Origin of the sequence: Bradyrhizobium sp. WSM1743, from assembly GCF_000473065.1 — a bacterium.
GTDB lineage: Bacteria > Pseudomonadota > Alphaproteobacteria > Rhizobiales > Xanthobacteraceae > Bradyrhizobium.
Genome location: NZ_AXAZ01000001.1, coordinates 1 through 55401, shown reverse-complemented (window position 1 = coordinate 55401; position 55401 = coordinate 1). Strand labels below are relative to the sequence as shown.

Below are 55401 nucleotides of genomic sequence, written 5' to 3'. Positions count from 1 at the left end.
GGCACCGCCTCAACGGATAGACTGTCACCCCACCCCGCTCGCGCTTCGCGCGATCGACCCTCCCCCTCCAGGGGAGGGTGGTACGACCCTTGAATTTGCCTCCGGGCCGTGGTCTCAACGGCGCATCGTCGCGCCACATCGGCTGGCGCCGCCCTCAACATCCGGCAGAGCTCCCCCGATGGCCCGCAGGTTTTCCGCTCCCTACCAGTCGGAGCCCGTGTCCAGCCTCGCGAGCTGGGCGCGCAATCTGGCGGTGTTCGCGGTGGTGGCGGTGGTGGTGTCGGTCATCATCGTCCGCTTCGATTTCCTGGAGCCGAAGCCGGCGCTTGTAACTTTCTTCGGCGGGCTCGCGATCGCCGGCCTCTCGATCTTGTTCGGGCTCGCCGGCTTTGCCGCGATCTGGCAGAATGGCTCGCGTGGCATGGCGCGCATCCTGCTCGCCTTCCTGATCGACGGGGCGATCCTCGCCTATCCCGCCTATCTCGGCCTGCAATATCGTAAGCTGCCGTCGATTTACGATATCACCACCGACCCGATCGATCCGCCGCGCTTCGAGGCGCTGGCGCGGCTGCGTACCGGCGAAGGCACCAACCCCGCGGTCTACGCCGGCCTCTATTCGGCGGAGCAGCAGCGCCACTTCCATCCCGACATCGAGCCCGTCGAGCTCGAGATTTCTGTCGACCGCGCCTATGCGATCGCGCTCCAGCTCGTCCACAAGCGTAAATGGATCGTGATCGATGAACGCGCACCGCAGCCCCCGCGCCGCATCGGCCGCATCGAAGCGGTCGCGCGCACGCCGATCATGGGTTTCCGCGAAGACGTTTCGATAAGGGTCGTGCCGGATGGCGATGATTCCCGCGTCGATATCCGTTCGGCTTCGCGTAATTTCGACAGCGATCTCGGCAGCAACGCCGCGCGCGTCAAGAAATTCATCGACGATCTCAACACCGCCGCCGATGCTGACGCGCTCAAGCCAGTAAAGAAGACGCCGGTCGCGCCGCCCAAGGCGCCGGCGAAGACGGTGAAGAAGTGACGCGCCCGCGTCATCCCGGGGCGCCGCAAGGCGGCGAACCCGGGATCTCGAGATTGTGGCGCGAGATTCCGGGTTCGGTGCTGCGCATCGCCCCGGAATGACGAGAGGTTAAGCGTTCGCCATCCGATACGTCCCGCCGATCACGGGATCGCCCTCGGTCGCGACCACGCCGCGAGCGACCAGGTCTTCTAGGTGCGCCAGCACGGAGTAGCCGGCGGCCGTCGTCAGCCTCGGATCGATGCCGATATAGATCGCGCGGACCATGGTCGGGATGTCGGTCTCGCCCTTGGCAAGGCGGTGCAGGATCGAGGCCTCACGCGCCTTGCGGTGACGGATCAGGAAGCGCGCAAAGCGCGGGCCCTCGGGAATCTCGGGGCCGTGGCCTGAGAAATAGAGATCCTCCTCGCGCGCCGCGAGCCGGTCCAGCGAGGCCATGTAGTCGGTCATCGAGCCGTCGGGCGGCGCCACGATCGAGGTCGACCAGCCCATCACGTGGTCGCCCACGAAATTGAACTTTCGCTCGGGCCAGGCGAATGCCAGATGATTGGCTGTGTGGCCGGGCGTCGCCACGGCCTCGAGCCGCCAGCCGTCGCCTTCCACGACGTCGCCGTGTGCGAGGTTGACGTCCGGCGCAAAATCGCGGTCGGCGCCGGACTCTGGATTGTGCTTCTCGCTCTCGAAACGCGGCCGCGAGGCGCGATGCGGGCCCTCAGCGTAGACGGTGGCCCCCGTCGCCACCTTGATCCGCGCGGTGTTCGGCGAATGATCGCGATGGGTGTGGGTGACGAAGATGTGCGTCACCGTCTCGCCCCGCACGGCATCGAGCAGCGCCGCCGCATGCGCCTCGTCATCTGGACCGGGATCGATGATCGCGACATTGCCCTTGCCGACGATGTAGCTGACCGTGCCGGTGAAGGTGAACGGGCTGGGATTGTTGCAGAGCACGCGCCGCACACCGGGGCGGACCTCCTCGACGATGCCGGCTTTCAGCGGAAAATTGCGGTTGAACGGGACGTCGTCATTGTCGGACATGGCTTCTCTTTGTTCTTTGACGTCATTCCGGGCTGGCCCGCGAGGGCCAGACCCGGAATCTCGATGAACAGGAGCGATGCGGCCCGAAATTCTCAGGTGCGCAATTGCGCACCAGAGTTCGATGCTTCGCATCGCCCCGGAATGACGGAGAACCAAATCAGAAAAACGCCTGAATGCCCGTGATGGCGCGGCCGAGGATCAGGGCGTGGACGTCGTGGGTGCCCTCGTAGGTGTTGACCGTCTCGAGATTATGGACGTGGCGCATCACGTGATACTCGATCGAGATGCCGTTGCCGCCGTGCATGTCGCGGGCGGTGCGGGCGATATCGAGAGCCTTGCCGCAATTGTTGCGCTTGACGATCGAGATCATCTCGGGCGCGAACTTGCCCTCGTCCATCAGGCGGCCGACGCGCAACGAGGCTTGCAGGCCCAGCGCGATCTCAGTTTCCATGTCCGCGAGCTTCTTCTGCACGAGCTGGGTCGCGGCGAGCGGCTTGCCGAACTGCTTGCGGTCGAGCGTGTACTGGCGGGCGCGGTGCATGCAGTCCTCGGCGGCCCCTAACGCACCCCAGGAGATGCCGTAACGGGCGCGGTTGAGGCAGCCGAACGGGCCCTTGAGGCCGGAGACGTTGGGCAGCAGGGCGTCTTCCGGAACCACGACGCCGTCCATCACGACCTCACCGGTGATGGAGGCGCGAAGTGAGAGCTTGCCGCCGATCTTCGGGGCGGAGAGGCCCTTCATGCCCTTCTCCAGCACGAAGCCGCGGATCTGGTTGTCGTGCGCGGCCGACTTGGCCCAGACCACGAACACGTCGGCGATCGGCGCGTTCGAGATCCACATCTTGCTGCCGGTGAGGCGATAGCCGTCCGAGACCTTCTCCGCGCGGGTCTTCATGCCGGCCGGATCGGAGCCGGCGTCGGGCTCCGTCAGACCGAAGCAGCCGACCCACTCGCCGCTGGCGAGCTTCGGCAGGTACTTCTTGCGCTGGTTCTCGTCGCCATAGGCGTAGATCGGGTACATCACCAGCGAGGACTGCACCGAGTTCATCGAGCGATAGCCGGAATCGACCCGCTCGATCTCGCGCGCGACGAGGCCATAGGCGACGTAGCTCGCATTGGCGCAGCCGTATTCCTCCGGCAGCGTGATGCCGATCAGGCCGAGCTCGCCCATCTCGTTGAAGATCTCGCGGTCGGTCTTCTCTTCGAGATAGGCCTTGGAGACGCGCGGCAGCAGCTTGTCCTGGGCGTAGGCGCGGGCGGTATCGCGCACCATGCGCTCGTCTTCGGTGAGCTGCTCGTCGAGCAGGAACGGATCGTCCCACTGGAAAGAAGCCGCAGCCGGCTTGTCCTTGGCCTGAGGGCGCACGCTCATGAAACGTCCTTTCGCGTCTGGTTCCGTCGATAATTGCCCGACAAATTAAAGCGCCGCGGCAACAAGTTCAATTGCATCCTGGTTTCGATCGTTCCGGGGCGGTGCAACGGCGCGCACCTGGAAGCGACGTGGTCAGGTTTCGAGCTGCTCGTTGGCGACGATCTCGATGCCGAAACCCGACAGACCCTTGTAGTCGTGCACCGAGGAGGTGAGATGCCGGATCGAGGTGACGCCGAGGTCGCGCAGGATCTGCGCGCCAACGCCGACCTCGCGCCACTGGCGGTTGCGGTCAGCCTCCGTCGACGACTCGTCCGGCAGTGGCGCCACGGGGACACCGGCCGCGCCGTCACGCAAGTAAACCAGCACGCCACGGCCCGATTTCTTGAAATGCTCGAGCACGACCGCCATGCGCTTGTGGCCGGTGAAGGTGTCCTTGACGATGTTCGGCTTGTGGAAGCGCGTCAGCACGTTCTTGCCGTCGCCGACGCCGTTGTAGACGAAGGCGACGTGCGCGATGGAATCGAACGGCGAGCGGTAGGCATAGCCCTGCAAGGGACCGATCGGGCTCTCGGTGACGAAGGTCGAGACCCGCTCGATCAGCTTCTCGCGCGCCTGGCGGTAGGCGATCATGTCCGCGATGGTGACGTGCTTGAGCTTGTGCCTGGCGGCGAACTGCGCGACCTGCTCGCCCTTCATCACGCTGCCGTCGTCGTTCATCAGCTCGCTGATGACACCGACCGGCGGCAGGCCGGAGAGCTTGCAGAGATCGACGGCGGCCTCGGTGTGGCCGGAGCGCAGCAGCACGCCGCCGTCCTTGGCGATCAGGGGGAAGATGTGGCCTGGCCGGGCGAAGTCGTTGGCGCCGACATTGGGATTGGCAAGCGCGCGGCAGCACGAGGCGCGCTCCTCGGCGGAGATGCCGGTGCCGCCATCGGGCTTGTAGTCGACCGAGACCGTGAACGCGGTGGTGTGCGCGGAATCGTTGTGGGCGACCATCGGATCGAGCCGCAGGCGGCGCGCGTCCTCGGTCGTCACGGGCGCGCAGACGATGCCGGAGGTATGACGGATGATGAACGCCATCTTCTCGGCGGTGCAGAGCGAGGCAGCGACGATCAGATCGCCCTCGCCCTCGCGATCCTCATCATCGGTGACGACGACGAGCTCGCCCCGGGCAAAGGCCTGCAAGACTTCCTGAATGCTATCGGGCATTTCCCAATCTCTATCGGTTATGGCCGGGAGGCTTAGCCGGACTTGAGCCGGGGCGCTAGTCTTCCCAGCGCAACCACATATGCCGGACGGCAAGCCTGCCAGGGTGGTTCAGGCTTGCACCGAAGATACCAAGGATATAGGCGCCGACCGCCGGAAAGGAAGGCGGCCGGGCGCGGTCAGGGCAGCACTTCGCGCCGCTCGCCGAGCCGCTGATCGAGCTCGGCGCGCTTGTCGGCCAGAAGGCCGGCCTGGGCGGCTTCGATCACCGTAAACAGCTCGTGGGCGTCGCTGAGCCGGGTCACGGTGACATAGCTGGCGCCGGCCTCGTAGAGCGCACCGACGTCGGCCAGGAGATCGGCCGTGGCGACGATCAGGGCGTTCGGATTGAGTGCGCGGACGTGGCGGACCAGCTTCTCGTTGGTGGCGCCCTTCAGCAGCGAATCCGGCACGCTGAGGATGATCATCTCGGACTTGCCGATGCCGGCGTGGAGCAGCGTGTCGACATTGCTGATGTCGCCGTAGATCACGTGCAAGCCGCGCGAGAGCAGGGTCTGGTACACATTGGGGTTGAAATCGACCACGGTGATCTGCTCGAGCAGCACCGGCGTCTGCCGTTCGATCTCGGCCAGCAGCGCGCTCGCCGCACGGAAAAAACCGAGGATGACGATGCGGCGGGCCTCGCCATGGGCGCCCTCGTGCCCCTCCTCGGCATGGCCGTTGCCATGGTCGAGATCGCGCAGGCCGATCCGCTTCAACGGGCCGATCGCCCAGCGGGTGATCTCGTCGCTGCGGGTCATCACGAAGGTGGAGAGCACCGCCAGCACCACGAAGGCGAAAGAGGCCGCATTCGCCGTCTCGGCTGCGATGTGGTGGTCGGCGACACCGGTCTGGATCACCACCAGCGAGAACTCGGAGATCTGCGCAAGGTTCAGCGCCGGCAACAGGCTGGCGCGTAGGCCCTGCTTCATCAGGTAAAGCGGGGTGAACGTGGTAACGAGGCGGCTCACCACCGTGAACGCCGCGATCATCAAGGCAAGGCCAATCACCGAGAGGCCGGGCACGGGAATGGTCATGCCGAGCGCGACGAAGAACAGCGTGATGAAGAAGTCGCGGAGCGTGGTGACCTTGGCGGTGACGTCGAGCGCGTAGGGGAAGGTCGAGAGCGAGACGCCGGCGATCAGCGCGCCCATCTCGCGCGACAGCGAGAGCCGCTCAGCGGTCTCGGCGACGAGGAAGCACCAGGCGAGCGCGCCGAGCAGGATCAGCTCGGGCCGCCGCGCGATCTGGTGGAACAGGCGCGGCAGCACGTAGCGGCTCACCAGCAGCGCGGCAGCGACCAGCACGGCGACGCGGCCGATCGAGAGCAGGATGACGCTGACCTGCAGATTGGCCAGGCTCGGCTGCACCGCCAGGAACAGGATGGCGAAGATGTCCTGGAGCACCAGGATGCCGAGGGTGATGCGGCCCGGCAGCGTATCGAGCTCGCGTTTCTCGTAGAGCACCTTGACGATGATGACGGTGCTCGACAGCGCGCAGGCGACGCAGAGATAGACCGCATCGAAATGCCCGCCGCCGAGCGACAGGCCGATGCCGACGAAGAACAGAACCCCAAGCAGACAGCCGCCGAGCAGCTGGCTGCCCGCCGCAAACAGGATCACCCGCCCTGCCCGCACGATCTTCTTCAGGTCGATCTCCAGCCCGATCATGAACAGCATGAAGATCAGGCCAAGCTCGGAGATGACGCTGATCGATTCCTGCGAATGGACCCAGCCGGCGCCGAATGGACCTATGCAGAAGCCGGCGATAAGGTAGGCCAGGATCAGCGGTTGCCGGGCGAAATGGGCGAGCAGGCCCAGCATCCAGGCAAACAGGATAGAGAGAGTGATGTCGCGAATGAGCTCGTGCATGCCAAATTGGTCCGTTTTGCCGCACCCTAGAGACGGGTTGCGGTGCGACAAGCGAGCAATTCGTCACATGCGGAATGGGCTCATCGCAGCCATGCTGCTAAGTCCCCTCGCCTTTGCCGTGCCCGCCGCCGCGCAATCCAAGGTCAATATCGAACAAAACTTTGCTGATTCGCTCACCCCGCTGCCGAAGGAGGACCTCGCCGTTTCCGGCGGCTTCTACGTGCCCGCCTATTCCAGCGTCGCGATGAGCCAGGGCAAGCTACGTGTCGACTTCTCGGTGACGCTCAGCATACACAACGCCTCCGAGACCCAGCCGCTGGTCATCAAACGCATCGCCTATTTCGACACCGCAGGCAAGCAGGTCGAGAGCTATCTGAAGACGCCGGTGGCGTTGAGGCCGCTCGCCACCGTCTCGATCTTCATTCCGACCGACGACGTGCGCGGCGGGACCGGAGCCAATTTTCTCGTCGACTGGGCCGCCACGGGCGATATCGCCGAGCCGGTGGTCGAAGCCTTGATGGTTGGCGGCATCGCCAACGCGCATTACGCTTTCATCAGCCAGGGCCGTCCGACTAGGACGGCCACAAAGAAGTGAGGCCGCCCGACCAGGACGGCCGGCAAGAAGTAAGGCGGTCGGTGCAAAGCCGCCGCTCAACAAGAACAAAACGAGGAACGCTCCCATGACGTCCAGCTTCGAATTCGCGCCCCTGTTTCCCGCAGGGCTGCCGGCCCCCTCTGCGCGCTGGACGGGCCTTGCCAAATACAGCTTCGTCGGCGGCAACAACGATTCCGAACAGGTGCCGCTCGATGAGCTGATCGAAGCAACCAACACGGTGCTGCGGCGCGAGGGCCGCTCGCTCGCCACTTACGGTCTGGCGCATGGTCCGCAGGGCTACCTTCCCTTGCGCGAATTCCTGGTGACGAAACTCAAGCGCGATGCCGGCATCAACTGCACGGTCGACGACCCCCTGATCGTCTCCGGCTCGCTCCAGGCGCTCGACCTCGTCAACGCCACGCTGCTGACGCGCGGCGACACGGTGATCTTCGAGCAGGAGAGCTATCAGGGCGCCCTGACGCGCCTGGCGCGGCTCGGCGTCAATGTCGTCGGCATTCCGCTCGATGCGGACGGCATGCGCATGGACTTGCTGTCCTCCACGCTGGCCGACCTGAAGGGCCGCGGGATCCGGCCGAAATACATCTACACCATCCCGACGGTGCAGAACCCGACCGGCAGCGTCATGCCCGAGAGCCGCCGCACCGAGCTGGTGCGGCTCGCGGCCGAATACGGCGTGCCCATCTTCGAGGACGATTGCTATGCCGACCTGGTCTGGTCGGGGCAGCGGCCGCCCGCCATCTACGCGATGAGCCCGAACGGCGGGGTGATCCATATCGGCTCGTTCTCCAAGTCGATCGCGCCGGCGCTGCGCGTCGGCTTCGTCGTGGCGCCCTGGGAGGTGATGTCGCGGATGCTGGCGCTGAAGACGGATGCGGGCTCCGGTGCGCTGGAGCAGATGGTGCTCGCCACCTATTGCAAGCCGCATTTCGCAAGCCATGTGCCGGCGCTGACGAAGGCGCTGCGCACCAAGCTCGACACGCTGATGGAAGCGCTCAACGAGCAGTTCGGGACGGCCGCCGAATTCGAGGAGCCGAAGGGCGGCATCTTCCTGTGGGTGAAGCTGCCCGACCAGGTCGATACGCTGAAGCTGTATCAGGCCGCGCTCGCGGCGGGCGTCTCGATCAATCCGGGGCCGGAATGGTCGACCAGCAAGGATCATTCCAGCTCGCGGCTGCGGCTGTGCTTTGCAAGTCCGACGCATCAGCAGATCCGCGATGGCGTCGCCGTGCTGGCCGAGGTCTGCCGCAAGGAGTTCGGCGTGCCCGCCCGCAGCGCCAATGTGGAGAAGCGAGCCTGATATCAGGCCGCCTGGGGCTGGCTGCTGTGGATCGCGGAGGCCAGCCGCAGCAACAGGGCGATCGAGACGTTGCCCTTGCCGGCCTCGATCTGGGCGATGTAGCGCTCGGAGATCCCGGAGCGGCGGGCCAGTTCCCGGCGCGACAGGTCGCAGCGCATGCGCGAGGACCGTAAGCGATCGCCCAGCTCGGTCAGAAACGCGGCCTCGGAATAAGGCGGTACGGCACAGCTCCCCGGCAGCACCTCGTCCGCAAAATCCATGACTTGATTCAGCATTGGTCTATTCACGTTCGCCTTCGGGAATGCCATCTTACCCTCGAGACGCCCTGCTTCATTGACGCGGATCAAATTCGCGAGCGATCGGCGGCTGCCGTGGAACGGCCGCCAGCGTGATGCTACACTTTGGAATTCTTCGAGGCGGGGTTTTTCAGGACATGATGGGTTGGTTTGGCCGCTGGATCGCGGCTGCGGTGCTGTGGGTCGCGTTCACCTCCATGGCCGGCGCCGAGACGCTGGCCTCGACCGTGGGGCAATGGGGCCTGCTCGGCTCGTGGGCTGTCGACTGCGGCGCCCGGCCCGACCGCGACAAGGGCGCGCTTTTGACTTACGAAATCCGGAAAGACGGCCGGGTGATGTACCGCCGCAATTTCGGCGAGGCCAGGGACGAGAACGAAGTGGTGTCCGCCACGGTCAACGCCGAGGGCCTGCTTGATGTGATGGTGTACTTCCCCGCGCTGCACCAGGCGCGCGAATTTGGACTGCTGTTGCAGAAGGACGGCAGCCTGCGCGCGATCTACAATCGCAGCGAGCGCGGCGAGTACACGATCAGGGACGGCAAATACGTCGCCACCGGCGCACCAACTCCCGCGCAGCAGCGCTGCGATTAGCCGCCATTATCAAGCGCAGCCATCGCCACTGGCAGCTAATCCGCAACACGAATGAAAATGGCCCCTCGCGGGGGCCATTTCTTTGCGCGCTCTCTTCCTTCTCTCACAAGGGCAGAGGGTGACAGCGCCTAAAGCGCGATGAAACGAGGCTTGATCGCTGCAACGAGGGAGGTGCGCTCCCTCTCCCGCTCGCGGGAGAGGGGTGGGGAGAGGGTGCTTCCGCAATGGGACAATCCCCAAGAAGAGAAAGCCCTCACCCGGCGCTGCGCCATAGCCGAGGCTTTGCCTCGGCGTCTTTTTTGAGGAGACGGCCGCCGAAGGCGGCCTACGCCTCTCCCGCAAGCGGGAGAGGTGAACGAGCCGCGGCCATCGATTCAACCTAAAGCCATTCCGCTTTAATCCCACGCCGGTGCGAAGCCGGGATTGACGCAGCGTCTGTCCTTCGCCAGCCCAACGATCTTCCTGCGATCGGCCTCGTCGAGCGTGATCTTCAGCGCGTCGAGATTGGCCTGCTGGCTCTCACGACGCGAGGCCTTCGGGATCGCAGCGACGCCGCCCTGATCGAGCAGCCATTTCAACGCGACCTGCGCGGCGGTCGCGTCGTGCCTGGCGCCGATGTCGGCCAGCACCGGATCGGTCGCGAAACGCCCCTGCGCCAGCGGACAATAGGCAACCAGCGGGATCGACTTAGGCTTGAGATAGGCCAGCATCTTCGATTGATCGAGCATGGCGTGATATTCGACCTGGTTGCAGGCGATCGGCGCCTTGATGTCCTCGACCGCGACCTTGAGCAGCGCTGTGGTGAAATTGGCAACCCCGATGGCCCGCGTGCGCCCCTCCTCCTTGAGCTTCATCAGGGTCTCGAACACCGCGCCCCAGTTCGCAGCCCTCGACGGCCAATGCACGAGATAGAGGTCGACATAGTCAAGCCGGAGCTTTTGCAGGCTGGCGTCGAATGCGCGACGGATCGCGTCGGGGGCAAGGTTCTCGTGCCAGACTTTTGTGGTGACGTGCAGCTCGCCGCGCGGCACGCGGGACGACGCGATGGCCGAGCCGATCGGCTCCTCGTTGGCATACATCTCGGCAGTATCGATGTGGCGATAGCCGATCGACAGCGCGCTCTCGACCGCGGCACGGCAGGCATCGCCTTGCATACGGAAGGTACCGAGGCCGAGCTTGGGCATGCTGATGCCCCGTGTTTTCAGATGATCCATGAAACAGGCTCCTGAGGTAATTCATCCCGCCGGACGCGCGGGTGAGACCGCGACGACAGACCCTTCGGTAATGGAAAAGAAGTGGCGGGAGCAGCAATGATAGCGCGAGAGGCGGAGCGGGACCAATCAAGATCGGGTTAGGAACTTCTCGACCGTCATGCCCGGGCTTGTCCCGGGCATCCACGTTCTTCGTGCCGTGCGGCAAGTCGTGCATGGCCGGGTCAAGCCCGGCCATGACGATGCCGAGAGAATTACCCACCCCTCACGAATGCTGCGCCACCACAGCCGATCGTGCCTGCGGCTGCGGTATGATGTCGACCGACCAGAGGTCGCGGTTGTCGACGTCTTTCAGGGTGACCGTCATCACCCCGGTCGTGCCATCGATGTCGACACGGCCGAAGAACTGCAAGCCGAAACATGGCGCCAGGTTCTCGCCCTGCGCTGCGCTGCAGCCATGCTGATACATCGCGACCGGGCCAAAGGTGTCGTCGAGCTCGCCAGGCCCCCAGGTGCCGGCATGCAGCGGGCCGGAGACGAACTCCCAGAACGGGTCGAAATCGTGGAATTGCGCCTTGTTCGGATCGTAGTAGTGCGCGGCGGTGTAGTGCATGTCGGCAGTGAGCCAGACGATGTTGTGAATGCCGGCGCGCTTGATGGAGGAAAGCAGATCGGCGATCTCGTGCTCGCGTCGGTCGGGCGGCCCATCGCCAAGCGCGACGGCATCCAGGCTGATCAGGCCGATCGGCAGATCGGCCGCGATCACTTTCCAGGTCGCGCGCGAGGCGGCGAGCTCGCGCTTGAGCCAGGCGAGCTGCTCGGCACCCAGGATCCAGCCGCGGCGATCATCGCCTTTGTTCCAGCTCTCATCGCGGTAGCTGCGCATGTCGATCATGAAGACGTCCAGCAGCGGGCCGTAGGCGATCTTGCGATAGACGCGCCCTTTTCGCGCGCCGATGTCGCGGATCGGCATGAATTCGAAAAAGGCGCGGCGGGCGCGCGCGACCAGGCGCGGCGTGCCGTCGTCCTCACAGCCGGCCTCGTCATAACTGCCGATCGGCGACCAGTCGTTGGTCACCTCGTGATCGTCCCATTGCGCGAACATCGACACCTCCGCGTGGAAGGCGCGGAAGTGCTCGTCGAGGTGGTTGTATCTGTAATTGCCGCGGAACTGCGCCAGGGTGTGCGCGACCTCGGATTTCTCCTCGGTGACGATGTTGCGCCATGTCTCGCCATTCGGCAGCTTTTGTTCGGCGGGAATCGTGCAGTCCGCGTAGATGTGATCGCCGGAGTGAATGAAGAAATCCGGACGGTTGTCGAGCATGGTCCGATAGCTGCGATAGCCGCCACGGGAGACGTCGATGCCCCAGCCCTGCCCCGCGGTGTCGCTGGACCACAGAAACGAGATCGACTGGCCAGCTGCCGGCGCGGTGCGGAAATGGCCGATCCGGCTTTCGCCGGCAAGACCGGTGGCAATGTCGTCGAAGCGCACACGGTAGAAGATGTCCTGCCCGGCAGGCAGATCGTTCAGCAGCAGTTTTGAGGTGAGATCGGCGTCAGGCAGCGCATCGCCGGAGGCTGACGCGATGATCGCCTTGAAGCTCTCGACGGTCGAGCATTCCACCTGCATCCGCGCGGGCCGGTCGGCGCGCGCCCAGATCACGGCCGAACCGCCCGAGACATCGCCGGACTGGATGCCGCCTGCGACCCGCGGGCGATCAGCGGCGCGGCTCAGGTGAGGCTTCGCAAACGATGCGGTGGCGAGGCTGGAGGCGGAGCGAACCAGGAACTGCCGCCGGGTCCATGCGCGCGAGGCGCGGAGCGTTGCCATTCAGGAGACCTTCGTCGAATCGCGACGGAAGGTGCCTGCGCTCCTTGACTACCGGCTTACGATTTCTTGACTCCGCGCCTACGGTTTTACGACGCGGGGATGACGTAAGAGCAGCGCCGGTGGTGGTGCGCTCCCGCGCCCCGCTTGCGGCAGGGCAATCGCATATGGCTTTTTGAAAGACGTGCGCGCACGCATCGTCCTTCGAGACGACCGCTTCGCGGTCCCTCAGGATGACGCTAAACGGGCATCGGCGCCCGCCAAAACAGCTGCCACACACTCCGCCCTCATCCTGAGGGCCCGCCGGAGGCGGGCGTCGCGAAGGATGCGCCGCAGGGAAGACGCCATCAAACGCGATAGCTCTGCCGCTAGCGGGGAGAGGCGAAGAGAACGCTGCGATTATCGGTTCCAGTTGCAGATGCCGCCGGAGCGGCAGGGCCAGGTCTGAATGCGCGTGTCCATCGCCTGTGCATCGAGCGGATTGCCATGGCGATGTGACAGCCTGGTGCGTGCTGCGCCACGCGGCTGGGTGCTCTTCGTATGCGCGACCTTCGGCGCGGCCACACGGACCCGTTCGGCGGCAACCTTCTTCGGCACGTCGATGGGCTCGGCGCGAGCCTGCGCCTCGTTGCCGCCGCGCGCTTCGAGCGCGACCGGTGCGAAGTGCGTCTCTGGCCCAAGACGCTTCGGCGACAGCACGGCCTTGGAGAGATCGAGGCCGAGATATTCGTCGGGCTTGTAGTCGTCAGCGCGCGCATCGCCACCCCCTGCGACCACGAGGGCAAAAGCAATTGCGAAGGGAACGCTTTTCAGGACCACGGACGCCTCCTGAAATTGATTTATTAAGGGGGAATTTACCCCTATTTAGGAGGCGTCGCGCGCAATTCCAGCGGCCAAATGCGGCCGTGGTTAAGAAGTTTGCGGTGTCAGGCGACCTTTCGCGTCGCTTCCGTCCCGTCCAGGAACCCGATCAGGCGGCCACGGATGATGGTTTCCGCCTCGCCCATGATCCGATCAATGAGCTCTTTGCAGGATGGGATGTCGTGGATCAGGCCCGCGACCATGCCGCAGCTCCAGGCGCCGGCGTCCATCTGGCCTTCCAGCATGATCCTGGGATAGACGCCCGCGACCTGGTCGTGGATATCGTCGATCGTGAGCTTGGTGCCCTTCTCGCGCTCGATCTCGAGCAGGCGGTCGACATTGGCGTTCTTGAGGACGCGCTCGGTATTGCGCAGCGCCCGCATGATCAGGCGGGTGTCGAGCTCGGTGGCCGCGACCAGCGCGTTCTTGACGTTCTGATGCACCGGCGCTTCCTTGGTGGCGATGAAGCGCGTGCCCATGTTCATGCCCGCCGCGCCCAGCGACAGCGCCGCGACCAGACTGCGTCCATCGGCCATGCCGCCGGAGGCGACGAACGGGATCTTCAACTCCTCGGCCGCGCGCGGCAGCAGGATCATGTTGGGAATGTCGTCCTCGCCCGGATGTCCACCGCATTCAAAACCGTCGACGCTGACGGCATCGCAGCCGATGCGCTCGGCCTTCAGCGAATGACGAACTGACGTGCATTTGTGGATGACCTTGATGCCGGCGGCCTTCAACGCCGGCATGTAGGCCTCCGGGCTGCGGCCCGCGGTCTCCACCGCCTTGATGCCACCTTCGACGATGGCCGCAATGTATTCGGGATAGGGCGGCGCCGAGAAGGCCGGCAGGAAGGTGAGGTTCACGCCGAACGGCTTGTCGGTCAGGTCGCGGCAGCGCGCGATCTCCTTCGCGAGCAATTCCGGCGTCTTTTGCGTGAGACCGGTGATGATGCCGAGCCCGCCGGCATTGGAGACGGCAGCGGCCAGCTCGGCAAAGCCGACGAAATGCATGCCGCCCTGAATGATGGGGTGCTTGATGCCGAACAATTCGGTGATCGCGGTCTTCACTTAAGTACCTCCCGGAATTTGCTTGATGTTGAGATCAGTCTAGCCGGACTTTTGCGCCGCGGTCACCATTTCTCTCCGAACGGGCGGATCTCCATCTCGAAGGTCCAGGCACTCTTCGGCTGTTGATAAAGTTGCCAATAGGCATCGGCGACCGACGACGGCGGCATCAGGAGGTCGGGATTGTCAAGCGCATTCGGCCCGAGCGCTTCGAGCCGGCGCTGGCGCACCCATTCGGTATCGACCCCGGAGTCGATGATGAGATGAGCGACGTGGATGTTCTTCGGCCCGAGCTCGCGCGCCATCGCCTGCGCGATCGCGCGCAGGCCGAACTTGGCGCTGGCAAAGGCGGCAAAGCCGCTGCCGCCGCGTAAGGAGGCCGTGGCACCAGTGAAGAAGATGTTGCCGCCGCCGCGCGGCAGCATCAGCCGCGCGGCCTCGCGCCCTGCAAGGAAGCCGGAATAGCAGGCCATCTCCCACACTTTCCGGAACACGCGCTCGGTGATCTGCTCTCGGAGCGGCTGAAGAAGCTGGTCCGGTTCGGCATCCTGCGCCGCGTCCCCTATTCCGAGGCACCAAAGCGCTACGAATACATCCTCACCCAGAAGGGGCTCGACCTCTATCCGGTCATCATGGCGATGGTGCATTGGGGCGACAGCCATATGGGCGACGAGCGCGGCCGCCCGCTGCTGCACGAGCACAAGACTTGCGGCAAGCTGTTCGATCCCGTCATGGTGTGCTCGGAGTGCGGCGAGGTGCTGCGTGCCAAGCAGGTGCACGTGCATGCGGGGCCGGGGCGGAGGGAAGCAGGTGTTGGAACGACCTAAAGCGGAATGGTTTTAGGTTGAATCGATTGCCGCGGCCTCACCTCTCCCGCTTGCGGGAGAGGTCTGCATAGGTGGCCTCTGGCCGCCGTTCTGTAAGACGCCGATGCTTCGCATCGGCTGCGGCGCCGGGTGACGGCTTTCTCCTCTTGGGGATTGTCCCGTTGCGGAAACACCCTCTCCCGCAAGCGGGAGAGGGTGTGCACTTCCGTCGGCGCAGCGATCAAGCCTCATCTCATCATGCTCTAGTGCCCTCGCGCTGGCGCTCTCAAATCGATCGGGCGCAGCACCGCCGCCGTGGGAATCATCAGTACAGCGACGATCGCGAGCATCCAGAACACGTCGATATAGGCGAGCAGGTCGACTTGCTGCTGCAAGGTGCGGCCGACCCAGGCGATCGCCTGCGACGCCGCATCGCTTGCATTCGAGCCCTGCGCCTGGAAGTAGCGCGTCATCGCGTCGATGGTCTGCTGATAGCCGAGATCCGAGGGCGCGGCGTGCTCGATGAGGCGGCTCTGATGGAATTGCTGGCGCTGCGCCAGAATGGTCTGCGCCAGCGCCACCCCCATGGAGCCACCGATATTGCGCGCGACATTGATCAGCGCGGAGGCCTGGTTGGTCTTCTCGGGTGGCAAGCCATCATAGGATGCCGTCGTCACCGGAAGGAACAGGAACGGTAGAGCGACCGCGAGATAGATCCGCGCCAGCGCGGCATAGCCGTAGGTGATCTCCCCGGTAAGCCCGGTCAGATGCCACATGGAAAGTGCGGCAGTCGCAGCGCCGAACATGATCAGATATTTGGGCTGCACTATCGTGACTAGTCGTCCCGCCACCGGCATCAACATCATCGTCACGACGCCGCTCGGCGACAGCACCAACCCTGCGAGCATGGCGGTATAGCCCAGCTCCGTCTGCAAAAGCTGCGGCAATAGCTGCGTCGTTGAGATCAGCACCGCAAATGTGCCGAGCATGACCAGGAAACAGGACCCGAACTGACGCCTGCCGATCAGGCGGATGTCGACGATCGGATCATCCCGCATCAACTCCCATGGGATCAATGCGAGCAGGCAGAAGGCGGCAAGCAGTGCAAAGAACAGGATCATGTTCGATCCGAACCAATCATTGCGCTGACCTTCGTCAAGGACGAATTCGAGCGCGCCGAGCCCGATCGCGACCAGCAGGAAGCCGATGTAGTCGACGCGCAGGCCTCTGCTCAGCAGCTCCGCCCTCTCCTCTTCCGCGCCCGAGGGCTCCTTGACCAGCGTGCCGACCAGGAACAGCGAGATCAGACCCATCGGCACGTTGATCAAGAACACCCAATGCCAGGAATAGGTGTCGGTGATCCAGCCGCCGAGCGTCGGGCCGATCACCGGGGCGACCACGACGGCGACGCCATAGATCGCAAACGCCTGGCCGCGTTTTTGCGGCGGAAACGAGTCGGCAAGGATCGCCTGCTCGCTGGTGGCCATGCCGCCGCCGCCGAGGCCTTGAAGGATGCGAAACAGCACCAGCGACTGCAAACTCCAGGCAAGTCCGCACAACAGCGAGGCCACCGAGAACGTCGCGACGCAGATCATGTAGAAGCGTTTGCGCCCCATCACGGTCGACAGCCAGCCCGAGATCGACAGCACGATGGCGTTGGCGACGAGATAGCTGGTGATGACGTAGGTGCTCTCGTCGATGCCGACCGCGAGCCCGCCGGCGATGTGGCGCAGCGCGACATTGGCGATGGTGGTGTCGAGCACCTCCATGAAGGTCGCGATCGAGACCACGAAGGCGATCAGATAGGGGTTGTGCCCGCCGGCCGCCGAGCGCTCCGGCGACCATCCGGCGGTCCCGCCTTGCGTGGCGTCCGTCATCGCACCCTAGTCCAAGGCACGACCGACATGCCGGGACCAACCGGCAGATCGGGCGGCCAGTTGTTGACCACGATCTTCACCGGCACGCGCTGCACCACCTTGACGTAGTTGCCGGTGGCGTTCTCCGCCGGCAGCAGGCTGAACGCAGTGCCCGAGCCCGGTTGCACGGAATCGACGTGGCCGGTCAGCTTGCGGCCGGGATAGGCATCGATGCGGATCTCGACCGGCTGGCCCGGACGCATGTCGCTCAGCTGCGTCTCCTTGTAGTTGGCGACAACCCAGACTTCGTCGGGCACAAACATCATCAGGCTTTGGCCAGCCGTGACGAATGTGCCCTTGGCGCCGCTCAGCTTGACGACGCGGCCGGACTGCGCCGCAACCACATTTGTGTATTGCAAATTCAGCCTGGCCTGATCGAGCTGCGCCTGCGATTGCTGGAGCTGCGCCTTGGCGCCTTCGAGCTGTGCCTGCAGCGTCTTGATGCCAAGTTGGGCGGCCGTCACCGCGGTCTTGGCGCGCTCGGTATTGGCCTGCTGCGCCTGAAGATCGGAACGGGTCTGTTGCTGGCGCTGCACGGTTCCCGCCCCCTTCTCGACGAGATCCTGGGCGCGCGCAAATTCTTCCTGCGAAAACTGGAGCTGGGCCTGGGCCTGTTCGAGCTGCGCCTGGGCCTGCTTGATCTGCTCCTGTTGGGAGTCGATTTGCGCCTCGACATTGGCGATGTTCGCCTTGGCGCTGGCAACCTGCGCATTGGCCTGATCGATGGCAATCCGGTAATCCCGTTCGTCGATCTTGGCGAGGAGATCACCGGCATTGACATGCTGGTTGTCCGTGACAGGGATGTCGGTCACATAACCGCCGACCTTCGAGGCCACCGAAAAGCTGCGCGCCGCGACGAAGGCATCGTCGGTGGATTCATAATGGCGCACCTCGAGCCAGTAGAGCAGACCGCCAACGAGCGCGGCGATCAGCACGATTACGCCGGCGGTTGCGAGCAGCCAATGCCCGCGAAGCCGGTCGCGCAACGACGGCGTTGTGGCCGGCTTCTCCGACTGATCCTTGGCGTCCAGCGCCTGATCTGGAGAGGTCCTCGGAGCTTCTTTCGTCCGCAGCGGCTGCTCCGCGGATGGCCCACGCTCTCGTGTCTGAGCATCCACGGCTGACACCTTTCTCGGGATTAAACCGGCGTCTCGGGATTATACCGGCGCAAGCCGGTGAGCCGGGCCTGCACGCCGGGAGCCTAACCGCAGGGCCGGAGCATGGTTCCGTCCTGCAACAGCAGCGCTGTCATTCGTGATCGCACGGCGGCGCGGCATCGTTGATGCCGCGTTTGTCCCAATCGGTTGCAATGGGGCGCAGCTTCAGTGCGTGTTCGTCTCGTGCCACTTCTCGAGGTCGGGCTTCACCTTGTCCGAAGCCTGCTCCTTCTCAGGATTGCCCTTCCAGGGCTTGTCCGTCTGCCGGTGCGAGCCCCAGTCGTTCTGCTGCCGGGGATCGTCATTGGGCCGTTCCTTGCTCATCGATCTCCCTTTCCTGGAAATCTCAAACGAAGGGAACACCATAATAGGAGTTGATGCCGCGCATCGCGGCGTCGTCACTCCAGTTCCAATCGCTTCGTGCGCCGTATTTCGGTGCACCCTCCAACTCCTTGGTGGTGATGCCGGTGACATAACCGCCAAGCTCGGTGTCGTATTTCAGCGACTGCCAAGGCAACGGGTAGTGGTCGTTGCCGAGTCCCAAGAATCCACCAAAGCCGAGCACGGCGTATGACACCTGGCCACTGATCTTGTCGATCATCACGCGTTCGATCGAACCGATCCGGTTGCGATCGGCGCCATAAACCGATGTTCCCTCGACCTTGTCGCTGCCGATCAAACGGCCCGTCTCACTGCGACCCAGTTCGTTTTGGTTCAACATCGAAAACTCTCCACTCAACCTCGTGCAAAACCAACCGGATAGGCACGCGATCGTTCCGGTGCATGTTCCCCAAGCGGGTCAGGAACATCGCACGAGACGAGCGGTTCTCTGGGTTTCATACACCTGCCAAGCAAGGGCCACGCGCAAATGTCCCAGACCGTCTCCGACTTCATCGTCCAGCGTCTGCATCAATGGGGCGTGCGCCACATCTTTGGCTATCCCGGCGACGGCATCAACGGCGTGTTCGGTGCAATGAACCGGGCCGAAGGCAGGATCGCGTTCGTGCAGGCGCGGCACGAGGAGATGGCGGCATTCATGGCAACCGCTTACGCAAAGTTCTCGGGCGAGCTCGGCGTCTGCATTGCGACCTCTGGCCCCGGCGCCTCGCATCTCGTCACCGGGCTCTACGATGCGCTGCTCGATCACCAGCCGGTGCTGGCGATTGTCGGCCAGCAGTCGCGCAACGCCCTCGGCGGACACTATCAGCAGGAACTCGATCTTCTCTCGATGTTCAAGGACGTCGCCGGCGCCTACGTCATGCAGGCATCCTCGCCTGCGCAAGTGCGACACTTGATCGATCGTGCGGTGCGGATTTCGCTGGCGCGGCGGACCCCGACCGTGATCATCCTGCCCAACGACCTGCAGGAAGAGCCTTACGAGAATCCGCCCCGCGCACATGGCACGCTGCATTCAGGGATCGGCTATAGCGCACCCAGCATCATGCCGCATGAGGCGGATCTCGACCGCGCCGCGGAGGTGCTCAACGCCGGCAAGAAGGTCGCGATGCTCGTCGGCGCGGGCGCGCTTCACGCGACCGACGAAGTCATCGCGGTCGCCGACCGGCTATCGGCCGGCTGCGCCAAGGCACTGCTCGGCAAGGCCGCGCTGCCCGACGACCTGCCATGGGTCACCGGCTCCATCGGCCTGCTCGGCACCGAACCCAGCTACAACATGATGATGGAATGCGACACGCTGCTGATGGTGGGCTCGGCCTTTCCCTATGCCGAATTCCTGCCGAAGGAAGGAGCGGCGCGCGGCGTGCAGATCGACATCGATGCCAGCATGATGTCGATCCGCTTTCCCATGGAGGTCGGCCTCGTCGGAGACGCCGCCGAGACGCTGCGCGCATTGTTGCCGCGACTCCAGCCCAAAGCCAACGACGCCTGGCGCAGGGCTATCGAAGACGACGTTGCGAGATGGTGGAAGACGTTGGATGACCGCGCGCATCAGCCCGCGGCGCCAGTCAATCCACAGCTCGTCGCCTGGGAATTGTCCCCCCGCCTACCCGATCGCGCCATCATCACCAGCGATTCCGGCTCCTGTGCCAATTGGTTCGCGCGGGACCTCAAGATGCGGCGTGGCATGACGGCCTCGCTCTCCGGCGGCCTCGCCTCAATGGGCGCTGCGGTACCTTACGCGCTTGCGGCCAAATACGCCCATCCGGATCGTCCCGTGATTGCACTCGTCGGCGACGGCGCCATGCAGATGAACAACATGGCCGAGCTGATCACCGCTGCGAAGTATTGGCGCGACTGGAACGACCCGCGATTCATCGTCTGCGTCTTTAACAACGAGGATCTCAACCAGGTGACTTGGGAGCAGCGCATCATCAACGGTGATCCCAAATTCGAGGCGTCCCAACGCATTCCCGACGTCTCCTATTCGCGTTTCGCCGAGCTGATCGGCTTGCGCGGCATCTTCGTCGACAGCCCACAGCTGCTCGGCTCGGCCTGGGAGCAAGCGCTGGCGAGCGAGATGCCCGTGGTGCTGGAAGTGAAAACCGATCCCGAGGTGCCGCCGCTGCCGCCGCATATCACGCTCCAGCAGGCGAAGAATTTCTCACTCGCCCTGATGAAGGGCGATCCGAACGAAAGCGGGATGATCAAGGGAGCAGCGCGGCAGATGCTCGAATCGATCCTGCCCGGAAAGCAATGAGGTAAACCATGAGTGACTTCCGCGATATCCAGCACGGCGTCAACGACCCCGTCGACGGCGTCGACGTGAAGTGGCATTTCAACGACAACCGAACGCCGCATGAGCGGGCGCAGCGTCATGCCGACGTACGGGCCGACGCAACCGCTACGCCGGCCGAGCCGTTTCTGCCCGAGCGGCTTCGACGCAAGCCGACTGATCCCATCAATCCGCGGACCGGCCGGAATCCCACGGATTGACCGTTAGGAACGTCGGCCGCGGCGGCGTGTTGATCGGCGCAACGCGCGGCAGGAAGCTGCGCCCCACCCGGAGGGACCGGACCATGAAACGTACCATCGTCGCCCTGGCCTGCGTGCTTTTCGCAGGCCCCGCGCTTGCCCAGTCGCTGGGCGAGAAGACCGGCGTCAACTCGGCGCTGGGCGTCGCGCCTGCTACGGCCGACTTCGTCAAGGAGGTCGCCATCAGCGACATGTTCGAGATCGAGTCGAGCAAGCTCGCGGAGCAAAAGGGCAACGCCCAGGAAAAGAGCTTCGCGCAGCAGATGGTGACTGATCACACCAAGACCAGCACCGAACTGAAGGGCCTCGTCGGCGATGGCAAGGTACAGGCGACGCTGCCAACGGCACTGGACAGCTCGCACCAGAGCAAGCTCAACAAGCTGAAGAGCGCGACGGGCAAGGATTTCAGCTCGGACTACAATTCCTACCAGGTCAGCGCCCATGAGGACGCCGTGTCGTTATTCGAGCGCTACGCCAAGGGCGGCGACAATGTTGCGCTGAAGGATTGGGCCGGCAAGACCCTGCCAGCGCTCAAGCACCATCTCGACATGGCCAAGGAGCTCGGCAAGGCGCCGAGCGTCGGTCAGTCCAAATAGGCTCCTCAGTCGATATCCAACGAGGACGCCGGCCTGGCCGGCGTCCTTCGCGTCCGAGCAACGATGCCAGTCTCCGCGTGTTGAGATCTCAATATCGCGGAGAGCATCATGACGCAGCAGGACAAGACCTCAATATCCCGCCGGCACGTCGTCCGCGCCGCGGATGACGCTGCTCGGCCGTCCTGGTCAGCCTGTCGAGCTCGCCTCGATCTACTTGCAGCTTGCCGCCGCCGACGCAAGCTATGCAACGGGCCAGATCTATGGCTCCGCCGGGGGATCCGGGCAGCCCTAGTCGCGGCGCGGCGGGCTGATGCCCGCGGCTGGCACTCAGGAACCTTCGTTGTCTCCGGGCTTTACAAAACTGTCATGGAGGAAATCTCGCCGGCGGACCGATGGCGCTCGTAACAGTCAAACCCACCCGGATCGATGCGGCGATCGCGAACGAGATCGCACAGAACACCAATTCAGGCCTCGAGCGCGCCGCCCAAGCAATGACCTGGGGCGCCGACGAGCACGTGCTGGTCGCGCTCGCTGCAGCGGGATGGCTCTACACTCGTCTCCGGCATCCGCAGCAGCGTCCTGTTGCCGATCACGTCCTGATGGTCTCGCTGGTGACGGCCGTATTGCCGCATGTCTTGAAATCCTTGTTCGATCAGACCAGGCCGGACCGGCTGACGGTTAGCGGCCACTGGCACGGCGTTCCTTATTCGGGGCGTTCCCGCGACGCGTTTCCCTCAGGTCACGCTGTGCACATGGGCGCCCTTGCCTCGGCCGCTAGCCTGTTGCCGCCGGCCTCGCGCCGCTTGGCGCGCTCGCTGGCCGTAGCGCTGTCGTTGACGCGCGTGGCGCTGCTCGCACACTGGACCAGCGACGTGGTGGCAGGCTTCATACTCGGCATCGTCGTCGAGCGACTGTTCAGGCCGTTCACGCTGGCGAAGTCACGGCAGCAGCGGCGCGAAGCCTCGCGGGTACGGCCATGACGGAATATCTCGTGCGCTTTGTCGCCGGCGGCCTGATCGTATCCATCTTCGCAATCTTCGGTGACATGCTGCGGCCAAAGAGCTTTGCCGGACTGCTCGGCGCGGCACCGTCGGTCGCGCTGGCCACCCTCGGCATCGCCGTGGTCCAGCACGGTTCGCAATATGCTGCGGCCGAGAGCTGGACGATGATCTATGGCGCCATCGCGCTCGCCTGCTACAGCCTCGCCGTCTGCCACCTCCTGATGAGGTTCCGTCTCGGCGCGCTCGCCGCCACGATCCTCGCCTTCGCCGTATGGCTCGTGGTCGCCTTCGGTCTGCTCGCCGGTTTGGGAGGTGCCGCCTGATGCTGGAGCTATCGTCATCGGCGCTGAAAGAGACGCGATGGTACGAATACGCCATTCGCTTCGTGCTCGGCGGCTGCGCGACGGTGCTCGCCGGAATCATCGGCTCGCAATTCGGCGTTTCTGTCGGCGGGCTCTTCCTTGCACTTCCAGCCATCTTCTGCGCCAGCGCGACGTTGATCGAAAGCCACGAGCGTCACGCCAAGGAGAAGGCCGGCGTGAGCGGGCGGCGTCGCGGACAGAAGGCTGCGGCGCTCGATGCCGCAGGTGCGGCACTCGGCAGCATCGGCCTCGCGGCGTTCGCCGCCGTCTTCCATGCCACCGTCGGGACAAGCATCGCATTCGCTTTCATCGCCGCGTTGACTGCCTGGGCGATCGTTTCCGTGTCGGCCTGGTGGCTGAGGCGCAAGCTTCGCATTGTCAGACACAAATCGCGCCGATCAGCCCATTCAACGGGCTCTCGCTTCGTGAAGCCTTAGCTCGCTTTCGCCCCGGTCGAAGTCTGCGATTGCGGCGGCTGGAGGCCGGGGCTGTTGGCCCAGCGCTCGACCTGATCGATGACCTTCTGGTGACTTGGCCGCACCGGCTCAGGCCCTTCGGGCTCTTCGGAAAGCTTGCGAGGTAACCTGACTTCATCCGTCATGGCCTCTCTCCCTTTCGAAAAGAATGCGCCATGGCAGGATACGGTTTCAAAAATAACTTATTGATTCTATTAGATATTTCTACTCATTTGGAGACTTTGTCGACTCCGGAGGAACTCCCTCCAAGTTGGTTCGTTGAGTAAACCACTCAACCTACTCAATTTGCGTGATCGCCATGAACGACCTTCGCGCCGAGCGCCTTCAGGTCATGCTCTCGCCGGAAGAGTTGGCCGCCATTGACGATTTCCGGTTCAAACACCGCATGCCGACGCGGGCGGCCGCGGTCCGCGAACTCCTCAAGTTCGGACTGGCCGCCGTGGGCGTCGATGCCACTGCCGGCGTGAAGTCGAGCAGCTTCGGCGTGTTCGGCCGCGGGCCTGACGGACATACTCAGGGGGATCCGGATAGCGGCAGCGGCGGCTGAAGTCCCTTCCATAAGCAAACGGCCCCGGCACGGGAGTGCCAGGACCGTCCTTGGAGATTGCTTCCGGCGCACCGGGGGCATGACAACCGGAAGCAATCCGTCGACTCTTCCCGCGGAAATTCGTTCCTCGTGAGAACTAGCCTGTCGCGTCGCTCGAGCCGTCCGGCATCACGCCGGATCCTGGCGTCTTGCTATCGTCGTTCAGCTTGGGATCGCGCGTCGCTTCACGCGAGGTCGAGCCCTTCGAATCCGTCTTGTGCACGGACTGTGCACGCTGCTTGTCGCGCGGCTGCTCCTCCGCACGCTTGTCCTTGACGATGCCATGGTCGGAATGGGCCATGATGAACTCTCGCTTCTCCTGGTGTCTCAGAGCGCTTACGCACTGCGGCGTCGAATGTTCCGATACAGGCTAACTGCGCGCGGCGTGGCCGGCAGCAGATGCGTTCTCGAGATGCACCTGCCGCACCGTCGTCACCGTCGCGAACGCGACCGAGACGCCAAAGGCGAGAATGAGGGAAAGAAGAGCCAGACGTGGAGCCATCGCCAAAACCTCCTCTGAAACTGGAAATCCACGCGATCGACGGTTCCCGGATGATCCCAAATCAGTTGCTTGCCTTCCGTGAGCGGTCTCACACGCAGATTCACACGCCTCGCTTCGGAGCAGCAGCGTGGAGCGGAACGGGCGGGATTTCGCCATCGAGCCAATCCTGCTCGTTCGCGAGCGCCGTCCAGGCCTCGGCCATGCGCGAATAGCGTTTATGGGCGGGCTGTCCCTCGGCTCGCTCGGCAAGCTGAAGACAGTTGTCGGCATTATCCCTGAGGATGTCAGATTGTTTCATGTGGAGGACTTGGGGACGGAACTCTCGCGTCGCAACCCGCTTACCGGATCGTAATATTTCAGGGAACTTCGCACGCCGTTCGTCATTGATCTCGATGCGAGTTGTTGCCGCGATCATCCTGACATTCATCGCCACCGCGGCACTTGCCGACAGTACCGGCGAGCGAAAGCGTGGTGACCGACAACCGACCGCCGTTGAGGTCATCAGCGGCGTCTATAAGTTCAGCCGATTTCAACAGGGTCTTCTTGAGAACACCGACCTCAAGGGCAATGCGGAGGTCAAGAACCTCGCCGCCCTGCGCGCCGAGGAGGCCGCCAAGCGCGACAAGAGTCTGAAGGAGATCCAGGAGACAATTGGCGCGCAACTGCACGTCGGCAGAGCGACATCTTCGACCGCGAGCCTCGTCGAGCCCGAAATGTCGGATGGCCCAACCTACGTCAGAAGCTTCTATGCTGCGCAGCTTCCCGAGTATGAGTCGATCATCAGCCTGCTTGAGCGCTATCTGAAGGCGCCCGACAATACAGCGCTCGCAGCGTTCGCGCGCCAACAGCTCCCGATGCTGCGCTCGCAGGTCAGGGACGCGGCGCGCATCATGGCGGACAAATAGCCGACTCTACTTGTCGTTCGGATGCTGTTGCTGGCTCTGCGGCCGCACGGTGCGGTCGCTCTCCGGCATTTTGTCCCGGCCCGCATCGCCAGTGTCGTCTTTGCCGCCCGAAGATGACGTGCCGCTGCCGCTAGGATTCGATCGGCCGGACGTCCCGGTGGTCGGCGTTTCCGCCCGCGGATTGGCGGAGCTTGCGGCGGGGTCGCCGGTCACAGCCCCCGCCCGCTGGGCGCACCGCCCTGCGCCAAAGCCGATCCCGCGGCAAATAGGATGACAGCGATGGCGGCAAGTCCTGCTTTCATATCCGTTCTCCCTGTCTTTGTGGGCTAACCGTCGGGCGCGGCGCTCCGTTCCGGGACAGTGAATGCCGGGGATGGACGAGCAGAGCGGCGGGGCCCGAGGCATTTCTTTCTGAGCGACCTGGAACCAATTCGAAGGATCATCGTTACCTCAGCCGGGCTGAGCAAAGCGGGTTCCATTTCCCAGCGCCCCACCTTGGTGCTTGATTTCGAATTTGGCTGACGCTCTATTTCGACCAACGCGTCTTGCCTCGGATTCGGCCGACGCCTGCGGGGGAATCAGTATGAGCGACCTCGATCCCGGACCTGCATCACGCTCCGGTCGTCGCGTCCCAAAGCCAAAAACCAACGGTATGTCGGAGCCGGATTCCCGGGCCGAGCTTTTGCTTGCCTTGCAGGCGATGCGCAGCGGTGACTTTTCGGTGCGGATGAGCGGCGACTATCTCGGCATCGACGGCAAGATTGCCGACACTCTTAATGAAATCATCGCCGCCAACCAGCGCATGGCGCAGCAGCTCGAGCTGGTCGGCCAGGTGGTGGGGCGCGAAGGCAAGACCCGCCAGCGCGTGAAGTTCGGCCTGGCCTCAGGCTCCTGGGCCGACATGGAAGGTTCGGTCAACACGCTGATCGACGACCTGTTGTGGCCGACGCGCGAGGTGACACGCGCGGTCGCCGCCGTCGCACAAGGTGACCTGCTCCAGACCGTCAAGCTCGACGTCGATGGCCGTCCGCTCGGCGGCGAGTTTTTGCAGTCGGCGACCATCGTCAACACCATGATCAAGCAGCTCGGCGTGTTCACCTCCGAGGTGACGCGCGTCGCGCGCGAGGTCGGCACCGAGGGCAAGCTCGGCGGCCAGGCCCAGGTGCCTGAGGTGACCGGCGTCTGGAAGGACCTGACCGAGAGCGTCAACTCGATGGCGAACAACCTGACCAACCAGGTTCGCAACATCGCCGAGGTGACGATCGCGGTCGCCAATGGCGACCTCTCCAAGAAGATCACGGTCGACGTCCGCGGCGAGATCCTCCAGCTCAAGGAAGCCATCAACACGATGGTGGACCAGCTCCGCTCCTTCGCCTCGGAAGTGACGCGCGTGGCGCGCGAGGTCGGCACCGACGGCAAGCTCGGCGGCCAGGCGATCGTGCCCGGCGTCGCCGGCACCTGGAAAGATCTCACCGATTCCGTCAACGCGATGTGCGGCAACCTGACTGCGCAGGTGCGCAACATCGCCAACGTCACCACCGCCGTGGCGCGCGGCGACCTCTCGCGCAAGATCACGGTGGACGTGCGCGGCGAGATCCTGGAGCTGAAGGACACCATCAACACCATGGTGGACCAGCTCAACTCGTTCGCTTCGGAAGTGACGCGCGTCGCGCGCGAGGTCGGCACCGAGGGCAAACTCGGCGGCCAGGCCCAGGTGCCCGGCGTGGCCGGCACCTGGAAGGACCTCACCGACAACGTCAACTTCATGGCCTCGAACCTGACGGCCCAGGTCCGCAACATCGCCGATGTCGCGACCGCCATCGCTGGCGGCGACTTGTCGAAGAAGATCACCGTGAACGTCTCGGGCGAGATCCTTCAGCTGAAGGAGACGCTCAACACCATGGTCGACCAGCTGAACGCTTTCGCCGGCGAAGTGACGCGCGTCGCCCGCGAGGTCGGCACCGAGGGCCGGCTTGGCGGCCAGGCCAACGTGCTCGGCGTCGCCGGCACCTGGAAGGACCTGACCGAGAGCGTCAACTCGATGGCCTCGAACCTGACCGCTCAGGTCCGCAACATCGCGGAGGTGACGACGGCGGTCGCCGGCGGCGACCTGTCGAAGAAGATCACCGTGGACGTGCGCGGCGAGATCCTGGAGCTGAAGGACACCATCAACACCATGGTGGACCAGCTCAACGCCTTCGCCGGCGAAGTCACGCGCGTGGCGCGCGAGGTCGGCACCGAAGGCAAGCTCGGCGGCCAGGCGGTGGTGCGCGGCGTCGGCGGCACCTGGAAGGACCTCACCGACAGCGTCAACTCGATGGCCTCGAACCTGACCGGTCAGGTCCGCAACATCGCTGAGGTCGCGACCGCGGTGGCGAAGGGCGATTTGTCCAAGAAGATCACGGTGAACGTGTCGGGCGAAATCCTTCAGCTGAAGGAGACGCTCAATACCATGGTGGACCAGCTCAACGCCTTCGCTGGCGAAGTGACGCGTGTCGCGCGCGAGGTCGGCACCGACGGCAAGCTCGGCGGCCAGGCCGACGTGCCGGGCGTCGCAGGCACCTGGAAGGATTTGACCGACTCCGTGAACTCGATGGCGGGCAATCTGACCGCCCAGGTGCGCAATATCGCGGAAGTCGCGACCGCGATCGCCGGCGGCGACCTGTCCCGCAAGATCACCGTGGACGTGCGCGGCGAGATCCTTCAGCTCAAGGATACGCTGAACACGATGGTCGACCAGCTCAACCGCTTCGCGGGCGAGGTGACGCGCGTCGCGCGCGAGGTCGGCACCGAAGGCCGCCTCGGCGGTCAGGCCAACGTGCCCGGCGTGGCCGGCACCTGGAAGGACCTCACCGACAGCGTGAACTCGATGGCGGGCAACCTCACCGCCCAGGTCCGCAACATCGCCGAAGTGACGACCGCCGTGGCGCGCGGCGACTTGTCCCGCAAGATCACCGTCGACGTGAAGGGCGAAATCCTCGAGCTGAAGAACACCATCAACACCATGGTGGACCAGCTCAACGGTTTCGCCGGCGAAGTCACGCGCGTCGCTCGCGAGGTCGGTACCGAAGGCAAGCTCGGCGGCCAGGCCGAGGTGCCCGGCGTCGCCGGCACCTGGAAGGATCTCACCGACAACGTCAACTTCATGGCCTCCAACCTGACGGCCCAGGTCCGCAACATCGCCGAGGTCGCGACCGCCATTGCCGGCGGCGACCTCTCGAAGAAGATCACGGTGGACGTGCGCGGCGAGATCCTTCTCTTGAAGGACACGCTGAACACGATGGTCGAGCAGCTGCGCTCCTTCGCCGCCGAGGTCACGCGCGTCGCGCGCGAAGTCGGTACCGAAGGACGGCTCGGCGGCCAGGCCGTCGTGCCCGGCGTCGGCGGCACCTGGAAGGATCTCACCGACAACGTCAACTTGCTCGCCGCGAACCTCACCACGCAGGTCCGCAACATCGCCGAAGTGACCACGGCGGTCGCGCGCGGCGACCTCTCGCGCAAGATCACCGTCGACGTGAAGGGCGAAATCCTCGAGCTGAAGAACACCATCAACACCATGGTGGACCAGCTCAACGCTTTCGCCGGCGAAGTCACGCGCGTGGCGCGCGAGGTCGGCACCGAAGGCAAGCTCGGCGGCCAGGCGCAGGTGCCTGGCGTCGCAGGTACGTGGAAGGATCTCACCGACACCGTGAACCTGATGGCTGCGAACCTGACCGAGCAGGTGCGCGGCATCGTCAAGGTGGTGACCGCGGTCGCCAACGGCGATCTCAAGCAGAACCTGACGATGAAGTCGCGCGGCGAGGTCGCCGCTCTCGCCGACACCATCAACAACATGACCGAGACGCTCGCGACCTTCGCCGATCAGGTGACGTCGGTGGCGCGCGAGGTCGGCGTCGAAGGCCGGCTCGGCGGTCAGGCCAACGTGCCCGGCGCCGCCGGCACCTGGAAGGATCTCACCGGCAACGTCAACCTGCTCGCGGCCAACCTCACTTCGCAGGTGCGCGCGATCGCGGAAGTCGCCACCGCCGTGACCAAGGGCGACCTGACACGCTCGATCCAGGTCGATGCCCGCGGCGAGGTCGCGGAACTCAAGGACAACATCAACACGATGATCACCAACCTGCGGCTCACGACCGAGCTGAACACCGAGCAGGATTGGCTGAAGACGAACCTGGCGAAGTTCACCAACATGCTCCAGGGCCAGCGTGACCTCACCACCGTCGGCCGGCTGCTGCTCACCGAATTGTCGCCGCTGGTGAACGCGCATACCGGCGTGATCTACCAGGTCGAGAACGAGAATGACCCGCAGCTCCTGCTGCTCGCCTCTTACGCCAGCGACGGCATCTACCCCTATCATCCCGTGCTGCAGTTCGGCGAAGGCCTGATCGGCCAATGCGCCTTCGACAAGCGGCCGCGCGTCGTTTCCGACATTCCGTCGGACGTGGTGCCGATCAACTCGGCGCTGTTCCGCGTTGCGCCGAAAAACCTCGTCGTGCTGCCGGTCCTGTTCGAAGGTCAGGTCAAGGCCGTGATCGAGCTCGCTTCGCTCGTCTCCTTCACGACGTCGCAGATGACGTTCCTGGAGCAGCTCACCGACTCCATCGGCATCGTGCTCAATTCGATCGAGGCCACGATGCAGACGGAAGGTCTGCTCAAGCAGTCGCAGCAGCTTGCCGGCGAGCTGCAGACCCAGCAGCGCGAATTGCAACAGACCAACGACCAGCTCGAGCAGAAGGCGCAGCAGCTCGCCGAGCGCAACGTCGAGGTCGAGCGCAAGAACCAGGAGATCGAGCAGGCCCGCCGCGCGCTGGAGGAGAAGGCGACCGAGCTCGCGCTGACCTCGAAATACAAGTCCGAATTCCTCGCCAACATGAGCCACGAGCTGCGCACACCGCTGAATTCGATCCTGATCCTCGGACAGCAGCTCAGCGACAACCCGGATGGCAACCTCTCGGCCAAGCAGGTCGAATTCGCCCGCACCATCCACGGCGCCGGCACCGACCTGCTCAACCTCATCAGCGATATTCTCGATCTCTCGAAGATCGAGTCCGGCACGGTGACGGTCGACGCCGAGGAGATCCTGACTGCGAACCTGCTCGAGACCGTCGGCCGGCCGTTCCGGCACGAGGCAGACAATCGCAATCTGTCGTTCAAGATCGACATCGATCCGAACCTGCCGCGCAGCATCGTCACCGACTCCAAGCGCCTGCAACAGGTCCTGAAGAACCTGCTCTCCAACGCCTTCAAGTTCACCGCCGAAGGCGAAGTGCGCCTGAAGGTCGCCGGCGCGGTCGGCGGCTGGGGGACGGATCACCCGGTGCTGAACTCCGCTCCGGCCGTGATCGCCTTCGAAGTGTCAGATACCGGCATCGGCATTCCCCTGGAGAAGCAGAAGCTGATCTTCGAGGCGTTCCAGCAGGCGGATGCCGGCACCAGCCGAAAGTATGGCGGCACAGGACTCGGGCTCGCGATCAGCCGCGAACTCGCGAGCCTGCTCGGAGGCGAGATCCATCTGCGCAGCGCGCCGGGCAAGGGCTCGTCGTTCACGCTTTACCTGCCGTTGAAATATTCCGGCCCGACGCTCGCGCCGCGCGCCGCGCCGGCGTCACCGCAATACAGCCAGCCGCCGGCGCTACAGCCGGCCGCGCCTGACCAGCAGCGCGTCATCGAGCAGCTTCCCGACGACCGGCTCAACCTCGAGCCCGGCGACACCATCCTCCTGATCGTCGAGGACGATTCGCACTATGCCCGCGTGCTGGTCGATCTGGCCCGCGACAAGGGCTTCAAGGTTCTGGTCGCCGCCCGCGGCGCCGAGGCCCTGGAGCTCGCCAAGCAGTACCAGCCGACGGCCGTCTCGCTCGACGTATTCCTTCCTGACATGCTCGGCTGGACCGTGCTGAGCCAGCTCAAGCACAATCCGCTCACCCGCCACATCCCGGTTCAGATCATCACGCTCGACGAGGACCGCCAGCATGCGCTTGCGCGCGGCGCATTCTCCTTCGTCAACAAGCCGACGACCACCGAGGGCGTCTCGGCCGCCCTGACGCAGATCAAGGAATATGCGCGGCCGCGACGCAAGCGGCTGCTGATCGTCGAGGACAACGAGGCCGAGCAGCTTTCGATCCGCGAGCTGCTGCACCACGACGACATCGAGATCTTGGCCACGGATACCGGGGCCGGCGCGCTCTCGACGCTGCGCGAGCAGCCCTGCGATTGCGTGGTGCTCGACCTGCGGCTGCCCGACATGAGCGGCTTCGAGGTGCTCGATCAGATCCGCAACGACGAGGCGCTGTCGAACATCCCGGTCGTGGTGTTCACCGGACGCGAGCTCTCGGCTGAGGAGGATGCCGAGCTCCATACCATGGCGCGCAGCATCGTGGTCAAGGGCGTGGAGTCGCCTGAGCGCCTGCTCGACGAGACCGCGTTGTTCCTGCACCGCGTGATCACGGAGCTGCCGATCGAGAAGCAGCGCATGCTGGAGAAGCTGAACAGTTCCGACGAGGACCTGATCGGCAAGACCGCCCTGCTCGTCGACGACGACGCCCGCAACATCTTCGCGCTTTCGAGCGTGCTGGAACGACGCGGCATGAAAGTGCTGACGGCGACGACCGGCAGCGAGGCGGTGGCACTGGTCGAATCCAATCCGGAGATCGCGATCGTGCTGATGGACATCATGATGCCGCAGATGGATGGCTATCAGACCATCGGCGTGATCCGCGAGAACCCGGGCTTCGCTCGTCTTCCGATCATCGCGTTGACCGCCAAGGCGATGAAGGGCGACCGGGAGAAGTGCCTCGAAGCCGGCGCGTCCGACTACCTCGCCAAGCCCGTCAACACCGACCAATTGCTGCTTGCGATCCGCATGTGGCTGCACCGCTGAGTGGGATCCGCGAATGGACCACGAAAAGGTCAATATCCTCCTCGTCGACGACCAGCCCGCCAAGCTGCTCGCCTATGAGGTGATTCTGAAGGATCTCGGCGAGAACCTCGTGATCGCCTCCTCGGGGCGCGAGGCGCTGGAGGTGCTACTCAAGACCGAGATCGCGGTGATCCTGGTCGATGTCTGCATGCCCGAGCTCGATGGTTTCGAGCTCGCCGCGATGATCCGCGAGCATCCGCGCTTCCAGAAGACAGCGATGATCTTCATCTCGGCCATCCAGGTCAGCGACATCGACCGGTTGCGCGGCTACGAGATGGGCGCGGTCGATTACGTCCCGGTACCGGTCGTGCCGGAAGTGCTGCGCGCCAAGATCAAGGTGTTTGCCGAGCTCTACCGCAAGACGCGCGAGCTCGAACGGCTGAACCACGAGCTCGAGGACCGCGTCCGCGCACGCACTGCGGAGCTGGAGAGCTCCACCGCGAAGCTGCGCGAGAGCGAGCAGCGGCGCAGCATGGCGATCGCCGCCGGCAAGATGGGGTCCTGGGACTGGGACTGGATCAGCGGCGATTGGATGTGGGACGAGGGACAATACCGCATCTTCGGCGTCAGCCCGGCGAGCTTCGAGGTCAATCCGGCCAACGTTCAGGCGCTGCTGCACCCCGATGACGTCGATCAGCTGCGCAAGGCGATCGCCGAATTCAACAAGGGCACACGCGCCTATGAGACGGAGTTCCGCATCGTGCGGCCCGACGGCGAGGTGCGCTGGTGCGTCGGCACAGCGGCCGCGACGGTCGACGAGAGTGGGCGCGTGGTGCGCGTCAGCGGCGTCACCGTCGATATCACCGAGCGCAAGCGCGCCGAGGAGCGGCAGAATCTCCTGGCGCGGGAAGTCGATCATCGCGCCAAGAATGCGCTGGCGCTGGCGCAGTCGATCGTGCGCCTCACGCGGGCCGACGAGGTCAAGGCCTATGTCAACGCCGTCGAGGGACGCATCAATGCGCTGGCGCGCGTGCACACCATCCTGTCGCTGTCGAGCTGGCAGGGCGCCGAGCTCTCCAGGCTGATCGACGAGGAGCTTGCGCCCTATTCGCTCGGCGACCAGATCAGATTGGCAGGTCCCGAAGTTCAGTTGCTGCCGGCGACGGCCCAGACGCTGGCGCTCGCACTGCACGAGCTCTTCACCAACTCGGCAAAGTATGGCGCGCTCTCGACTCGATCGGGGCGGCTCGCCATCGATTGGCAAGTCGAGAACGAGCTGCTCACGCTGAGTTGGAAGGAATCCGGCGGTCCGCTGGTCATGACACCGAAGTCGCGCGGCTTCGGCACGCGGAGCCTGCTTGCGAGCATCGAGTCCCAGCTTGGCGGACAGGCGCAGTTCGATTGGCGCGCCGAGGGCCTGTTGTGCCGGCTGGAGGTGCCGTTGACACGCAAGACGGCGACGACAGCACCCGGCAAGTTCGACACCGCCGGCTCCGCCGAATTGCAGCGCGCCTCCGGTTAACCGGACACTGCGCTCGTCATGCGCCGGGCCATCCGCGGTTCGCGCGCGACGCGTCCTTCGAGCCAAGCCTCCGTTCGGGCGAGATCGCGCAGCGCCCTGGCATAGCGGCGAGCCGCGCTCCGCTCCGCGCCACGCGGGAGCTTGCGCGCTTTGCGCAGGATGTCGGCGGCCGCATTGCGATAGGCCAGCGAGCGGTAAAGAAAGACTACCTTGCCCATATCGATATTCCCGTTTTCGTGGCGCTCATCCTCGCAGGCCCGGCATGAACGTCGGATGAAGCGGGCGGTAACAATTCCTTCAATCGCATGGAACCAGGAAATCACGTGTGCGTTTGCATGCCAGTTCGGGATGCAGTCCCATGCGCACCAAGAAGTCGTCTGAGCTGATCTCTGCCAGCGGCCTTATCAAGCTGATGACGCATGCAATGATGGGCGCGGCCCTCGGCCTCACCTTCAGCCTCGCGCTCGTCCTGTCCAATCCGGCCGTGGCCAACCTGCTCAATAACGGCGGAAGCCAAGCCGTTGCGGGCTTCGTCCTCACCTTGGTGACGACGTTCGCGATCGGCGCGACGCTCACCGGCGTCGTGTTCATCTTCGCAGAGGACAAGCAATCTTGAAGCATGCGTGACGCACGGGAGGTGCTCTGTTGGGAACTCCTGCGGCGAATGGCGGTTGGCTGCCTGCGTCAATTTAACTCAGGGAGTTTCCTGCATGAAGACGACCAAGCTCGCTCTCGCCGTGATGTTGGCAACCGGCCTAGCCGCCGCGCCGTTCGCCGCCCAGGCCAAGACGCATAAGGCCAAGCATGGATCCTCGATGTCATCGTCGCAGACCACCGGCGCCAATACCAAGTCTTCCAAGGGCGCCGATCCTTCCGGCCAAGGCGGCTCTGGTCCCGGCTCCGATCAGGGCGGCACCATGACGAACAAAGGCGGCATGACCAACACCAAATAGGCGCTCCCTGGAATCCATGGAGGGCTCCGCCATTGCGGGGCCCTTGCCCCTGGGGCTCGACGCTCCAAGCTGTCAGCACCCGCCATCCACGAGCTTCCGGCACTCGCGTTGGACGCACAGTCAACCGCGATCCCGGTGCGGCGCGCAGTTGCAAGATCCGGTATGGGTCCGGCTCTTTCTCCGCCGCGCGCTTCCAAATATCTCAGCGGCGCCCGATCGCGCGTACGGGATTGCCGACCGTCTTCACGGGACGAACGCGCACCCGGTCGCGGACATCAGGCAGAACGTCGCTGCCACCAGCCGCCTTCCATTCGCCGATCAGGAGGTTGATTTTCCGGCGCAGATCCATCTGCGCCAGAGCCCTTTCTGTGCAGTCGCAGTCGCGCTCGACGAGGTCGCGCACCGACGCCTCGACGTCGGCCATCTCAAGCCTCAAGGCTCTGATTTTACGTCGAATTTCATTAATTCTGTTGTCCATGGCTTGTTAGAACAAAATAAGAACTTATAGTCAAGTCACGATTTCAGGACGGAGGAGCGACATGCAGATTCAGGGTAAATACGATGCCAGGGTTTCTCTGAGCGAGCAGATGACGCGAGCGCAGGGCCTCAGGCTGAAACGGCTGAGCGAAGAGGCCTATCAACCCGCCCAATATGCACGGGATCTGTCCTTCAGCGAGGCCGCACGGCGCATCCAGGCGCTGGAAGCGGAGATCGAGCTGGCGAATTCCTTCTAGGCTGGTTCGCGCGTTTGGAACTTGCATCCGCGCTCCCGGAACCATGGCCGTGCCGGATGGTTTTTCTTCGGCCAAGGGAGAACATGCATGGCACGCAAGGCAAAGAAACGCCGCTACTCACGCAGCTCCGGCAGCGATGTCGAAAGCGAGATGCGGCGCTACAAGAAGGGCACCGCGAAGAGCGGCCGAGGAGGACGAGGCGGCCGCGTGAAGAGCCGTAAGCAGGCGATCGCGATCGGACTGTCGAAGGCACGCAAGAAGGGCAAGAAGGTCCCGAAGAAGGCTTCGAAGCGCAAAAGCGCCAAGAAGACGTCCCGGACGTCGTCGAAGAAGTCGTCATCGAAGAAGTCGTCGAAGCGCAAATCCAGCAAGCGCTCACGCTGACCAGTCTCAGATCATGCTTCCCGGCATGAAGCAGCGGATCGAAATCCCGAACGCAGTCTTCACCGGCCACACCATGGTGCGGCCGGCCCGGTTCGGCTCGGTGATGACGGCTTCGTCCGGCACCTCGATCCACTGTCCATCGAGACGTACGCGGTAACGCCCGTTGTGCGACTCCCAGTCGGGATCGGCAACGGCGAAACCATCCGCATCCGAGCAGCACGGACCCAGATGGCTGCGCAGGCTGTCGAACCATGGCTTCAGGGGCGAGTCGGCGTAGCGGCCGTCGTCGCGCCCGAGCGCGTTTCCGTGCCAGAGCACCAATGGCGCCAGGAGCAGCGCACTCCTCAGCGAGAGCTTCAATCGATCCATGTCGGCACCGATCAAATGTGAACTCAAATGTGAACCACCGGCCAGTTCCACAAAGCGCCGGGAAGGTTCGAAGTTCCACGCTTGCAACTCGACTCGGCGGCCACGTTGCCGCAGAGCGCAGGGGCACCCCGGAACTGTGACCAGCGAACACGGCTTTTTCGGACGCACCGGGTCATCCATCCCTGGCGTTAACGAGAACGTTATCGGGCCTTGGCGAGCTTGATTGCCTATGCGAAAGGCGGCCCGGGGGCCGCCTTTCTGGACTTGTACGGTCGAGCTTCGCCTTACGCGAGCGGCACCGCGACGAAGCGGGTGGCATCGGCGCTTCTGACCTGCAACAGAACGCTGCGCTTGCCCGACGATTTGGCCTGCGCCAGCTCCGAACGCACCTCGCCGACATTGCCAACGGCCTTGCCATCGACATTGAGGATGACGTCGCCGGTCTGGATGCCGCGCTGCGCCGCGGGCCCTCCCGGGTCAACCTCGGTGACGACAAGGCCCTTCTGGCCGGCGCCCTGCACCTCGCCGGCCGGAGCCAGAGCAAGCCCGAGGCGCGGCGTGCTGGCGCCCGGCTGCACCTTGCCGTCATAGGCCTTGGCCTGGGCCTGCTGTTCGTTCGGCAGCTCACCGAGCGCCAGGGTCACCGTTTTGCTGTCTCCCTTGCGGAAGACATCGAGCCTCACCGACGTGCCCGGCGCCAAGGTGGCGATGGTGCGGGCGAGATCGCGGGAGTCCTTGATCGTGGTGCCGTTGACCGCGGTGATGACGTCACCCGCCTCGATGCCGGCCTTCGCCGCCGGGCTGCCGGCTTGCGGATTGTCGACGATCGCGCCGCGCGCCTCCTTGAGGCCGAGGCTGTCGGCGATATCCGACGTCACGGGCTGCACCTGGACGCCGAGCCAGCCCCGGGTGACCGCGCCCTTGTCCTTCAATTGCGCGACGACGAGCTTGGCGGTCGAGGCCGGAATATCGAAGCCGATGCCGACTGAGCCGCCCGAGGGCGAGAAGATCGCAGTGTTCACGCCGATGACGTTGCCATTCATGTCGAAAGCCGGGCCGCCGGAATTGCCCTTGTTGATGGGCGCATCGATCTGGATGAAGTCGTCATAGGGACCATTGCCGATATCCCGGCCGCTAGCCGAGACGATGCCGGCGGTCACAGTGCCGCCAAGACCGAAGGGATTACCGACCGCGACCACCCAGTCGCCGATGCGCGGCTTCTGGTCGGAGAATTTGACGAACGGAAAGTCCTTCCTGCCATCGACCTTGATCAGCGCCAGATCGGTCTTGGGATCGGTGCCGACGACCTTCGCGGTGTAGGTCGTGCCGTCATCCATCGTCACCTGCACGGACTCGGCGTGGTCGACGACATGGTTGTTGGTCACGGCATAGCCGTCCGCGGAAATGAAGAAGCCGGAGCCTTCGCCCGTGATCATCTGATGACGCTGGCGCGGCATGCCGTTCGCGCCGCCCGGGAAACGGAAGCCGAACTGTCGTGAGAACTGGTCGAACGGCGTGTCCTCGTCCGAATCCATCCGGTTCTGCTGCAGCATCGCGCTCTTGTCATTGTCCTGGTCGATTTTGACCCGCACCGAGATCACCGCGGGTTTGACCTTGCTGACCAGATCGCCGAAGCCCGGCGGCGTTGCGACGGCCTCCGCAGCCTGAGCCGGCGCAATGAAGGAGTTCATCCCGAACGGCGAAGAGCCTGGCGCAATTGACAGGGCGGCCACGCCCAGCGCGGCCACGGTGCCGAGCAGCGCGAGCCGGCGCGGCCTCAAGATCTTGCGAGATGTGGTAGTGTGGAAATTGACGTGATCGTTCATGTCGAAATGTCCATGTTGAGCTGGTGTCGCCTTGTCCTCAACATGGTCGTTGCTACCTTACGGCGTCCCGTCCACCCGATTAAATCTCGGCAAAGGATGGGTGAGCGGGCGCAGCACGCAAATGGTCGCTGGCCGTTTGACGCAGCTCAACACGGGTGCTTCGCGCAGTGAAAAACTGCAATCATCGGATGATGTCCACTGGAGGCGCGCCATGTACAAAGACATTCTCGTCCACATTCCCACCGAACGTCCCATGCGTTCGGCGATCGAAGGCTCGATCTCGCTCGCGGCGAACTTCAACGCGCATCTCGACGCGGTTGCGGTCGGCTATGTCGCAACCAGTGCAGCTTACGTGATGGAGGGCGGCGCGGCGGTGGCGGCCGTGTTCGAACTGGAACGCGAGCGCGCCGTGGAGCGGGCCGAGGCCGCGCTCGCGGTGTTCAAGAGCGAAGCGGCGAACGCCGGCATCTCCTACGCCTGCCACGCACTCGGCGCGATCCCGGCGGATGCAGCCGGCTCGCTCGGTGAGATGGCGCGACTGCACGACCTCAGCGTCGTGCTCCAGCCTGATCCGACGCAAGGCTCGTTCGACAACGACATGCCACGCGAGATCCTGTTCCAGGCGGGCGGCCCGGTGCTGTTCCTGCCCTACACCTTCCGTGGAGCCCTCAAGGCGAACCGGATCGGCATCTGCTGGGACGGCAGCCGCCTCGCTGCCCGCGCTGTCCGCGACGCAGCACCGTTCCTGGCGCGCGCCGCCGAGATCGTGATCATTACCATCAACGAGACCGACGCCGCCTCCGGCGAAGCTTCAGCGAGCAGTTTGGCAAAACATCTCCGCCGGCGCGGACTGTCGGCCCGCACGGTCGCCCTGTCAGCAACACGCGCCGACATTCAACCGACCATCCTGTCGCTGGCGGCGGACGAGGGTCTCGACCTCCTGGTGATGGGCGGCTACGGCCATTCGCGGTTGCAGGAACGCGTTCTCGGCGGCGTCACCCGCGCCATGCTGGAAGCCATGACGGTCCCGACGCTGATGTCGCATTGAGCCGTGCCGGATTGGCGCCATCAGGCCGCGACGGGAGTTTCCCAGGTCGCGGGCGCGGCGGCGTCCTTGTCGCGTTGCACATTGCAGGCGTCGAAATGCGCCTTCAGTTCGATTTCGGCGAGATGCTCGAAATGTTCGGCCTGGCCGAGGAGTTCCCAGTTCTGGAGCGGCCGGTAGGCCGCCTGCTGACGACAGAGGGACGCCAGCGCGCGGTAGCGACGTACGTTCTCCATGAGACCCTCCCTCGCATTGCTATGGGTTATTGCCCTGATTTACGTCAGGTCGATGGCGGTTGTGCAAAAGATTTGCTGCGCCCCCGCATCTGAACTCGGCTCGTTCTTGGAACATGCGTATTCAGGCCAAAGCTCCAAATAGTGCCAAAGGACGCCCGGAACCCGCCAGGCGCTAGGCGTAGAGGCGGCGCTCCACGGTCACGCCGACCAGGTCGAGATAGCGTTCGATCAGGTCAGGCCGGCCGACGAGATAGCCCTGCATCTCCTCGCAAGCCTCGCGCGCCAGGAAGGTCCGCTGCGCTTCCGTCTCCACCCCTTCGGCAATGACTGGAATATTCAGGGCATGCGCGAGGCTCAGGACCGCGCGGACAATCTCGGCCGATTGCGGCGTCGCCTCGAGATTGGAAATGAAGCTGCGATCGATCTTGATCTTGTCGAACGGGAACGACTGCAGATAGGACAACGAGGAATAGCCGGTGCCGAAATCGTCCATCGCAACACGGATGCCGAGGGCCTTCAGCCGCCGCAGCAGATTGAGCGCACGGGTGAAATCGCCGATCAGCACGCCTTCGGTGATCTCGACCTCGAGCCGCGTCGGCGCAAGCCCCGTCTCCAGCAGGATTTGGTGGATCGACCGCTCGAGATCGCCGGCCTGGAACTGGACCGGCGACAGATTGACGGCGACTTGCAGCGGCCGCGGCCAGGATGCCGCCTCCCGGCACGCTTCGCGCAAGATCCACTCGCCGATCTGGACGATCAGCCCGTTCTCCTCGGCGAGCGGAATGAACTGGTCCGGTGGCACGAAGCCCCGCGTCGGGTGATTCCAGCGCAGCAGCGCCTCGAAGCCGATGACCTCACCATCCACCCGCGCCTGCGGCTGGAAGTAAACGAGGAGCTGGTTCTGCTCCAGCGCCTGGCGCAGATCGTGCTGCAACAGCCTGCGGTCGCGCAGCTCCTGATCCATCTCGGATTCGAAGCAGCGAACCCGGCCCCTGCCCTCGCGCTTGGCACGATAGAGGGCTGAGTCTGCATTGGCGAGCAGCTTCGCGGCGTTCGTGCCGTCGTCGGGATAGAACGCGATGCCGACGCTGAGGCCTACGTGGGAGAGATAGTCGTCGACCTCCAGCTCCTTGCCGGTCGTCTCGACCAGGCGTTCAGCCAGCGCCAGAACGTCCTCACGGCGTGTGTTATCGGGCATCAGGATCATGAACTCGTCGCCGCCGATGCGGGCTACGAAGGCGCCTTCGGCTTCTGTGGCAAGTCGGTCAGCCGCCGCTCGCATCAGCATGTCGCCGACGGGGTGACCGAACACGTCGTTGACCTCCTTGAAGCGGTCGAGATCGAGGCTCAGCACGGCAAAACTGGTCGCCGCCTCCTGCGCCCGCTCCAACCGTTCGCCGAGCGCCGCGTTGAAGGCGCTGCGGTTCGGCAGATCGGTGAGCACATCATGATGCGCGAGATGGCTGATGCGCTGCCGGCTGGTGACGCGCTCCGTGACATCCTCGATCACGCCAACCAGATATTGCGGATCCCCGTCGCCATCTGTGATCAGCATTTTTCGTGAATTGACGACGCGATCGCGACCTTTGACGCCCACTTCGAGCAGATGCTCCTCGAGGAACATCGGCGTGCCGCTGGCAACGACGCGTCGATCCTGCTCATTGACCACGCGGGCGACGTCGGCCGAGAAAATCTCCTCGGGTGTTCGGCCCAGCATCTGTTCGCGCGGCATGCCGTAATAGTCTTCGCCGGCTCGGTTGAGCAGGATGTAGCGCGAACTCGTCGCGCATTTCGCGAAGATGGCGATCGGGATGTTCTCGATGATGGTGTCCAGAAACTCGCGGGTTCGCAGCAGGTCTTCTTCGGCCCGGTCACGCGTCTGTGCGCGCCCATTCGTCACGAACGGACGGTCGCAGGTCTCGTAAGCCGCACTGACGAGCCCGCACAGTTTGCTCAAATCGACCTGCCCTGTCGCGTCGGTCTCGCAACGAAGCTGCTCGGCGAACAAGCGATGCATGCTCACGTCATTGTTCACGTCGCATTGAGGCAGCATGTTTGCAAATTCCTTCAATCCGAATCCCCGTGCTCTCGTGCGTTTCTAAACCAGAGATTGAAAGACTAGCATTGCGCGAGCGTTAATCCAACCTCCGGCTCGGCCGGGTTGGTTACCCCGGCCTGAAGGGACTCGACGGGTTTGCGCGCTATCCCCGCAAAAGCCCGGAGAGATGTGGCACTCTTTGGGACAACCGGCAGCAGAGCGGCGCTAAGGCCGCGCGTTATCCGTAATCTACCGGATACGCGCAGTCTCCCTGGCCCGTGCCGGTTGCGCGGAAATATCGTGCAATCCTGCAACCCGCGCCGTCTCGGCGGCGAGGCGGATGGCCGCAATGTTGGTGGTGTAATCCGTGCCATCCTTGCCACGAAACACCGCGGACCCAGCCACCAGCGTATCGGCGCCCGCTTCGGCAACGGCAGCGGCATTGTCGCGCGTGATGCCGCCATCGACCTCGAGGCGGATCGGCCGGTCGCCGATCATGCTTCGAATGCGCCGGATTTTTTCGAGCTGGGATTCGAGGAAGGCCTGGCCACCGAAGCCCGGATTGACCGTCATCACCAGCACGAGATCGAGGCGATCGAGCACATATTCGATCGCGCTTTCCGGTGTCGAGGGGCAGAGGCTGACGCCGGCTTTCTTGCCGAGCGCGCGGATCGCCTGGAGCGAGCGGTCGAGATGCGGTCCCGCTTCGGCGTGGACCGTGATGACGTCAGCGCCTGCCTTTGCGAACGCCTCGAGATACGAATCGACCGGCGCGATCATGAGATGCACGTCGAATATCTTCTTGCTCAGCGGCCGGATCGCCTTGATCACATCGGCGCCGAAACTGATGTTCGGGACGAAATGTCCATCCATGACGTCGCAATGGATCCAATCCGCGCCGGCCGCATCGATGGCTGCGATCTCCTCGCCGAGACGTGCGAAATCCGCGGCCAGGATCGAGGGAGCGATGAGGATCTCCTTGGTCATGGCTTTGCACTCCGCGTGTCGGCGCCGCCGCTGAAGACCCGACTCGCCAGGACATCCGCGGGATCGACCGTTTCGAGGTCGGCGACGTCAAGCATGCGGTCGAGATCGGACACCAGCCGATCGGCCTGTCGCAGTCGGATGCGATCGACGGCGTTGCGGATCGAGCGCGCATTGGAGAAGAACGGCTGGGTCCGCCGCAGCGCGATGTATTTCTCGAACGCCTCCCGTGCCGCTGCCGAGAAGCGATAACCGCGCTCCTTCAGCATCAGCTCGGCAATGACGAGGAGCTCTGCCTCTGCATAATCAGGGAATTCGATGTGATGGGCGATGCGCGAGCGGAAGCCGGGGTTTGAGGCGAAGAAGCTCGTCATCCGCTCGCCGTAGCCGGCGAGGATCACGACGAGGTCCTCGCGCTGGTTCTCCATGACCTGGAGCAGGATCTCGATCGCCTCCTGACCGTAGTCGCGCTCGTTGTCGGGACGATGCAGGTAATAGGCCTCATCGATGAACAGCACGCCGCCCATCGCCTTCTTCAGGATCTCCTTGGTCTTCGGCGCGGTGTGACCGATATACTGGCCGACGAGATCGTCGCGCGTCACCGAGATCACCTGCCCCCGCCGAACGAAGCCGAGGCCGTGCAGGATTTTTGCCATGCGCAGCGCGACAGTCGTCTTGCCGGTGCCGGGATTGCCAGTGAACGACATGTGCAGCGTGGGCGGCGCGGAGGCGAGGCCGGCACGCTGCCGGATACGTTCGATCAACAGCAGTGAGGCGATCTGGCGCACACGGTTCTTCACCGGCTTGAGCCCGATCAGCTCCTGATCGAGCTGTTGCAGCGTATCGGTGATCCCGGCCGCTTCAGCCTCCTTGCGGAGATCGAATTGGGTCTCGCTGTGTTCGGTCGTGGTTGCGTGGGGCACATCGAGCATCGGCACCTCGAAGAAAAGGGCTTCGCCGCGGGGGAGCGGCGAAGCAGTGGTCCGCCAAGGATGCGGAGCAGGGAGAGCTCCGCGCGGAAGCGGATGACTTAAGCGGAAGCGTGCGCGGCCGGCTTTCGTACCGTGGTGTAGCGGATTGCGCGACCACCCACCTCCTGCCGCACCAGCTCGAATTCCGCTTCCTGCGGCGGCCGGTTGACGAGGAAGGAGATTCGCACCGACTCCCAACCGTGGCTGGAATCGAAGCCGCTGATGCGGATGTAGCGGTCGCCATAGACCCTGCGGCACTCGGCGAGCTCCATCATCACGCCGGCGGCATCCTGGAGATCGAACATCGGCAGGCCCCACATCTCCCAATAGGTATTGCGGGGATGCGGATCGTCGGTGAATTCGATGTTCACCGCCCAGCCCTTGGCGAGGCAATACTGCACCTGCTTGGTGATCTGCTCGTCGGTCAGATCGGGCAGGAACGAGAAGCAGCCCTGAGTCAGTTTCATCTCAAATCTCCTCAGACGGTTTCCAGCGCCGTCGGCACGAAGTCCGGCGTGTCGGTGGATTGATAGTTGAAGGTGACATCCTTCCAGACCTCGAGCGCGGCCTTCAGCGGCGTGCAGGTCTGGGCCGCCTTGGCGAGGATCTCCGGCCCTTCGTGGACATAGTCGCGGCCCTCATTGCGGGCGAGGATCATCGCTTCCAGCGCCACGCGATTGGCGGTCGCGCCAGCCGCAATGCCCATGGGATGGCCGATGGTGCCGCCGCCGAACTGCAGCACGACATCCTCACCTAACAGATCCAGCAACTGGTGCATCTGGCCGGCATGGATGCCGCCGGAGGCGACCGGCATCATCTTGTTGAGGCTCGCCCAGGACTGGTCGAAGAACAGGCCATGTTCGAGCTTGGTCGGATTGAAGTCCTCGCGGCAGACATCGTAGTAGCCGCGGGTGGTGTTGGGATCGCCTTCGAGCTTGCCGACCACCGTGCCGGCATGGATGTGGTCGACACCGGCAAGGCGCATCCATTTCGCGATGACGCGGAACGACACGCCATGGCTCTTCTGCCGCGTATAGGTCGAGTGACCGGCGCGATGCAGATGCAGGATCATGTCGTTGCGGCGCGCCCATTTGGCCATGGACTGGATCGCGGTGTAGCCGATCACGAGGTCGATCATGACGATGCACGATCCGAGCTCCTTGGCGAACTCCGCGCGCTCGTACATGTCCTCCATCGTGCCCGCGGTGACGTTCAGGTAGGTGCCCTTCACTTCGCCGGAGGCGGCCTGCGCGCGGTTCACCGCCTCCATGCAGTAGAGAAAGCGATCACGCCAGTGCATGAAGGGCTGCGAGTTGATGTTCTCGTCATCCTTGGTGAAGTCGAGCCCGCCCTTCAGCGCCTCGTAGACCACGCGGCCGTAGTTGCGGCCGGACAGACCCAGCTTCGGCTTCACCGTCGCGCCCAGCAGCGGCCGGCCGAACTTGTCGAGCCGCTCGCGCTCGACCACGATGCCTGTCGCCGGCCCCTGGAATGTCTTCACATAAGCGACAGGAAAGCGCATGTCCTCGAGGCGCAGCGCCTTGAGCGGCTTGAAGCCGAACACGTTGCCGATGATTGAGGCCGAGAGGTTGGCGATCGAGCCCGGCTCGAACAGGTCGAGGTCATAGGCGATGTAGGCGAAGTAGGAGCCCGGTGAGCCCGGCACCGGATCGACGCGGTAGCATTTGGCGCGATATTTCTCGGCTGCGGTCAGGCGATCGGTCCACACCACCGTCCAGGTCGCGGTCGAGGATTCGCCGGCAACAGCGGCCGACGCCTCGATCGGATCGACGCCCTCCTGCGGCGTAACGCGGAACAGCGCGATGACGTCGGTGTCCTTTGGTGTGTAATCGGGCTCCCAATAGCCCATGCGCTTATATTCCATCACGCCGGAGCGATAGCGCTCTTTGCCGCGGACCGTGCCTGCATGTGCGTTCATGTCTCTCTCCTGCTCTTTTCTCTGCTCTCTCTGATTGACTAGGCCGCCACGGACTCGCGGGCATCGATGCGTGGATCGAGCTCGCCGGCGCGATAGCGCCGCGCCATCTCGCTCATCGGGACCACCTTGATTCTGCTCGCATGGCCCGCGGTGCCGAACTGCTCGAACCGCTCCCGGCACAGCTCGCGCATCGCGTCCATCGCCGGCTTGAGGAACTTGCGCGGGTCGAACTCAGAGCGCGCCTGGGCCGCCACCTTGCGGAACACGGCGGTCATCGCGAGGCGACAGTCGGTGTCGATATTGACCTTGCGCACGCCACTCTTGATGCCGCGCACGATCTCCTCGACCGGCACGCCCCAGGTCTGCGGCATCTCGCCGCCGAACTGGTTGAACATGTCCTGGAGCGGCTGCGGCACCGAGGAGGAGCCGTGCATGACGAGATGCGTATTCGGCAGCCGGCGGTGGATCTCCTCGACCACCCGCATCGCCAGGATGTCACCATCGGGCTTGCGGCTGAACTTGTAGGCGCCGTGCGAGGTCCCCATCGCGATCGCCAGGGCATCGACCTTCGTCGCGCGGACGAAATCGACGGCCTGGTCCGGATCGGTCAACAGCTGGTCGTGGCCGACCTTGCCCTCTACGCCGTGACCATCCTCCTGCTCGCCACCGCCGTGCTCGAGCGAGCCGAGCACGCCGAGCTCGCCTTCGACGGAAGCACCGACCCAGTGCGCGAGATCGACGACGCGGCGGGTGATCGCGACGTTGTAGTCATAGTCGGCCGCGGTCTTGGCATCAGCTTTGAGCGAGCCGTCCATCATGACCGAGGTGAAGCCGTGGGCGATGGCCGAGGCACAGGTCGCTTCGTCATTGCCGTGGTCCTGATGCATGCAGAGCGGAATGTCCGGATAGGTCCGCTCCAACGCATCGATCATGTGCGAGAGCATGAGATCGCCGGCATAGCTGCGCGCGCCGCGTGAGGCCTGGATGATCACGGGTGCGTCGACCTCGGCCGCCGCCTGCATGATCGCGATGCCCTGCTCCATGTTGTTGATGTTGAATGCCGGCACGGCATAGCCGTGGCTGGCGGCGTGATCGAGCAGTTGGCGAAGTGTGATACGGGCCACGGGACGTCCTCCTTATTGACTCTTGCGCGCAATCGCCCGGCGGGCGGCTTCCGCAATGCTCTGCGGCGTGATGCCGAATTCGCGGTACAGCACCGGCGCCGGCGCCGAGGCCCCGAAGCCGCGCATGCCGACGAATTCACCGTCCAGCCCGATCCAGCGCGGCCAGTCGCCCTGCACGGCCGCCTCGATCCCGACGCGCGGCGCACTGCCGAGCACTGTGGCGCGATAATCGTCCGGCTGCTCCTCGAACAGCGCGAAGCAGGGTGCGGAGACGACGGCCGCACGAATGTGCTCGGTCGCGAGCAGGCGCGCGGCTTCCAGCGCAATCGAGACTTCCGAGCCGGTCGCGATGAGCGTCACGTCACGGCCGCCATCGGGCGAGACGACGAGATAGGCCCCGCGTGCGACGCGGTTTCTGCCGCGGGCATCGCTGCGGAAGGTCGGCAGCGCCTGACGCGACAGGCACAATACGGACGGACGGTTCTCGGAATCGAGGGCGTAGTCCCAGGCCTCCAGCGTCTCCACCGCGTCAGCCGGCCGGAACACGAGCAGGTTGGGAATGACCCGCAGCGCCGCGAGATGCTCCACCGGCTGGTGCGTCGGGCCGTCCTCGCCGAGGCCGATGGAGTCGTGCGTCATCACATGGATCACGCGCAGCCGCATCAGGGCCGCAAGGCGGATGGCGGGCCGGCTGTAGTCTGAGAACGCGAGGAACGTGCCGCCATACGGGATGAAGCCGCCATGCAGCGCGAGACCGTTCATCGCCGCGGCCATGCCGTGCTCGCGAATGCCGTAATGGATGTAGTCGCCGGCGAACGCACCGCTCTTGACTGGAGCCTGCGCCTTGGCATGCGTCAGGTTCGAATGCGTCAGGTCCGCGGAGCCGCCGACCAGGCCGGGAATCGTTCCGGCGATGGCATCGAGCACCTGTTGCGAGGCCTGCCGCGTCGCAAGCTTCGGCCGCTCGCTGGCAAAGCGTTCGCGCAATTTCGCCGCGGCCAGCGCATAGGCGGCCGGCAGAGTCACGGCCTTGCCCTCGACGAACAGATCGCGCTGCTCTGGCGTCGCGCCTTCGTAGCGATCGAGCCAGGCGAGGCGATCGACCTGCCCGCGCTGCCCGATCATCCGCCACGCCTTCTGGATCGGAATCGGCACCACGAAGGGCTGATAGTCCCAGCCGAGCGCTCGGCGCGCCGCGGCCGTCTGCTCGGTGCCGAGCGGCGCGCCATGCGCCTTCTCGGTGCCCTGTCTATCAGGCGCGCCATAGCCGATAATAGTGCGGCAGGCGATCAGCGATGGCTTTGCGGTCGCCCGCTCCTCGGCAATCGCCTGTGCAACGGCCTCGGGATCATGTCCATCGACGCGGCGCACCGACCAGCCGGAGGCAGCGAAACGCGCGAGCTGGTCGTCCGACGTTGCAAGTGAGGTCGGACCGTCGATGGAGATGCCGTTGTCATCGAACAGCACGATCAGCCGGCCGAGCCCGAGATGGCCGGCAAGCGAGATCGCCTCCTGGCTGATGCCTTCCATCAGGCAGCCGTCGCCCGCGATGACATAGATGAAGTGATCGACGAGCCCATCGCCATGCCGCGCATTGGCCATGCGCTCGGCAAGCGCCATGCCGACAGCGGTCGCGATCCCCTGCCCCAATGGGCCCGTCGTGGTCTCGACGCCAGCCGTGTGACCATATTCGGGATGCCCCGGCGTCTTCGAGCCCCATTGGCGGAAGGCCTTGATATCGTCGAGGCTGACGTCGCCGCCGGTGAGATGGAGCAGCGCGTAGAGCAGCATCGACCCATGGCCCGCCGACAGCACAAAGCGGTCGCGGTCCGGCCAGTTGGGGTGCGCGGAGTCGAACTTCAGGAAGCGCGAGAACAGCACGGTCGCGACATCGGCCATGCCCATGGGCAGGCCGGGATGGCCGGACTGCGATGCCTCGATGGCGTCGACCGCGAGGAAGCGCACGGCGTTGGCGAGATCGTTGTGCGTGACTGCCGTGAGGTCGGCTTCAGCGTGGACGGAGATGTTCATCGGATTCTCTCCCTGTTCACTTCAAGCTGCGCTTACGCTCGATCAGCTGCATGATCAGCGGCGTCAGGATCAGCTGCATCGCGAGGTCGAGCTTCGCGCCGGGGCACACGATCGAGTTCGCGCGAGACATCCAGCTCTGCGGCAGCATCGACAGCAGGTAGGGGAAGTCGATGCCGCGCGGGTTCTTGAAGCGGATCACGACCATCGATTCGTCCGGCGTCGGGATCCAGCGCGCGATGAACGGATTGGAGGTGTCCACCGTCGGCACGCGCTGGAAGTTGATGTCGGTCTCGGTGAATTGCGGGCAGATGTAGTGGATGTAGTCGGGCATCCGCCGCAGGATGGTGTCGGTGACGGCCTCGGTCGAATAGCCGCGCGCGCTGCGGTCGCGGTGCAGCTTCTGGATCCATTCGAGATTGATGACGGGCACGACGCCGATCTTGAGGTCGGCATAGCGCGCGACATTCACCTTGTCCGTGACCACGGCACCGTGCAGGCCCTCGTAGAACAGCAGGTCGGAGTTCTCCGGCAGCTGCTTCCAGTCGGTGAAGGTGCCGGGCGCTGCGCCATGCAGCGCGGATTCCTCGGCGTCGTGGACGTAGTGCCGCGTCACCGCGGTGCCGGTCTCGCCGTAGTCGCGGAAGGCGCGCTCCAGCTCCTCGAACAAATTGGTCTCGGGGCTGAAATGGCTGAAGTGCTTGTTGCCGCGCTCGGCTTCCTTCGCCATCTGCGCGCGCATCTCGGCGCGGTCATAGCGATGGAAGGCGTCGCCCTCGATGTAGACGGCATTGACCTTCTCGCGGAAAAAAATCTGCTCGAAGGTCTTCTTGACCGAGGTGGTGCCGGCGCCGGAGGAGCCGGTGATGGAGATGATGGGATGCTTCCTGGACATGGGACGCCTCGCTCAGAGCCGGAAGAATCCGCGCCGCGCGAATAGCGGTGCGGAGACGCTCGCGATCAGCAGCGGATCGCAATGCAGTTCCTCGACCCGCCGCACCTCGTTGCTCGAGCCCATGATCAGCGGCGCGCGCTGGTGCAGGCTCTGAGCCGATAGATCGAGGATGCGCTCGCGCCCGGTCGAGGCCGAGCCGCCAGCCTGCTCGATGATCATCGCCATCGGATGCGCCTCGTAGGTGAGGCGCAGGCGGCCGTCGCCATAGCCGGGCCGCGCGTCGGAAGGATAGAGGAACACGCCGCCACGGGTGAGGATGCGATAGGCCTCCGCGACCAGCGAGCCGATCCAGCGCATGTTGAAGTCGTGGTTCGCGGGCCCCTCGACACCAGCGAGGCATTCATCGATGAAGGCGCGCACCGGCGGGTCCCAGTGCCGGCGGTTCGATGCGTTGATCGCGAACTCCTCGCAGGCCTCGGAGATCTGCACGCTGCTGCGCGCGAGGCGGAAGCAGCCGGACTTGCGGTCGAGCGTGAAGATGTCGACGCCGTCGCCGAGGGTCAGCACCAGCGAGGTCTGCGGCCCGTAGGTGACGAAGCCGGCTGCGAGCTGCACCGAGCCGCGCTGGTGGAAGGCCAGTGAGAGATCATCAGGTGCCGGCAGGATCGAGAAGATCGTGCCGACGGTCATGTTGATGTCGATGTTGGAGGAGCCGTCGAGCGGATCGATCGCAACGCAGATGCGCCCCTGGCGGTCGACGATCTGGGCCTCGCGCATTTCTTCCGACGCCAGCGCCGCGATCGGCAGCCGCCCGAGGCAGCGGCGCAGGATCGCGTCGGCCTGCACATCGAGGTCACGCTGGACATCGCCGTCGCTGTTGCGGCCCGTCGTCAGACCGGAGGCGTCGGCGAGGTCGCCGGAGGCGATGAGATCGGCGATCTCGATCGCGGCCGCTGCGATGACATCGACGGCACCTGCCACCGCGAGCGCGTGAGGAGCGGTCTCTGAATACCGTTGAAGGTGGTCGTCCAGCCTGAGTTGCCCGGTCATCTGCGTCCATCCCCTTTGCCGGCGCCGCACCCCGTTTCTCTCCCCGCTGGAGGTCGGTGCGGTCTGTCCCGGCATCAGGAGATTGACAGGAGCGACTTAATAAGGAAAATTTCTATTCATAATGAGCCTCAAAGAATTTTCTTATAATGGTCCTGGCCATGCGGCGGCCCAGCTCCGGCATCTGACGATCCGGCAGCTGCGCTCGCTCGCGGCACTGTCGGCCAAGGGCAGCGTGACGGCGGCGTCCAGCCATCTCGGGCTGACGCAGCCGGCCGTGACCCAGCAGCTTCGGCAGCTTCAGGATCTTGCCGGCCTGCCCCTGGTGCAGCGGACCGGCGACGGCATGCTGCTGACCGAAGCGGGCAAGGAGGTGCTGGCGCTGGCCGAGCGGGTCGAGGCTGCGATCATGGATTGCCAGGGCGCGCTCGACCTGCTTGCGGGGCGGACCGGCGGCACGGTGCAGCTCGGCGCCGTCTCGACCGCCAAATATTTCGTGCCGCACGCGATCGCGGCGTTCTCCAAGCGCTTTCCCAAGATCGAGATCAAGCTGACCATCGGCAATCGCGAGGAGATCCGTGAGGCCATGCACGGCTACGACCTCGATTTCGCGGTGATGGGTCGGCCGCCGGCCGACGTCAGCGTCGACGTCCGGCAGCTCGGACGCAATCCGCACGTCATCGTCGCGCGCAAGGGCCACTGGCTGGAGAAGGATTCCGGCCTCAACCTGACCGACCTCGTGCACGAGACCTTCCTCACCCGTGAGCCCGGCTCGGGCACGCGGACGCTGATGGAGGGCATGTTCCAGAAGTCGGACCTCGAGCCGATCATCGGCATGGAGATGAGCAGCAACGAGACCATCAAGCAGGCGGTCATCGCCGGGCTCGGCATCGCCTTCATCTCGGCCCACACCGTGGCACATGAGCTCGCCGAGGGCCGGCTGGTCGTGCTGGACGTCGCGGGCCTGCCGATCGTCCGGCAATGGTACGTGATCCGCCGCAGCGACAAGGTGCTGCTGCCGCCCGCGCAAGCGATGTTCGATTTCCTGGGCTCGGAAGGATCGAATTATCTGCCCGATGTGCCCGAACTCGGCGGGCAGTAGCCGGCCTCAGCTCATCAGCTTCATGGCAACGGTCGCCGCCAGCACCACGATGATCTGGAGCAGACGCTCCGTCGTGAAGATGCGGTTGAAGGTGGTCATCGCGTGCCCCGGCCGACGTGAAGAATATCTCGATCGGCCCGTTGCTAGCACAGAAGCATGCGGAGACAACTCCGTAATTGCCCCGTGGGCGATCGCGCCTTCGGCGAGCCGGTTCACGGCCAAGCCGATCGTTAACGATCAGGCCGCGAGCGGGGCGGTGCAGTCCGTGCGCGTCGCGAAATAGGCTTCCAGCTCCGACAGCGCCCGCGCTTCCCAATCCCTCGCCTGCTCCAGCAGCGACCAGCTCTGGCCCGGGCGGAACGCAGCGGTCTGGCGATAGAGCGATGCGATGCCGCGGTAGCGGCGCACGTTCTCCAAGATGGCGTGACCGTTCATGTCCGAAAACTCCCTCGTCATTCCCGCGGGAGAAACTGCGGCCAAATCTTTTTCGAAAAGTTAGCGGCGCGCGGCAAGTTCGCGGATGGTTGCCGGACTGTTGCGCGAGCGCAACGCGCGCGGCGCGATCTATTGCGGATTCGTTGCCGCGCTCTCGCCCGAAGGCTTCAGGCCGCCGCTTCTGATGATCGTCATCGTCTCGCGGCAGAGATCGGCAAGGCCAATGAGGAGCACGGCCAGGAGGCAGAACAGGTTGATCGAGTCGGCATTCGCGCTGGTCAGCGGGGTGAACTGGAATAAGGGTGGTATGAACGCCCACCACACCAGCGGAATGGTGAGCAGCGCGGCGAATGCCGCCGCCGGTGCGCCTGCAACAAGCGCAAGCACGAACAGGCCGGGCAGGAACGCCACGAAATAGAGCTTCACGCCAAGCGCGACGCAGAAGCCCTGAAGCACGGCCGATATTGCGACCACGACCAGCCCGAGCAGAAACGCCTGCCACGACCATGGCCGTACCCGCGGTACGCCAAACAGCCCCGCACGTCTCATCAGCCTCCCCCTGCCGCCCGTTAACCAGGTGCGTTTGCAACCAAAGTACTACAGCGGCGCCGGGATCGCGAGACGGAAATTGCATCCTCGCGGGGTTGGTAAACGGGCCACATCGCATCATTCCGGCCACGCCGGCGGGCTATTCGGTCGCCGCATAGAGCAGGCCCGCGACGGGCAGAGTGAGGCCAATGGCCGATGCGAGCGCCCAGCCGCCTTGCGCGAAGGCGAAGGCTCCGACCGCAGAGCCGGCCGCGCCGGCGGCAAAGAATGTCGCCATGTAGAGGCCGTTAAGGCGGCTGCGGTGCTCGTGCCCGAGTGCGAAGATGGCGCGGAAACCGAGCACGACGTTGCCCTGGACACCGATATCGATGCCGATTGCGGCCACCACCAGACAGGCGAGATTCAGCATCGAGCCGGGCGCGCCGATAAGGGTCACGAGGAAGCCGGCGGCCGCGAGCAGCATCGCGACCAGCGTCGCGATGCGGCTATGGCCGCGGTCGGCGAGGCGTCCAGCGATCGGTGCGGCGAACACGCCGGCGACGCCGGCCAGCGCAAACAGCGCGATGCCGCGCTGGGAGAAGCCGAATTCGCCGGCGAGCTGGAGCGGCGCCACCGTCCAGAACAGAGTGAATGCGCCGAACAGGCTCGCCTGGTAGAGCGCGCGGCGCCGCAGCAGCGGCGTAGCCCGCACCAGATGCGGCATCGACAGCAGCAGCGTGCCGTAGTGCATGCGCGCGACCGGCTTGCGCTTCGGCAGCGTCATCCAGAGCACGGCCGTGAGCACGATCATCAGCGCGGCGGAGCAGAAGAACACCGCGTGCCACGACAGCACGGCTGTGACGAAGCTCGACACCGGACGCGCCAGCATGATGCCGAGCATCAGGCCGGTCGAGACGTTGCCGACGACGCGGCCGCGGATGGCCTCCGGCGCCAGATGCGCCGCATAGGGAATGATGATCTGCACCGCGACCGAGCCGAGCCCGATGAACAGCGCGGCGATCAGGAACGGCAGCGCGTGGGCCGCGAACGCGGCGGCGAGCAGCGCCGCAGCGCCAAGCGTGATCACCGAGCAGATCAGGGCGCGGTTCTCGACGAGATCGCCGAGCGGCACGATCAGCAGCAGCCCGGTGCCGTAGCCGATCTGCGTCATGGTCACGATCAGTCCCGCCGCTGCATGCGACAGGCCGAGTGCGGCGCTGATCGGGGCGATCAGCGGCTGGGCGTAGTAGATATTGGCGGCGACCATGCCACAGGCCGCGGCAAGCACGAAGGTCAGGCGCTGCGACACCGCATCCGGCGAGGGCGCGGTCTCGATCGTGGCATTCATCGTCATTCGCATGGACTCCAGATAGATATAGGGAATGACCATTCCCTATTATGACAACAAATTCAGGCGAGCAGCTTCATCGCAACGGCGACGAGGCGCTCGCCGTCGAGCGGCAGGCGGGCCTTGCCGACGACGCGCAGGCCTTGCGTGATGCAGATCATCAATCGCGCGGTGTGGTCGGCCGCGACATGGCGGGGAATCGAACCATCGGCCTGGCCTTCGCGAATGAGGCCGGCGATGACGCTTTCGTTGCTCTTGAGCTGCGCATTGACGCGGGCGCCAACGACCGGATCGAGCGCGGACAGCTCGACCGCGCTGCCGACCACGAGGCAGCCGCGCCGCCCTTCGCTGCCCTGGGAATGCTCGACATAGGACAGCAACACGTGACGGATTCGCTCGCGGCCGGTTGCGCCCCGTGCCGCCGCGCTACGGGTCTGCTCCTGGCGCAGCGCCGTGTAACGCTCGAAGGCGGCGAGAAACACCGCGTGCTTGTCGCGAAACGCCTTGTAGATGCTTCCCGTAGCAAGCCGCATCGCCGCGGTGAGGTCCCCGATCGAGGTGGCATGATAACCGCGCTCGCGAAACACCCGCACGGCCCTGTCGAGCGCGGTGTCCATGTCGAATTCTCGGGGACGGCCGGGCGGACGGGCAGACTGAGATCGGCGGGCGGTCTTTTGCATTGCGGGATAATAGGGAATGGACGTTTCCGAATAAAGACACGTGGTTGTGATTGGGTGGTCGATGACGACGTCGCCCTTTCGGTGTCCCGGACCAGCTGCAACGCGTGAAGCGTTGCGGCGCAGAGCCGGGACCCAGGGCAACACGGGAAGACGCGGTGAGATGGGCCCCGGCTCTGCAGCGCACCGCTGAAGGAGCGCTGCGCTGCGTCCGGGGCACGAGCGCGCAGATTGCCGCACGCACTCTCCTCCTCGTCATTGCGAGCGCAGCGAAGCAACCCAGAGTCTTTTCGCGGTGGGATTCTGGATTGCTTCGCTGCGCTCGCAATGACGGAGCAAGGGGCGGCACTGCAACTCTGCAACGTGCATTTCAACTCGCAGACATGCCTTCGCAGCCTCGCGGCTGATTTCACCCGAGCTTTGCTTGATCTCGCCGCCCTCATATCCAAGAGGGCGCAGGGAAGGCCGCATAGGCGTTAAGGTAGCGCGAGCATCGATTGATACGGACGGTTTCGAGGAGGCTCGCGCAGGTGCCGCCCAAGCGCTCGCTTTCTGCGGCGGAAGCAACGGATGGTTGGTTGTGGAATGATCGCTTGTAGCAAGGATGCAACGAGTTGTTGCAAAACACGCCAAGCGCCAGGTGCCGTCAGGCGGCCTGCATCCAGCGGGGAGAGTCCTCGAAGTCGCGGGCAAGCGGCTCGAGCAGCAGGATGATCAAGAGGTGTGCCAGCAAGTAGGGCTTGGCGGAGCGCGGATCGGTTCCAGGTGGCGTCTTGAGACCAATCAGACTCTTCAGTCGCTTG

The 55401-nt window shown here is 64.5% G+C and carries 55 protein-coding genes and 3 pseudogenes; 22 read left to right on the top strand and 36 right to left on the bottom strand.

What is annotated here, in order from left to right:
- Positions 1 to 178 precede the first annotated feature (178 nt).
- Positions 179 to 1033 (top strand): DUF1499 domain-containing protein, encoded by an 855-nt coding sequence (locus YU9_RS0100305; RefSeq protein ID WP_027570960.1) that lies wholly within the window; start codon positions 179 to 181, stop codon positions 1031 to 1033.
- A gap of 108 nt (positions 1034 to 1141) precedes the next feature.
- On the opposite strand, the gene YU9_RS0100300 is transcribed toward YU9_RS0100305, so the two are convergent.
- From YU9_RS0100300 to YU9_RS0100285, 4 genes are all read right to left on the bottom strand, one after another.
- Positions 1142 to 2065: an MBL fold metallo-hydrolase gene (locus YU9_RS0100300; protein WP_027570959.1), complete on the bottom strand. Its 924-nt coding sequence runs from the start codon at positions 2063 to 2065 to the stop codon at positions 1142 to 1144.
- Between the two features lie 157 nt (positions 2066 to 2222).
- A complete protein-coding gene (locus YU9_RS0100295; RefSeq protein WP_024340297.1) occupies positions 2223 to 3437 on the bottom strand; it encodes an acyl-CoA dehydrogenase in 1215 nt (404 codons plus the stop codon).
- Positions 3438 to 3569: 132 nt separating this feature from the next.
- Positions 3570 to 4646 (bottom strand): 3,4-dihydroxy-2-butanone-4-phosphate synthase, encoded by a 1077-nt coding sequence (ribB, locus tag YU9_RS0100290; RefSeq protein ID WP_027570958.1) that lies wholly within the window; start codon positions 4644 to 4646, stop codon positions 3570 to 3572.
- A gap of 176 nt (positions 4647 to 4822) precedes the next feature.
- Entirely contained in the window at positions 4823 to 6553 is a 1731-nt protein-coding gene (locus tag YU9_RS0100285) for a cation:proton antiporter (protein WP_027570957.1), read from the bottom strand.
- A gap of 67 nt (positions 6554 to 6620) precedes the next feature.
- Between YU9_RS0100285 and YU9_RS0100280 the strand changes: the two genes are divergently transcribed.
- Together YU9_RS0100280 and YU9_RS0100275 are read left to right on the top strand one after the other, a co-directional pair.
- The gene (locus YU9_RS0100280) at positions 6621 to 7148 is read left to right on the top strand and encodes a DUF3124 domain-containing protein (RefSeq protein ID WP_027570956.1); all 528 of its coding nucleotides are present in this window, start codon (positions 6621 to 6623) and stop codon (positions 7146 to 7148) included.
- 85 nt (positions 7149 to 7233) lie between these two features.
- Positions 7234 to 8466: a PLP-dependent aminotransferase family protein gene (locus tag YU9_RS0100275; protein WP_027570955.1), complete on the top strand. Its 1233-nt coding sequence runs from the start codon at positions 7234 to 7236 to the stop codon at positions 8464 to 8466.
- A 2-nt stretch (positions 8467 to 8468) separates the two neighbouring features.
- On the opposite strand, the gene YU9_RS0100270 is transcribed toward YU9_RS0100275, so the two are convergent.
- A complete protein-coding gene (locus YU9_RS0100270) occupies positions 8469 to 8741 on the bottom strand; it encodes a helix-turn-helix domain-containing protein (RefSeq protein ID WP_027570954.1) in 273 nt (90 codons plus the stop codon).
- A 158-nt stretch (positions 8742 to 8899) separates the two neighbouring features.
- Between YU9_RS0100270 and YU9_RS0100265 the strand changes: the two genes are divergently transcribed.
- Positions 8900 to 9352 (top strand): hypothetical protein, encoded by a 453-nt coding sequence (locus tag YU9_RS0100265; RefSeq protein ID WP_027570953.1) that lies wholly within the window; start codon positions 8900 to 8902, stop codon positions 9350 to 9352.
- A gap of 395 nt (positions 9353 to 9747) precedes the next feature.
- Here YU9_RS0100265 and YU9_RS0100260 read toward each other — a convergent pair whose 3' ends face one another.
- From YU9_RS0100260 to YU9_RS40535, 5 genes and pseudogenes are all read right to left on the bottom strand, one after another.
- The gene (locus tag YU9_RS0100260; RefSeq protein WP_027570952.1) at positions 9748 to 10566 is read right to left on the bottom strand and encodes an aldo/keto reductase; all 819 of its coding nucleotides are present in this window, start codon (positions 10564 to 10566) and stop codon (positions 9748 to 9750) included.
- A 262-nt stretch (positions 10567 to 10828) separates the two neighbouring features.
- Complete coding sequence (locus tag YU9_RS0100255) at positions 10829 to 12394, bottom strand: alkaline phosphatase (RefSeq protein WP_027570951.1); 1566 nt, start codon at positions 12392 to 12394, stop codon at positions 10829 to 10831.
- Between the two features lie 396 nt (positions 12395 to 12790).
- Positions 12791 to 13210 (bottom strand): hypothetical protein, encoded by a 420-nt coding sequence (locus YU9_RS0100250; RefSeq protein WP_027570950.1) that lies wholly within the window; start codon positions 13208 to 13210, stop codon positions 12791 to 12793.
- Between the two features lie 107 nt (positions 13211 to 13317).
- Entirely contained in the window at positions 13318 to 14319 is a 1002-nt protein-coding gene (locus YU9_RS0100245; RefSeq protein ID WP_027570949.1) for a nitronate monooxygenase family protein, read from the bottom strand.
- 62 nt (positions 14320 to 14381) lie between these two features.
- Positions 14382 to 14825, bottom strand: a pseudogene (locus YU9_RS40535) (SDR family NAD(P)-dependent oxidoreductase); the annotation flags it as partial.
- Here YU9_RS40535 and YU9_RS40530 point away from each other — a divergent pair.
- Positions 14823 to 15143 (top strand): annotated as a pseudogene (locus YU9_RS40530) (winged helix-turn-helix transcriptional regulator); the annotation flags it as partial. The pseudogenes YU9_RS40535 and YU9_RS40530 overlap by 3 nt on opposite strands.
- Positions 15144 to 15385: 242 nt before the next feature.
- Here the strand turns inward: YU9_RS40530 and YU9_RS0100230 are convergent.
- The 4 genes from YU9_RS0100230 to YU9_RS0100215 form a co-directional block, all read right to left on the bottom strand.
- Positions 15386 to 16999, bottom strand: coding sequence for a DHA2 family efflux MFS transporter permease subunit (locus tag YU9_RS0100230; protein ID WP_027570948.1), 1614 nt, complete (start codon positions 16997 to 16999; stop codon positions 15386 to 15388).
- The gene (locus tag YU9_RS0100225; protein ID WP_027570947.1) at positions 16996 to 18156 is read right to left on the bottom strand and encodes an HlyD family secretion protein; all 1161 of its coding nucleotides are present in this window, start codon (positions 18154 to 18156) and stop codon (positions 16996 to 16998) included. The genes YU9_RS0100230 and YU9_RS0100225 overlap by 4 nt, the downstream gene beginning before the upstream one ends.
- 204 nt (positions 18157 to 18360) lie before the next feature.
- Positions 18361 to 18519 carry a hypothetical protein gene (locus YU9_RS48820; RefSeq protein WP_198028190.1) on the bottom strand — a complete coding sequence of 53 codons (159 nt, stop codon included), beginning with the start codon at positions 18517 to 18519 and terminating at the stop codon, positions 18361 to 18363.
- 22 nt (positions 18520 to 18541) lie between these two features.
- Positions 18542 to 18916, bottom strand: coding sequence for a PRC-barrel domain-containing protein (locus YU9_RS0100215; RefSeq protein ID WP_027570946.1), 375 nt, complete (start codon positions 18914 to 18916; stop codon positions 18542 to 18544).
- Positions 18917 to 19063: 147 nt separating this feature from the next.
- On the opposite strand from YU9_RS0100215, the gene YU9_RS0100210 reads away from it, so the two are divergent.
- The 7 genes and pseudogenes from YU9_RS0100210 (at position 19064) to YU9_RS0100180 (ending at position 23522) form a co-directional block, all read left to right on the top strand.
- Positions 19064 to 20851, top strand: coding sequence for a thiamine pyrophosphate-requiring protein (locus YU9_RS0100210; RefSeq protein ID WP_027570945.1), 1788 nt, complete (start codon positions 19064 to 19066; stop codon positions 20849 to 20851).
- A gap of 8 nt (positions 20852 to 20859) precedes the next feature.
- Complete coding sequence (locus YU9_RS0100205; RefSeq protein ID WP_027570944.1) at positions 20860 to 21087, top strand: hypothetical protein; 228 nt, start codon at positions 20860 to 20862, stop codon at positions 21085 to 21087.
- Positions 21088 to 21170: 83 nt separating this feature from the next.
- A complete protein-coding gene (locus YU9_RS0100200) occupies positions 21171 to 21722 on the top strand; it encodes a DUF4142 domain-containing protein (RefSeq protein ID WP_027570943.1) in 552 nt (183 codons plus the stop codon).
- A 166-nt stretch (positions 21723 to 21888) separates the two neighbouring features.
- A pseudogene (locus YU9_RS49655) lies at positions 21889 to 22014 on the top strand (NAD(P)-dependent oxidoreductase); the annotation flags it as partial.
- Between the two features lie 100 nt (positions 22015 to 22114).
- Positions 22115 to 22702 (top strand): phosphatase PAP2 family protein, encoded by a 588-nt coding sequence (locus YU9_RS0100190; RefSeq protein WP_027570942.1) that lies wholly within the window; start codon positions 22115 to 22117, stop codon positions 22700 to 22702.
- On the top strand, positions 22699 to 23046 hold the full coding sequence (locus YU9_RS0100185; protein ID WP_027570941.1) for a DUF3147 family protein: 348 nt from the start codon (positions 22699 to 22701) through the stop codon (positions 23044 to 23046). The genes YU9_RS0100190 and YU9_RS0100185 overlap by 4 nt, the downstream gene beginning before the upstream one ends.
- The gene (locus tag YU9_RS0100180; protein ID WP_371259089.1) at positions 23046 to 23522 is read left to right on the top strand and encodes a DUF3147 family protein; all 477 of its coding nucleotides are present in this window, start codon (positions 23046 to 23048) and stop codon (positions 23520 to 23522) included. The genes YU9_RS0100185 and YU9_RS0100180 overlap by 1 nt, the downstream gene beginning before the upstream one ends.
- Here the strand turns inward: YU9_RS0100180 and YU9_RS48815 are convergent.
- A complete protein-coding gene (locus YU9_RS48815) occupies positions 23519 to 23686 on the bottom strand; it encodes a hypothetical protein (RefSeq protein WP_198028189.1) in 168 nt (55 codons plus the stop codon). The two genes, YU9_RS0100180 and YU9_RS48815, sit on opposite strands and share 4 nt — an antisense overlap.
- A gap of 173 nt (positions 23687 to 23859) precedes the next feature.
- On the opposite strand from YU9_RS48815, the gene YU9_RS0100170 reads away from it, so the two are divergent.
- Complete coding sequence (locus YU9_RS0100170; protein ID WP_027570939.1) at positions 23860 to 24108, top strand: hypothetical protein; 249 nt, start codon at positions 23860 to 23862, stop codon at positions 24106 to 24108.
- 136 nt (positions 24109 to 24244) lie between these two features.
- On the opposite strand, the gene YU9_RS0100165 is transcribed toward YU9_RS0100170, so the two are convergent.
- The 3 genes from YU9_RS0100165 to YU9_RS45245 all read right to left on the bottom strand — a co-directional run bounded on the left by YU9_RS0100165 (position 24245) and on the right by YU9_RS45245 (position 24947).
- Complete coding sequence (locus tag YU9_RS0100165) at positions 24245 to 24448, bottom strand: hypothetical protein (RefSeq protein ID WP_027570938.1); 204 nt, start codon at positions 24446 to 24448, stop codon at positions 24245 to 24247.
- Positions 24449 to 24517: 69 nt separating this feature from the next.
- Positions 24518 to 24649 carry a hypothetical protein gene (locus YU9_RS50720; protein WP_256375849.1) on the bottom strand — a complete coding sequence of 44 codons (132 nt, stop codon included), beginning with the start codon at positions 24647 to 24649 and terminating at the stop codon, positions 24518 to 24520.
- A 100-nt stretch (positions 24650 to 24749) separates the two neighbouring features.
- Positions 24750 to 24947, bottom strand: a complete 198-nt coding sequence (locus YU9_RS45245) for a hypothetical protein (RefSeq protein WP_027570937.1) — start codon at positions 24945 to 24947, stop codon at positions 24750 to 24752.
- Positions 24948 to 25041: 94 nt separating this feature from the next.
- Here YU9_RS45245 and YU9_RS0100150 point away from each other — a divergent pair, with 94 nt between their 5' ends.
- The 3 genes from YU9_RS0100150 to YU9_RS0100135 all read left to right on the top strand — a co-directional run bounded on the left by YU9_RS0100150 (position 25042) and on the right by YU9_RS0100135 (position 33935).
- Entirely contained in the window at positions 25042 to 25554 is a 513-nt protein-coding gene (locus tag YU9_RS0100150) for a DUF4142 domain-containing protein (RefSeq protein WP_027570936.1), read from the top strand.
- A 583-nt stretch (positions 25555 to 26137) separates the two neighbouring features.
- Complete coding sequence (locus tag YU9_RS0100140; RefSeq protein ID WP_027570935.1) at positions 26138 to 32434, top strand: HAMP domain-containing protein; 6297 nt, start codon at positions 26138 to 26140, stop codon at positions 32432 to 32434.
- A gap of 13 nt (positions 32435 to 32447) precedes the next feature.
- Positions 32448 to 33935 carry an HWE histidine kinase domain-containing protein gene (locus YU9_RS0100135; RefSeq protein ID WP_027570934.1) on the top strand — a complete coding sequence of 496 codons (1488 nt, stop codon included), beginning with the start codon at positions 32448 to 32450 and terminating at the stop codon, positions 33933 to 33935.
- Here the strand turns inward: YU9_RS0100135 and YU9_RS0100130 are convergent.
- A complete protein-coding gene (locus YU9_RS0100130) occupies positions 33932 to 34258 on the bottom strand; it encodes a hypothetical protein (protein ID WP_245266262.1) in 327 nt (108 codons plus the stop codon). The two genes, YU9_RS0100135 and YU9_RS0100130, sit on opposite strands and share 4 nt — an antisense overlap.
- A gap of 35 nt (positions 34259 to 34293) precedes the next feature.
- Between YU9_RS0100130 and YU9_RS0100125 the strand changes: the two genes are divergently transcribed.
- Positions 34294 to 34551: a hypothetical protein gene (locus YU9_RS0100125; RefSeq protein WP_027570932.1), complete on the top strand. Its 258-nt coding sequence runs from the start codon at positions 34294 to 34296 to the stop codon at positions 34549 to 34551.
- 94 nt (positions 34552 to 34645) lie between these two features.
- On the top strand, positions 34646 to 34888 hold the full coding sequence (locus YU9_RS0100120; protein ID WP_027570931.1) for a hypothetical protein: 243 nt from the start codon (positions 34646 to 34648) through the stop codon (positions 34886 to 34888).
- 202 nt (positions 34889 to 35090) lie between these two features.
- Here YU9_RS0100120 and YU9_RS0100115 read toward each other — a convergent pair whose 3' ends face one another.
- Positions 35091 to 35312: a hypothetical protein gene (locus YU9_RS0100115; RefSeq protein ID WP_027570930.1), complete on the bottom strand. Its 222-nt coding sequence runs from the start codon at positions 35310 to 35312 to the stop codon at positions 35091 to 35093.
- A gap of 115 nt (positions 35313 to 35427) precedes the next feature.
- Here YU9_RS0100115 and YU9_RS0100110 point away from each other — a divergent pair, with 115 nt between their 5' ends.
- Together YU9_RS0100110 and YU9_RS0100105 are read left to right on the top strand one after the other, a co-directional pair.
- Positions 35428 to 35622, top strand: a complete 195-nt coding sequence (locus YU9_RS0100110) for a DUF3072 domain-containing protein (protein WP_027570929.1) — start codon at positions 35428 to 35430, stop codon at positions 35620 to 35622.
- An 87-nt stretch (positions 35623 to 35709) separates the two neighbouring features.
- Positions 35710 to 36006, top strand: a complete 297-nt coding sequence (locus YU9_RS0100105; RefSeq protein WP_027570928.1) for a DUF6496 domain-containing protein — start codon at positions 35710 to 35712, stop codon at positions 36004 to 36006.
- 6 nt (positions 36007 to 36012) lie between these two features.
- On the opposite strand, the gene YU9_RS0100100 is transcribed toward YU9_RS0100105, so the two are convergent.
- Together YU9_RS0100100 and YU9_RS0100095 are read right to left on the bottom strand one after the other, a co-directional pair.
- Positions 36013 to 36375 (bottom strand): hypothetical protein, encoded by a 363-nt coding sequence (locus YU9_RS0100100; RefSeq protein WP_027570927.1) that lies wholly within the window; start codon positions 36373 to 36375, stop codon positions 36013 to 36015.
- 284 nt (positions 36376 to 36659) lie between these two features.
- The gene (locus tag YU9_RS0100095; protein ID WP_027570926.1) at positions 36660 to 38201 is read right to left on the bottom strand and encodes a Do family serine endopeptidase; all 1542 of its coding nucleotides are present in this window, start codon (positions 38199 to 38201) and stop codon (positions 36660 to 36662) included.
- Positions 38202 to 38412: 211 nt separating this feature from the next.
- Here YU9_RS0100095 and YU9_RS0100090 point away from each other — a divergent pair, with 211 nt between their 5' ends.
- Positions 38413 to 39249, top strand: coding sequence for a universal stress protein (locus YU9_RS0100090; protein WP_027570925.1), 837 nt, complete (start codon positions 38413 to 38415; stop codon positions 39247 to 39249).
- Positions 39250 to 39269: 20 nt separating this feature from the next.
- Here the strand turns inward: YU9_RS0100090 and YU9_RS0100085 are convergent, their stop codons facing one another.
- The 10 genes from YU9_RS0100085 to YU9_RS0100040 all read right to left on the bottom strand — a co-directional run bounded on the left by YU9_RS0100085 (position 39270) and on the right by YU9_RS0100040 (position 50511).
- Positions 39270 to 39482, bottom strand: a complete 213-nt coding sequence (locus YU9_RS0100085; protein ID WP_027570924.1) for a hypothetical protein — start codon at positions 39480 to 39482, stop codon at positions 39270 to 39272.
- A gap of 172 nt (positions 39483 to 39654) precedes the next feature.
- Complete coding sequence (locus YU9_RS0100080) at positions 39655 to 41499, bottom strand: bifunctional diguanylate cyclase/phosphodiesterase (RefSeq protein WP_245266261.1); 1845 nt, start codon at positions 41497 to 41499, stop codon at positions 39655 to 39657.
- A 270-nt stretch (positions 41500 to 41769) separates the two neighbouring features.
- Complete coding sequence (gene rpe, locus YU9_RS0100075; RefSeq protein WP_027570922.1) at positions 41770 to 42507, bottom strand: ribulose-phosphate 3-epimerase; 738 nt, start codon at positions 42505 to 42507, stop codon at positions 41770 to 41772.
- Complete coding sequence (gene cbbX / locus YU9_RS0100070; RefSeq protein ID WP_027570921.1) at positions 42504 to 43436, bottom strand: CbbX protein; 933 nt, start codon at positions 43434 to 43436, stop codon at positions 42504 to 42506. Before cbbX ends, rpe begins: the two co-directional genes overlap by 4 nt.
- A 98-nt stretch (positions 43437 to 43534) precedes the next feature.
- Entirely contained in the window at positions 43535 to 43942 is a 408-nt protein-coding gene (locus YU9_RS0100065) for a ribulose bisphosphate carboxylase small subunit (protein WP_027570920.1), read from the bottom strand.
- A gap of 11 nt (positions 43943 to 43953) precedes the next feature.
- Positions 43954 to 45414 (bottom strand): form I ribulose bisphosphate carboxylase large subunit, encoded by a 1461-nt coding sequence (locus YU9_RS0100060; protein ID WP_027570919.1) that lies wholly within the window; start codon positions 45412 to 45414, stop codon positions 43954 to 43956.
- 38 nt (positions 45415 to 45452) lie between these two features.
- A complete protein-coding gene (gene fba, locus YU9_RS0100055) occupies positions 45453 to 46538 on the bottom strand; it encodes a class II fructose-bisphosphate aldolase (protein WP_027570918.1) in 1086 nt (361 codons plus the stop codon).
- Positions 46539 to 46550: 12 nt separating this feature from the next.
- A complete protein-coding gene (tkt, locus tag YU9_RS0100050) occupies positions 46551 to 48569 on the bottom strand; it encodes a transketolase (RefSeq protein WP_027570917.1) in 2019 nt (672 codons plus the stop codon).
- 16 nt (positions 48570 to 48585) lie between these two features.
- A complete protein-coding gene (locus YU9_RS0100045; protein WP_027570916.1) occupies positions 48586 to 49461 on the bottom strand; it encodes a phosphoribulokinase in 876 nt (291 codons plus the stop codon).
- Between the two features lie 12 nt (positions 49462 to 49473).
- The gene (locus YU9_RS0100040; RefSeq protein WP_027570915.1) at positions 49474 to 50511 is read right to left on the bottom strand and encodes a class 1 fructose-bisphosphatase; all 1038 of its coding nucleotides are present in this window, start codon (positions 50509 to 50511) and stop codon (positions 49474 to 49476) included.
- A 121-nt stretch (positions 50512 to 50632) separates the two neighbouring features.
- On the opposite strand from YU9_RS0100040, the gene YU9_RS0100035 reads away from it, so the two are divergent.
- Positions 50633 to 51610 carry a LysR family transcriptional regulator gene (locus YU9_RS0100035; RefSeq protein WP_027570914.1) on the top strand — a complete coding sequence of 326 codons (978 nt, stop codon included), beginning with the start codon at positions 50633 to 50635 and terminating at the stop codon, positions 51608 to 51610.
- Between the two features lie 237 nt (positions 51611 to 51847).
- Here the strand turns inward: YU9_RS0100035 and YU9_RS0100025 are convergent, their stop codons facing one another.
- The 4 genes from YU9_RS0100025 to YU9_RS0100010 all read right to left on the bottom strand — a co-directional run bounded on the left by YU9_RS0100025 (position 51848) and on the right by YU9_RS0100010 (position 54601).
- Positions 51848 to 52045, bottom strand: a complete 198-nt coding sequence (locus YU9_RS0100025) for a hypothetical protein (protein WP_027570913.1) — start codon at positions 52043 to 52045, stop codon at positions 51848 to 51850.
- Between the two features lie 129 nt (positions 52046 to 52174).
- Positions 52175 to 52594 carry a DUF4118 domain-containing protein gene (locus YU9_RS0100020; protein WP_027570912.1) on the bottom strand — a complete coding sequence of 140 codons (420 nt, stop codon included), beginning with the start codon at positions 52592 to 52594 and terminating at the stop codon, positions 52175 to 52177.
- A gap of 139 nt (positions 52595 to 52733) precedes the next feature.
- On the bottom strand, positions 52734 to 53927 hold the full coding sequence (locus tag YU9_RS0100015) for an MFS transporter (protein WP_027570911.1): 1194 nt from the start codon (positions 53925 to 53927) through the stop codon (positions 52734 to 52736).
- A gap of 56 nt (positions 53928 to 53983) precedes the next feature.
- Complete coding sequence (locus YU9_RS0100010) at positions 53984 to 54601, bottom strand: TetR/AcrR family transcriptional regulator (RefSeq protein ID WP_036016743.1); 618 nt, start codon at positions 54599 to 54601, stop codon at positions 53984 to 53986.
- Positions 54602 to 55401: the final 800 nt, after the last annotated feature.

Coding starts and splice junctions, on each gene's coding strand:
- YU9_RS0100305 (WP_027570960.1), top strand. CDS start 179: ATGGCCCGCAGGTTTTCCGCTCCCTACCAGTCGGAGCCCGTGTCCAGC.
- YU9_RS0100300 (WP_027570959.1), bottom strand. CDS start 2,065: ATGTCCGACAATGACGACGTCCCGTTCAACCGCAATTTTCCGCTGAAA.
- YU9_RS0100295 (WP_024340297.1), bottom strand. CDS start 3,437: ATGAGCGTGCGCCCTCAGGCCAAGGACAAGCCGGCTGCGGCTTCTTTC.
- ribB (WP_027570958.1), bottom strand. CDS start 4,646: ATGCCCGATAGCATTCAGGAAGTCTTGCAGGCCTTTGCCCGGGGCGAG.
- YU9_RS0100285 (WP_027570957.1), bottom strand. CDS start 6,553: ATGCACGAGCTCATTCGCGACATCACTCTCTCTATCCTGTTTGCCTGG.
- YU9_RS0100280 (WP_027570956.1), top strand. CDS start 6,621: ATGCGGAATGGGCTCATCGCAGCCATGCTGCTAAGTCCCCTCGCCTTT.
- YU9_RS0100275 (WP_027570955.1), top strand. CDS start 7,234: ATGACGTCCAGCTTCGAATTCGCGCCCCTGTTTCCCGCAGGGCTGCCG.
- YU9_RS0100270 (WP_027570954.1), bottom strand. CDS start 8,741: ATGCTGAATCAAGTCATGGATTTTGCGGACGAGGTGCTGCCGGGGAGC.
- YU9_RS0100265 (WP_027570953.1), top strand. CDS start 8,900: ATGATGGGTTGGTTTGGCCGCTGGATCGCGGCTGCGGTGCTGTGGGTC.
- YU9_RS0100260 (WP_027570952.1), bottom strand. CDS start 10,566: ATGGATCATCTGAAAACACGGGGCATCAGCATGCCCAAGCTCGGCCTC.
- YU9_RS0100255 (WP_027570951.1), bottom strand. CDS start 12,394: ATGGCAACGCTCCGCGCCTCGCGCGCATGGACCCGGCGGCAGTTCCTG.
- YU9_RS0100230 (WP_027570948.1), bottom strand. CDS start 16,999: ATGACGGACGCCACGCAAGGCGGGACCGCCGGATGGTCGCCGGAGCGC.
- YU9_RS48820 (WP_198028190.1), bottom strand. CDS start 18,519: ATGAGCAAGGAACGGCCCAATGACGATCCCCGGCAGCAGAACGACTGG.
- YU9_RS0100215 (WP_027570946.1), bottom strand. CDS start 18,916: ATGTTGAACCAAAACGAACTGGGTCGCAGTGAGACGGGCCGTTTGATC.
- YU9_RS0100210 (WP_027570945.1), top strand. CDS start 19,064: ATGTCCCAGACCGTCTCCGACTTCATCGTCCAGCGTCTGCATCAATGG.
- YU9_RS0100205 (WP_027570944.1), top strand. CDS start 20,860: ATGAGTGACTTCCGCGATATCCAGCACGGCGTCAACGACCCCGTCGAC.
- YU9_RS0100200 (WP_027570943.1), top strand. CDS start 21,171: ATGAAACGTACCATCGTCGCCCTGGCCTGCGTGCTTTTCGCAGGCCCC.
- YU9_RS0100190 (WP_027570942.1), top strand. CDS start 22,115: ATGGCGCTCGTAACAGTCAAACCCACCCGGATCGATGCGGCGATCGCG.
- YU9_RS0100185 (WP_027570941.1), top strand. CDS start 22,699: ATGACGGAATATCTCGTGCGCTTTGTCGCCGGCGGCCTGATCGTATCC.
- YU9_RS0100180 (WP_371259089.1), top strand. CDS start 23,046: ATGCTGGAGCTATCGTCATCGGCGCTGAAAGAGACGCGATGGTACGAA.
- YU9_RS48815 (WP_198028189.1), bottom strand. CDS start 23,686: ATGACGGATGAAGTCAGGTTACCTCGCAAGCTTTCCGAAGAGCCCGAA.
- YU9_RS0100170 (WP_027570939.1), top strand. CDS start 23,860: ATGAACGACCTTCGCGCCGAGCGCCTTCAGGTCATGCTCTCGCCGGAA.
- YU9_RS0100165 (WP_027570938.1), bottom strand. CDS start 24,448: ATGGCCCATTCCGACCATGGCATCGTCAAGGACAAGCGTGCGGAGGAG.
- YU9_RS50720 (WP_256375849.1), bottom strand. CDS start 24,649: ATGGCTCCACGTCTGGCTCTTCTTTCCCTCATTCTCGCCTTTGGCGTC.
- YU9_RS45245 (WP_027570937.1), bottom strand. CDS start 24,947: ATGAAACAATCTGACATCCTCAGGGATAATGCCGACAACTGTCTTCAG.
- YU9_RS0100150 (WP_027570936.1), top strand. CDS start 25,042: ATGCGAGTTGTTGCCGCGATCATCCTGACATTCATCGCCACCGCGGCA.
- YU9_RS0100140 (WP_027570935.1), top strand. CDS start 26,138: ATGAGCGACCTCGATCCCGGACCTGCATCACGCTCCGGTCGTCGCGTC.
- YU9_RS0100135 (WP_027570934.1), top strand. CDS start 32,448: ATGGACCACGAAAAGGTCAATATCCTCCTCGTCGACGACCAGCCCGCC.
- YU9_RS0100125 (WP_027570932.1), top strand. CDS start 34,294: ATGCGCACCAAGAAGTCGTCTGAGCTGATCTCTGCCAGCGGCCTTATC.
- YU9_RS0100120 (WP_027570931.1), top strand. CDS start 34,646: ATGAAGACGACCAAGCTCGCTCTCGCCGTGATGTTGGCAACCGGCCTA.
- YU9_RS0100115 (WP_027570930.1), bottom strand. CDS start 35,312: ATGGCCGACGTCGAGGCGTCGGTGCGCGACCTCGTCGAGCGCGACTGC.
- YU9_RS0100110 (WP_027570929.1), top strand. CDS start 35,428: ATGCAGATTCAGGGTAAATACGATGCCAGGGTTTCTCTGAGCGAGCAG.
- YU9_RS0100105 (WP_027570928.1), top strand. CDS start 35,710: ATGGCACGCAAGGCAAAGAAACGCCGCTACTCACGCAGCTCCGGCAGC.
- YU9_RS0100100 (WP_027570927.1), bottom strand. CDS start 36,375: ATGGATCGATTGAAGCTCTCGCTGAGGAGTGCGCTGCTCCTGGCGCCA.
- YU9_RS0100095 (WP_027570926.1), bottom strand. CDS start 38,201: ATGAACGATCACGTCAATTTCCACACTACCACATCTCGCAAGATCTTG.
- YU9_RS0100090 (WP_027570925.1), top strand. CDS start 38,413: ATGTACAAAGACATTCTCGTCCACATTCCCACCGAACGTCCCATGCGT.
- YU9_RS0100085 (WP_027570924.1), bottom strand. CDS start 39,482: ATGGAGAACGTACGTCGCTACCGCGCGCTGGCGTCCCTCTGTCGTCAG.
- YU9_RS0100080 (WP_245266261.1), bottom strand. CDS start 41,499: ATGCATCGCTTGTTCGCCGAGCAGCTTCGTTGCGAGACCGACGCGACA.
- rpe (WP_027570922.1), bottom strand. CDS start 42,507: ATGACCAAGGAGATCCTCATCGCTCCCTCGATCCTGGCCGCGGATTTC.
- cbbX (WP_027570921.1), bottom strand. CDS start 43,436: ATGCTCGATGTGCCCCACGCAACCACGACCGAACACAGCGAGACCCAA.
- YU9_RS0100065 (WP_027570920.1), bottom strand. CDS start 43,942: ATGAAACTGACTCAGGGCTGCTTCTCGTTCCTGCCCGATCTGACCGAC.
- YU9_RS0100060 (WP_027570919.1), bottom strand. CDS start 45,414: ATGAACGCACATGCAGGCACGGTCCGCGGCAAAGAGCGCTATCGCTCC.
- tkt (WP_027570917.1), bottom strand. CDS start 48,569: ATGAACATCTCCGTCCACGCTGAAGCCGACCTCACGGCAGTCACGCAC.
- YU9_RS0100045 (WP_027570916.1), bottom strand. CDS start 49,461: ATGTCCAGGAAGCATCCCATCATCTCCATCACCGGCTCCTCCGGCGCC.
- YU9_RS0100040 (WP_027570915.1), bottom strand. CDS start 50,511: ATGACCGGGCAACTCAGGCTGGACGACCACCTTCAACGGTATTCAGAG.
- YU9_RS0100035 (WP_027570914.1), top strand. CDS start 50,633: ATGAGCCTCAAAGAATTTTCTTATAATGGTCCTGGCCATGCGGCGGCC.
- YU9_RS0100025 (WP_027570913.1), bottom strand. CDS start 52,045: ATGAACGGTCACGCCATCTTGGAGAACGTGCGCCGCTACCGCGGCATC.
- YU9_RS0100020 (WP_027570912.1), bottom strand. CDS start 52,594: ATGAGACGTGCGGGGCTGTTTGGCGTACCGCGGGTACGGCCATGGTCG.
- YU9_RS0100015 (WP_027570911.1), bottom strand. CDS start 53,927: ATGACGATGAATGCCACGATCGAGACCGCGCCCTCGCCGGATGCGGTG.
- YU9_RS0100010 (WP_036016743.1), bottom strand. CDS start 54,601: ATGCAAAAGACCGCCCGCCGATCTCAGTCTGCCCGTCCGCCCGGCCGT.